The sequence below is a fragment of the Kiritimatiellia bacterium genome (assembly GCA_026417735.1).
Classification (GTDB): Bacteria; Verrucomicrobiota; Kiritimatiellia; order PWTM01; family PWTM01; genus CAACVY01.
In genome coordinates, this window is sequence record JAOACR010000015.1 from 1 (window position 1) to 57,671 (window position 57,671).

General features: G+C 66.5%; 53 protein-coding genes (1 of these 53 running past the window's edge). 20 read left to right on the top strand and 33 right to left on the bottom strand.

What is annotated here, in order from left to right; genetic code table 11:
- Positions 1-54: 54 nt before the first annotated feature.
- The 11 genes from serC to N2652_07850 form a co-directional block, all read right to left on the bottom strand.
- A complete protein-coding gene (gene serC, locus N2652_07800; GenBank protein ID MCX7819092.1) occupies positions 55-1,137 on the bottom strand; it encodes a 3-phosphoserine/phosphohydroxythreonine transaminase in 1,083 nt (360 codons plus the stop codon).
- Between the two features lie 106 nt (positions 1,138-1,243).
- Positions 1,244-1,681 carry a hypothetical protein gene (locus N2652_07805; protein ID MCX7819093.1) on the bottom strand — a complete coding sequence of 146 codons (438 nt, stop codon included), beginning with the start codon at positions 1,679-1,681 and terminating at the stop codon, positions 1,244-1,246.
- Positions 1,678-2,025 (bottom strand): hypothetical protein, encoded by a 348-nt coding sequence (locus N2652_07810; protein ID MCX7819094.1) that lies wholly within the window; start codon positions 2,023-2,025, stop codon positions 1,678-1,680. The genes N2652_07805 and N2652_07810 overlap by 4 nt, the downstream gene beginning before the upstream one ends.
- Positions 2,022-2,603 (bottom strand): sigma-70 family RNA polymerase sigma factor, encoded by a 582-nt coding sequence (locus N2652_07815; protein ID MCX7819095.1) that lies wholly within the window; start codon positions 2,601-2,603, stop codon positions 2,022-2,024. The genes N2652_07810 and N2652_07815 overlap by 4 nt, the downstream gene beginning before the upstream one ends.
- A gap of 284 nt (positions 2,604-2,887) precedes the next feature.
- A complete protein-coding gene (locus N2652_07820) occupies positions 2,888-3,439 on the bottom strand; it encodes a Crp/Fnr family transcriptional regulator (protein ID MCX7819096.1) in 552 nt (183 codons plus the stop codon).
- 119 nt (positions 3,440-3,558) lie between these two features.
- On the bottom strand, positions 3,559-4,371 hold the full coding sequence (locus N2652_07825) for an undecaprenyl-diphosphate phosphatase (GenBank protein MCX7819097.1): 813 nt from the start codon (positions 4,369-4,371) through the stop codon (positions 3,559-3,561).
- 21 nt (positions 4,372-4,392) lie between these two features.
- Positions 4,393-6,459, bottom strand: coding sequence for an FAD-dependent oxidoreductase (locus N2652_07830; GenBank protein MCX7819098.1), 2,067 nt, complete (start codon positions 6,457-6,459; stop codon positions 4,393-4,395).
- Between the two features lie 35 nt (positions 6,460-6,494).
- Positions 6,495-7,679 (bottom strand): DUF1015 family protein, encoded by a 1,185-nt coding sequence (locus tag N2652_07835; protein ID MCX7819099.1) that lies wholly within the window; start codon positions 7,677-7,679, stop codon positions 6,495-6,497.
- Positions 7,680-7,817: 138 nt separating this feature from the next.
- Positions 7,818-8,777 carry a patatin-like phospholipase family protein gene (locus N2652_07840; protein MCX7819100.1) on the bottom strand — a complete coding sequence of 320 codons (960 nt, stop codon included), beginning with the start codon at positions 8,775-8,777 and terminating at the stop codon, positions 7,818-7,820.
- A gap of 71 nt (positions 8,778-8,848) precedes the next feature.
- Complete coding sequence (locus N2652_07845; protein MCX7819101.1) at positions 8,849-10,159, bottom strand: Gfo/Idh/MocA family oxidoreductase; 1,311 nt, start codon at positions 10,157-10,159, stop codon at positions 8,849-8,851.
- Positions 10,160-10,205: 46 nt separating this feature from the next.
- Positions 10,206-11,492 carry a Gfo/Idh/MocA family oxidoreductase gene (locus N2652_07850; GenBank protein MCX7819102.1) on the bottom strand — a complete coding sequence of 429 codons (1,287 nt, stop codon included), beginning with the start codon at positions 11,490-11,492 and terminating at the stop codon, positions 10,206-10,208.
- A gap of 214 nt (positions 11,493-11,706) precedes the next feature.
- Here N2652_07850 and N2652_07855 point away from each other — a divergent pair, with 214 nt between their 5' ends.
- Entirely contained in the window at positions 11,707-12,525 is an 819-nt protein-coding gene (locus N2652_07855) for a hypothetical protein (protein MCX7819103.1), read from the top strand.
- 54 nt (positions 12,526-12,579) lie between these two features.
- Here N2652_07855 and N2652_07860 read toward each other — a convergent pair whose 3' ends face one another.
- From N2652_07860 to N2652_07870, 3 genes are read right to left on the bottom strand one after another with little or no spacing between them, the layout of a single operon-like run.
- Positions 12,580-13,821: a hypothetical protein gene (locus tag N2652_07860; GenBank protein ID MCX7819104.1), complete on the bottom strand. Its 1,242-nt coding sequence runs from the start codon at positions 13,819-13,821 to the stop codon at positions 12,580-12,582.
- A gap of 7 nt (positions 13,822-13,828) precedes the next feature.
- A complete protein-coding gene (locus N2652_07865) occupies positions 13,829-15,646 on the bottom strand; it encodes a sodium/solute symporter (GenBank protein ID MCX7819105.1) in 1,818 nt (605 codons plus the stop codon).
- A 48-nt stretch (positions 15,647-15,694) separates the two neighbouring features.
- Positions 15,695-16,690 carry an AraC family transcriptional regulator gene (locus N2652_07870; GenBank protein MCX7819106.1) on the bottom strand — a complete coding sequence of 332 codons (996 nt, stop codon included), beginning with the start codon at positions 16,688-16,690 and terminating at the stop codon, positions 15,695-15,697.
- A gap of 39 nt (positions 16,691-16,729) precedes the next feature.
- Here N2652_07870 and N2652_07875 point away from each other — a divergent pair, with 39 nt between their 5' ends.
- Positions 16,730-17,818 carry a class II aldolase/adducin family protein gene (locus N2652_07875; protein ID MCX7819107.1) on the top strand — a complete coding sequence of 363 codons (1,089 nt, stop codon included), beginning with the start codon at positions 16,730-16,732 and terminating at the stop codon, positions 17,816-17,818.
- A 74-nt stretch (positions 17,819-17,892) separates the two neighbouring features.
- Here the strand turns inward: N2652_07875 and N2652_07880 are convergent, their stop codons facing one another.
- A complete protein-coding gene (locus N2652_07880; protein MCX7819108.1) occupies positions 17,893-18,723 on the bottom strand; it encodes an AraC family transcriptional regulator in 831 nt (276 codons plus the stop codon).
- Between the two features lie 138 nt (positions 18,724-18,861).
- On the opposite strand from N2652_07880, the gene N2652_07885 reads away from it, so the two are divergent.
- The 6 genes from N2652_07885 (at position 18,862) to N2652_07910 (ending at position 27,288) form a co-directional block, all read left to right on the top strand.
- Complete coding sequence (locus tag N2652_07885) at positions 18,862-20,121, top strand: methyltransferase (protein MCX7819109.1); 1,260 nt, start codon at positions 18,862-18,864, stop codon at positions 20,119-20,121.
- A gap of 37 nt (positions 20,122-20,158) precedes the next feature.
- Positions 20,159-22,297: a hypothetical protein gene (locus tag N2652_07890; protein MCX7819110.1), complete on the top strand. Its 2,139-nt coding sequence runs from the start codon at positions 20,159-20,161 to the stop codon at positions 22,295-22,297.
- Between the two features lie 2 nt (positions 22,298-22,299).
- Positions 22,300-23,766 carry a sugar porter family MFS transporter gene (locus N2652_07895; GenBank protein MCX7819111.1) on the top strand — a complete coding sequence of 489 codons (1,467 nt, stop codon included), beginning with the start codon at positions 22,300-22,302 and terminating at the stop codon, positions 23,764-23,766.
- On the top strand, positions 23,763-25,655 hold the full coding sequence (locus N2652_07900; GenBank protein ID MCX7819112.1) for a DUF1565 domain-containing protein: 1,893 nt from the start codon (positions 23,763-23,765) through the stop codon (positions 25,653-25,655). Before N2652_07895 ends, N2652_07900 begins: the two co-directional genes overlap by 4 nt.
- A gap of 84 nt (positions 25,656-25,739) precedes the next feature.
- Positions 25,740-26,294 (top strand): hypothetical protein, encoded by a 555-nt coding sequence (locus tag N2652_07905; GenBank protein MCX7819113.1) that lies wholly within the window; start codon positions 25,740-25,742, stop codon positions 26,292-26,294.
- Entirely contained in the window at positions 26,287-27,288 is a 1,002-nt protein-coding gene (locus N2652_07910) for an aminotransferase class IV (protein MCX7819114.1), read from the top strand. Before N2652_07905 ends, N2652_07910 begins: the two co-directional genes overlap by 8 nt.
- Positions 27,289-27,306: 18 nt before the next feature.
- On the opposite strand, the gene N2652_07915 is transcribed toward N2652_07910, so the two are convergent.
- The 5 genes from N2652_07915 to N2652_07935 all read right to left on the bottom strand — a co-directional run bounded on the left by N2652_07915 (position 27,307) and on the right by N2652_07935 (position 33,220).
- On the bottom strand, positions 27,307-28,041 hold the full coding sequence (locus N2652_07915) for an alpha/beta hydrolase (GenBank protein ID MCX7819115.1): 735 nt from the start codon (positions 28,039-28,041) through the stop codon (positions 27,307-27,309).
- On the bottom strand, positions 28,031-29,500 hold the full coding sequence (crtI, locus tag N2652_07920; protein MCX7819116.1) for a phytoene desaturase family protein: 1,470 nt from the start codon (positions 29,498-29,500) through the stop codon (positions 28,031-28,033). The genes N2652_07915 and crtI overlap by 11 nt, the downstream gene beginning before the upstream one ends.
- Entirely contained in the window at positions 29,497-30,498 is a 1,002-nt protein-coding gene (locus tag N2652_07925) for a squalene/phytoene synthase family protein (GenBank protein MCX7819117.1), read from the bottom strand. The genes crtI and N2652_07925 overlap by 4 nt, the downstream gene beginning before the upstream one ends.
- Before the next feature lie 119 nt (positions 30,499-30,617).
- On the bottom strand, positions 30,618-32,666 hold the full coding sequence (locus N2652_07930) for a heparinase II/III family protein (GenBank protein ID MCX7819118.1): 2,049 nt from the start codon (positions 32,664-32,666) through the stop codon (positions 30,618-30,620).
- 8 nt (positions 32,667-32,674) lie between these two features.
- Positions 32,675-33,220, bottom strand: a complete 546-nt coding sequence (locus N2652_07935; protein MCX7819119.1) for an 8-oxo-dGTP diphosphatase — start codon at positions 33,218-33,220, stop codon at positions 32,675-32,677.
- 230 nt (positions 33,221-33,450) lie between these two features.
- Between N2652_07935 and N2652_07940 the strand changes: the two genes are divergently transcribed.
- Positions 33,451-33,948: a GNAT family N-acetyltransferase gene (locus N2652_07940; protein MCX7819120.1), complete on the top strand. Its 498-nt coding sequence runs from the start codon at positions 33,451-33,453 to the stop codon at positions 33,946-33,948.
- On the opposite strand, the gene N2652_07945 is transcribed toward N2652_07940, so the two are convergent.
- From N2652_07945 to N2652_07955, 3 genes are read right to left on the bottom strand one after another with little or no spacing between them, the layout of a single operon-like run.
- A complete protein-coding gene (locus N2652_07945; GenBank protein MCX7819121.1) occupies positions 33,945-34,574 on the bottom strand; it encodes a site-2 protease family protein in 630 nt (209 codons plus the stop codon). The two genes, N2652_07940 and N2652_07945, sit on opposite strands and share 4 nt — an antisense overlap.
- Before the next feature lies 1 nt (position 34,575).
- Positions 34,576-34,935 (bottom strand): rhodanese-like domain-containing protein, encoded by a 360-nt coding sequence (locus N2652_07950; GenBank protein MCX7819122.1) that lies wholly within the window; start codon positions 34,933-34,935, stop codon positions 34,576-34,578.
- A gap of 11 nt (positions 34,936-34,946) precedes the next feature.
- A complete protein-coding gene (locus N2652_07955; protein MCX7819123.1) occupies positions 34,947-35,888 on the bottom strand; it encodes a DUF975 family protein in 942 nt (313 codons plus the stop codon).
- Between the two features lie 76 nt (positions 35,889-35,964).
- Between N2652_07955 and N2652_07960 the strand changes: the two genes are divergently transcribed.
- Positions 35,965-36,840, top strand: a complete 876-nt coding sequence (locus tag N2652_07960) for a 50S ribosomal protein L11 methyltransferase (GenBank protein MCX7819124.1) — start codon at positions 35,965-35,967, stop codon at positions 36,838-36,840.
- On the opposite strand, the gene N2652_07965 is transcribed toward N2652_07960, so the two are convergent.
- Together N2652_07965 and N2652_07970 are read right to left on the bottom strand one after the other, a co-directional pair.
- Positions 36,815-37,639, bottom strand: a complete 825-nt coding sequence (locus N2652_07965; protein ID MCX7819125.1) for a glycoside hydrolase family 16 protein — start codon at positions 37,637-37,639, stop codon at positions 36,815-36,817. The two genes, N2652_07960 and N2652_07965, sit on opposite strands and share 26 nt — an antisense overlap.
- A gap of 24 nt (positions 37,640-37,663) precedes the next feature.
- Positions 37,664-38,743: a DUF3187 family protein gene (locus N2652_07970; protein ID MCX7819126.1), complete on the bottom strand. Its 1,080-nt coding sequence runs from the start codon at positions 38,741-38,743 to the stop codon at positions 37,664-37,666.
- A gap of 45 nt (positions 38,744-38,788) precedes the next feature.
- Here N2652_07970 and N2652_07975 point away from each other — a divergent pair, with 45 nt between their 5' ends.
- The 9 genes from N2652_07975 to N2652_08015 all read left to right on the top strand — a co-directional run bounded on the left by N2652_07975 (position 38,789) and on the right by N2652_08015 (position 48,087).
- Positions 38,789-39,454: a phosphatidylserine decarboxylase gene (locus tag N2652_07975; GenBank protein ID MCX7819127.1), complete on the top strand. Its 666-nt coding sequence runs from the start codon at positions 38,789-38,791 to the stop codon at positions 39,452-39,454.
- Entirely contained in the window at positions 39,451-40,200 is a 750-nt protein-coding gene (locus tag N2652_07980; GenBank protein ID MCX7819128.1) for a CDP-alcohol phosphatidyltransferase family protein, read from the top strand. The genes N2652_07975 and N2652_07980 overlap by 4 nt, the downstream gene beginning before the upstream one ends.
- A 923-nt stretch (positions 40,201-41,123) precedes the next feature.
- Positions 41,124-42,548 carry an NADH:ubiquinone reductase (Na(+)-transporting) subunit A gene (gene nqrA, locus N2652_07985; GenBank protein ID MCX7819129.1) on the top strand — a complete coding sequence of 475 codons (1,425 nt, stop codon included), beginning with the start codon at positions 41,124-41,126 and terminating at the stop codon, positions 42,546-42,548.
- Entirely contained in the window at positions 42,549-43,760 is a 1,212-nt protein-coding gene (locus N2652_07990; protein MCX7819130.1) for an NADH:ubiquinone reductase (Na(+)-transporting) subunit B, read from the top strand.
- Positions 43,747-44,448, top strand: coding sequence for an FMN-binding protein (locus tag N2652_07995; GenBank protein ID MCX7819131.1), 702 nt, complete (start codon positions 43,747-43,749; stop codon positions 44,446-44,448). Before N2652_07990 ends, N2652_07995 begins: the two co-directional genes overlap by 14 nt.
- A gap of 5 nt (positions 44,449-44,453) precedes the next feature.
- The gene (locus N2652_08000; protein MCX7819132.1) at positions 44,454-45,074 is read left to right on the top strand and encodes an NADH:ubiquinone reductase (Na(+)-transporting) subunit D; all 621 of its coding nucleotides are present in this window, start codon (positions 44,454-44,456) and stop codon (positions 45,072-45,074) included.
- A 14-nt stretch (positions 45,075-45,088) separates the two neighbouring features.
- Positions 45,089-45,703, top strand: a complete 615-nt coding sequence (gene nqrE / locus N2652_08005; GenBank protein ID MCX7819133.1) for an NADH:ubiquinone reductase (Na(+)-transporting) subunit E — start codon at positions 45,089-45,091, stop codon at positions 45,701-45,703.
- A gap of 19 nt (positions 45,704-45,722) precedes the next feature.
- Positions 45,723-46,955, top strand: a complete 1,233-nt coding sequence (gene nqrF / locus N2652_08010; GenBank protein MCX7819134.1) for an NADH:ubiquinone reductase (Na(+)-transporting) subunit F — start codon at positions 45,723-45,725, stop codon at positions 46,953-46,955.
- Positions 46,956-47,004: 49 nt separating this feature from the next.
- Entirely contained in the window at positions 47,005-48,087 is a 1,083-nt protein-coding gene (locus N2652_08015; GenBank protein ID MCX7819135.1) for an FAD:protein FMN transferase, read from the top strand.
- On the opposite strand, the gene argF is transcribed toward N2652_08015, so the two are convergent.
- Positions 48,045-48,998, bottom strand: a complete 954-nt coding sequence (gene argF, locus N2652_08020; GenBank protein MCX7819136.1) for an ornithine carbamoyltransferase — start codon at positions 48,996-48,998, stop codon at positions 48,045-48,047. The genes N2652_08015 and argF overlap by 43 nt on opposite strands.
- A gap of 21 nt (positions 48,999-49,019) precedes the next feature.
- Positions 49,020-50,099 (bottom strand): aspartate carbamoyltransferase, encoded by a 1,080-nt coding sequence (pyrB, locus tag N2652_08025; protein ID MCX7819137.1) that lies wholly within the window; start codon positions 50,097-50,099, stop codon positions 49,020-49,022.
- 146 nt (positions 50,100-50,245) lie between these two features.
- Between pyrB and N2652_08030 the strand changes: the two genes are divergently transcribed.
- Positions 50,246-51,382: a family 43 glycosylhydrolase gene (locus N2652_08030; protein ID MCX7819138.1), complete on the top strand. Its 1,137-nt coding sequence runs from the start codon at positions 50,246-50,248 to the stop codon at positions 51,380-51,382.
- A gap of 63 nt (positions 51,383-51,445) precedes the next feature.
- Here N2652_08030 and N2652_08035 read toward each other — a convergent pair whose 3' ends face one another.
- The 6 genes from N2652_08035 to N2652_08060 form a co-directional block, all read right to left on the bottom strand.
- The gene (locus N2652_08035) at positions 51,446-52,438 is read right to left on the bottom strand and encodes an aldo/keto reductase (protein MCX7819139.1); all 993 of its coding nucleotides are present in this window, start codon (positions 52,436-52,438) and stop codon (positions 51,446-51,448) included.
- Between the two features lie 66 nt (positions 52,439-52,504).
- Positions 52,505-53,473 (bottom strand): RluA family pseudouridine synthase, encoded by a 969-nt coding sequence (locus N2652_08040; GenBank protein ID MCX7819140.1) that lies wholly within the window; start codon positions 53,471-53,473, stop codon positions 52,505-52,507.
- A gap of 12 nt (positions 53,474-53,485) precedes the next feature.
- Positions 53,486-54,811 carry a DUF4340 domain-containing protein gene (locus N2652_08045; GenBank protein ID MCX7819141.1) on the bottom strand — a complete coding sequence of 442 codons (1,326 nt, stop codon included), beginning with the start codon at positions 54,809-54,811 and terminating at the stop codon, positions 53,486-53,488.
- Between the two features lie 34 nt (positions 54,812-54,845).
- Positions 54,846-56,804 (bottom strand): Gldg family protein, encoded by a 1,959-nt coding sequence (locus tag N2652_08050; GenBank protein MCX7819142.1) that lies wholly within the window; start codon positions 56,802-56,804, stop codon positions 54,846-54,848.
- A 16-nt stretch (positions 56,805-56,820) separates the two neighbouring features.
- Complete coding sequence (locus N2652_08055; protein ID MCX7819143.1) at positions 56,821-57,567, bottom strand: ABC transporter permease subunit; 747 nt, start codon at positions 57,565-57,567, stop codon at positions 56,821-56,823.
- A 16-nt stretch (positions 57,568-57,583) separates the two neighbouring features.
- Positions 57,584-57,671, bottom strand: the end of a protein-coding gene (locus N2652_08060) for an ABC transporter ATP-binding protein (protein MCX7819144.1). The gene runs 653 nt beyond the window's last position; the window shows 88 of its 741 coding nt (coding positions 654-741); its start codon lies off the right edge, out of view; its stop codon occupies positions 57,584-57,586.

Sequence of the window (57,671 nt, forward strand, 5' to 3'; positions counted from 1 at the left end):
CCCGCAAAGTTTCTCACGTGCCGGTGGCCGGCGCAAACCGCGCCCGCGCCGGCATCAACCGTTCGCCGCCTGAAACTCCCGCATGAACTCCACCAGCGCATCAACGCCGGCAGGCGGAAATGCATTGTAAATTGAGGCACGGATTCCGCCGACGGAGCGGTGTCCCTTCAGTCCTTTGAGGCCGCGCGCGGACGCCTCCTTCACAAACTTCTCCTCCAGCGCCTCGGACGGCAGCCGCCACGTTACGTTCATCGTCGAACGAAATTCCGGCACCGCGGTGCCGCGATAAAACCCCCCCGACCCATCAATCGCCGCGTACAGCTTCGCCGCCTTCTCACGGTTGCGCCGCTCAATCCCCTCCGCGCCGCCCTGTGCGATGAGCCATCGTGTCGTGAGCATGATCATGTAAATCGTAAAGGTGGGTGGCGTGTTGTAGAGCGACTGTTCCGCGGCATGGGTCCGATAGCGGAAAAAGATGGGCACGTCCTCGGGACAGCGATCGAGCAGGTCCTTCCGAATCACCACCACCGCGCAACCAGCCGGGCCGAGATTTTTCTGCGCCCCCGCATAGATGAGTCCGAACTGCCGGACGTTGATCGGACGGGATAGAAAATCCGACGACATATCCGCCACCAGCGGCGTCGGCGTGGTCGGAAAGGTCGGCCACTGGGTACCGGCGATCGTCTCGTTCGAGGTGATGTGAACATAGGCCGCATCGGGCGAGAAGATCAATTGGTCGGCCGGCGGCAGTCGGGTGGGAATGTCCTTGGAGGTATCGGCGACCACGCGCACCGGCCCGCGCACCTTCGCCTCCTTGATCGCCTTGGACGCCCAGGCACCGGAGTTCACATATTCCGCGGTCTTGCCGGCGGTCAACAAATTCAGCGGCACCATCGCGAACTGCGCGCTGGCACCGCCCTGCAGAAACAGCACGTCGTACTCCTCCGGGAGTGCGAGCAGCCGGCGCAGATTCGCGATTGCCTCCTCATGCACCGCAGCGTATTCCTTGCCGCGATGGCTCATCTCCATGATCGACATCCCGCTGCCGTGGAAGTCGAGCAACTCCCGCTGCGCCTCCAGCAACGCTTCCTCTGGCAGCACCGCGGGTCCCGCTCCGAAATTGTAGACACGCGCCATGGTCGCTTGCTCCTGTGGCTTTGCGCCGGCCAACCCCGGCAGGCGAGCACGCAGCATAGCGACAACCTGCGAGCACCGCAACCGCGCAGCGCCGCGCAGGGGCCCACTAACGTGCAACGATCACCACCAGCGTCGTGCCATCGCGACCCGCAAGCCCCGAAAACACCAGCGGCGCACCGCGACGCAAGCCGACCTGCGTCTGCACAACCACGCGTCCCCGCTGCTGAATCGTCAGCGAAAGCCGTTCCATGTCGCCCGAACACCGCGCTTCAATCTCGCCGCCGACGTTCGCCGTCGCGTTGTTCGCGGGCAGCGGAATCGCGGCCGAACCGACCAGCCGAAAGCGGGTAAACGGCAGGTTTCGTTTCAGAAGCGGCTCAACGTCGCGAAGCGCCGCATCCACCTCCGGCGGCCCAGACGACGCCGCCACCGCCCGAAGGGTGAGTGTCGCGCCCGCGGCGGTCTGCGCCACCACCAGGATCGTGCACGCGAACGTCCGCCACGCGACCGCACAGCGCTCCCTGTTGCTCACCCATCCGCTCATGGCTCACCCCCCGCTGCATCCAGCCCGTCAATCGCGACGACGATGCCCGAAGTTGCCGGATCGTGTAACACCATCACGCCCAAGTGGGGTACATTGATTTCCAGCACATCGAGCCGCACGCCGGCCGCCTGGGCGGCCGGACCGACTCCCAGCGGCGCCAGCAGCAGCGTCGCCGCCACCACAAGAGCCGCCGCGATCGCAACCGGCAGAGGCCGCACCACCCAGACGCTCTCCACCCGCTGCACATCGCCCACCCGCCCGCGGAACTCCGCCCAGAACTCTGGAGCTGGTCGCGGCCCCGACGGGGCGCGCCGCAGCAGCTCCCATGGAATACGCCGACTCATCGCTCCGTCGTTCCTCCATGATCGCCTCTGTCCAAATGCTCCCAGATCAGCCGGAGCTTGCGCTTCGCGTTGAACAGTCGGGACATCACCGTGCCGATACGCAAACCCATCGCCGCAGCAATTTCCGCGTAGCTCAAGCCGTCTTCGTAGCGCATCACCAGCACGTCTCGATGCGGAGCATCCAGCCGCGCCAGCGCCGCGCGGAGCATCGCCGCCGCATCCCTGCCGCCGGCAAGCTCCGCGGGCGTGGACACGGTGGGGTCCTCCACGTCCGCCACCGGCGGCTCGTCTGGCGACTCGCGACTCAACGAGGCGAGCGGACGCGCCGACCTTCTCCGCAGCAAGTCAAGACACGCATTTCGCGCGATCCGCAGCAGCCATGTCTTCAGTGAAGCGCCGCCGCGGTAGCCCGGCAAATGCGTCCAGGCACGTAGGTACGTGTCCATGACCACATCTTCCGCATCGGACTCGCCGACCAGCCGCCGCGCCACCGCGTACACAGCCGGACGCAGCGGCTCAAACAGCGCAGCGAACGCCTCCACGTCGCCAGCCCGGGCTCTCCGCAGCAGCGAGCTCATCGCCGCTCACCCGGAACCGACGCATTCCGGCTCACGATATTCAGCGCCGGCGCCTGAGCGGCGAACGGCCGTTGCACTACTGCGGAAGCCGGCGCCGCCCCCCTCTTGCCGGTGGCAACTCCACAGGTGGTGGGATGATGGCCCATTCGCCCCCCGCGCCAATAGCGTCCGGCCGGTCGGCCCGCCCGTCTTGCCATCGCCGCACATCACCCCGCTGCACCCGCCTCCACCGAGATGCTCCCGCCTCTTCGCTCCGCAAGCTACAACCGGACCTCCGGCCCGCCCTAAGGGCGCGGTAGCCGCTCAATCACCCGTCCCCGCCACCTCAGCCGTCCCTCGGTCCGCAGCGAACGTAGCAAACGCGACAATGTTTCCGGCGCCACGCCGAGGGCGGCGGCGACATCGCGGCGGGTCAGTTGAGTTTCAATACGCCGTGCGGCGCCAAACTGTTCGTCCAAAAAGGCTTCGAATCTTTCCGCAAGATCGGCACCGGCTCGACCCGAAAGCTGATCCGCTAGATGACGCAGCTTGCGCATCACCATCGCGAGAAAATCATCCCGAAACTCCTCTTCCCGCAACCGAGCGCGAAGCGCCGCAGCCGGAACAACAAACAACACACCGTCCTCCAGCGCGGTCGCCGTGGCGGGATAGGCCCGAGTTTCGAACAGCACCACCTCCGCAAAGGTCTCGCCCGGCCGAATGATCTTCAGCACACGCTCCCGGCCGTCGGCCGTCCGACGGCTCAACCGTACGCGCCCCCGATGACAAACCCACAGGCCCACGCCCGGCTCGCCCTCGCGGAACAGGACCTCTCCTCGTGAGACGTGACGGATCACGCTCAGTTCCGCCAGCGCCCTCCGAGAGCTCGCCGATAAACCGGCAAAAAACGTCGTCTGGGACAAGACCGCCGCCGGGTCGGCGCGTGTCCCAACCGCAACGGAGCACCGTCGGGGTGTCAGCGACTCAGCCACATCACGAGCGCGGCCAGCAACAGACGATACACCGCGAACACGTCCATGCGATGCCGCGAAAGAAACGCGGTCAGCCACCGAATCGCCAGATAGCCCACCCCAAAGGATACAGACAAACCCGCTGCGAAAAACGGCCACCACTCCGCCGTCAGCGCATTGGCGCCCTGCCACATGGCAAATGCGGAAGCCAGCGCAAGCATCGGCACCGCGGCGAAAAAGGAGTACTCCGTCGCGGTGCGGCGATCCAGCCCCAGCGCCATGCCCCCGAGGATGGTCGCGGCCGACCGGGACACGCCAGGCCACAGAGCCAGGCACTGAAAAACGCCGATGCCCAGCGCACGACGCCAATCGAGATCGTCCAGCCCCGAACATGACACCGCGCGATTGCGCGACCGGTGCTCGGCAACGAGCATCCAGACTGCGCCGGCCGCCAGCCCGACCGCCACCAGCGGCGGTTGAAACGCGTGGCGGACGAGCGCACCGTGCGCCAGCGCCCCCAGCAGCACCGCCGGCAGGGTGGTCAGCGCCAACAGGCCCAGCCCCCTCGGCCCCGCAAACGCACCAACGGATGAACCCCTCCACATCAGCAGACTGGCGAATCGGCGTGGATAGGCCACCACCACCGCCAGAATCGCCCCCATCTGGATCACCACATCAAACGATTTCTGGATGGGCTCCGGAATCCGCAGCAGATGTCCGGCCAGAATCAAATGTCCCGTGGATGAAACCGGAATGTACTCGGTCAATCCCTCGATCAACCCCATCAGCGCGGCCGAACCCAATCCGTTCGCGGACATGTGCGCGCGGTTCCGTAGGGCCTACCGCTCCGCCGCCGGCAGCCACTGCACTGCGTCGACGATCACGTGCCCGGCGGTGCCTTCATTCGAGATCTGAACCTCTCCCGCCACGCCGCCGCTGAAGCGGAAGCGGCCCAGCGAAACGAGCAGCCCATCAACCGGTGGCTCGCGCGTCTGATCCACCACGACAGTGCTGCGCCCCTCCGCATGCACGACCACGACCGGGACCGCGCGCGCGCGATTCGGTGCCACCGCATACGCCAGCCGCACCTCGTAAAGCCCCTCGTGCGGTAACCGGGCTCGAAAGACTGCGCGACATTCTCCTTTTGCGGTATTGCCATCGTGCAGATAGCGGTCCCCCACCCACCGACCGGTCGCACGGCTTTCTTGCCACGGCCCGACCAGTTCCGCGGCGCGGTCATCCACCACAATGCCCGCCAGCTGTACACTCGTCGCGCCGCGCCGGCCCGCCCACTCGAGAATCTGGCCGTCCGCCAGCAGACGCTCCCGCAGCCGCGCGTACGGCACATCCTGCACCGGCACCGCCATCTCAATCGCCAGCGCCGCCAACGTTGCGGCACTCTGACCGAGAATCATGAAGACGGGCTCCATCCGCACCGAACCATACGCGGCATGAGTGGCGCTGACGCAGACGGGAACAACAAGGTTTCGGCATTCCTCCCGTTTCGGAATGATCACGCCGCGGGGGATGCCGTAGGGATCCACCTTCACGCCAATGTCGCCCTCGTTCTGAACCGTTCCCTTCGGCGTCACATAGCGCCACACATTGTGCGAATCGATCGGATATGAGCCCATGCCGATGGGTTCTGGAATCGGGCGACGGCCCAACAGGTGCTGATCCGTCAGTACGAACTCTCCGATCATGCGGCGGGCTTCGCGCACATAGATCTGGTGGGGCCAGTGGCCGTTGTCAGTGAACTCATCCCTGGCGAGCCCCCAACGGCTCATCTTCGTACGAATCTCCTCCGGTACCCTCGGATCGTTCGCGAGAAAATACATGAGCCCCTTCTGGTAACGCTGGTGCTCGGCGAGGATCTCCCGGCGGCGCGCGTAGTCCGCCTCCGGGTAGTCATGGTTCATGCCGATGTTGTCCGTGCTGAACGGACCGTGGTTGTTGGTGTCGGTCTTGCGGTTCGGAATGGGGTCGAATTTCGCGAAGACGTCGCGCCAGCCCGTCTCGAACAGGCGCACCAGCAACTCATACTGAAAGGGGTCATACCCCTCTGGCTTCTCAAACGGAACGCGGTTGTCCGGATGATCGGTCAGACACATGCGGTAGCAGTACGCCTGCACCCCGCGGTCGCCCGTGCCGTTTTCGCCCGGCGGCACCGGCGAAATGCGAGGCAACAGACCGCTGGACGGATCGCCTTTCCGCACGTAGGGATCCACCGGCCTCGCAAAATAGTGCGCGTGGTGGAAGACACCCTTTTGCACGCCGTTCCACTGTTCTCCATAGACGTCATTGCCTTCGCGGCCCACATGGTACTTCACCCCCGCCGCGGCCATCAGATCCCCCTCGTACGTCGCGTCCACGAACATCCGCCCGCGATAAACGTTGCCGCTCAGCATGCGGATCGAGCGGATCGTCCCTTCGACAATCTCCACCCCCGTCCCCCCCCGATCCAGCCACTCATCCCGATGCACGGGGATGCGATGCTCAGCGATCAACTCCTCAAACACCCGCTCGGCGACGTGCGGCTCGAACACCCACATCGTCCGCTGTTCGCCATCAATCGCCGGTGTCCCCTGCCCACGATTGCCATACTCCTCCCGCTTTTGCCAACGCCACGCCTCGTCGCGCTGATAGTGCCGCCAGATCCGGTGGTAGAACTCGCGTGCGAGGCCGCCGATCACCGCCTTGTTGCCAGTATCGGTCCAGCCGAGCCCGCCGGACGACATCCCCCCAAGATGCCGGTCGGGGCCGACGAGGATCACCGTCTTTCCCATTCGCGCGGCCTGCACCGCCGCAATCACACCCGCGGAGGTACCGCCATAGACGATCACATCCGCCTCGCGTACCGCGGCCACTACGCCAACCGCCCCGATCACCACCGCCGCGTAATTCATGTCATTCTCTCCCCTTCTCCACCGCGTTGCGCCGGTCAATCGATCGCATGCACAAACAGCCCCGAGCGAAGTTTGGGATCAAACCATGTGCTTTTCGGCGGCATTACGCCGCCCGCGTCCGCGACGGCCATAATCTGATCCATCGCCACCGGCGGCACCGCAAACACTGCGGCCGCACGCCCGCCGGCGAGCCATTTGGTGAGCTCTTCGAGCGAACCCTCACCCCCCACGAACGCCAGCCGTGAGTCTCGTCGCGGGTCCGTGATGCCCAGCACCGGCCCGAGCAGGCGATCCTGCAGCAGTTGCACCTCCAACGCAGCCACCGGATCGCTCGGCCGCGGGCCGATCAGACGCAGACGCCACCAGCCGCTCCGCAACCCCATGACCACTTCGCCGGCCGCCGCCGGCGAGGGCCCCGACAGTGGCTCCAACTCAAACACGTCCCGTACCCGCGCCAGCAGACGCGCTTCAGTCAGTGGGCCGAGATCCCGCACACAGCGCTGGTAGGGAAGGATCCTCAGACTCGCCGCCGGAAACACCACCGCCAGCACCCACGCCCACTCGGCATCCGCATCGGGCGGCACCGCGCCGCCGGCGCGCTCCCGCGCGACGCGCGCGGCCGCCGCCGCGCGATGGTGGCCGTCTGCGATGTAGGCGGCCGGCTCCGCGGCGAGCAGGCTGACCCATTCCGCCAAGCTCTCCAAACGCCAGCCTCGATGTCGCACCCCGTCCGGCGCGCAGAAGTCAAATAGCGGATCCGGTCGCTCCGAAACTTCCCGCAGCGCGCGCCACAACGCACCCGCCGCGTCCCGCACCGCCAGAAACACCGGACCCGACTGGATGCCGGTCGCTGCGATGTGTCGCGCCCGGTCCGCCTCGGGCTCCGCACGGGTGTGCTCGTGCTTGCGCACCACGCCGAGCTCGTAGTCCGCAACCGGATAGACCCCAACCACTCCGACCTGGCGATGCCGACCGATCGACTGCTCATACGCATACAGGGAGGGCTCACTGTCCTGAAGGAACCATCCTTCCGCCAGACATCGGCGCCAGTTCGCCGCCGCCCGCGCGTACACCTGCGGCGCATCCGCTGGCACCTCGGGCGGCAGCTCCAGGTCGGCGCGGGAGACCCGAAGGAAACAAGCGGGATTGCCTTCCGCAATGCGCGCCGCTTCCTCGCGGCTCACCACGTCATACGGTGGACTGGCGATCCGGGCGGCCATACCGGCCACTGGGCGCCACGCTCGAAACGGTCGTATCCGCATAGGTTGGTGCGTCGGCTCCGTCGGTTGCGCCGCATCGTACCGGCCAGCTGCCCCCGCCGCAAACCCGCACCGCGACCCGCAACCGGTCGAAACCACTCAACCGCGCCGCGCGCGGCGCCCCCCCGCGTCACCCCAGTACTTCCCAAGCCACGCGACCGTCGTGTCCAGCGCCATGCCGTCCGCGATCGCCGCCAGCTCCCCCATCCGCCGCACATCATCCATCCGAATCACCGCCCCGGACGGGAGCACCGGCTCCAGCCGGTGATACCGGTCGCCCAGCAGCTGCCGGCACTGATAGTCCGGCACGCCCATGCCGGCCTCCATCATGATGTCGAGGATCGGGCGGCTCCACTGCGCAAGCCCCCAGTCATGCCGCCGCCCCTCGATGCGCAGCAAGGGCCGACCGGTGCCGATGGACAGCATCACAATCGACGAGAGTCGCGGCCGTGCCCCCTCGTTCCGCGGGTCCTGCGTCTGCGCCAGCGCCGCCATCGCCGGATTGTTCGCGATCACGCCCCCGTCGATGTAGCCATCGGCGGAGGGAAAATAGGTCGGCGCCGCCGAACTGTACAGCGCCACGTCACGCACCCGCCGCTCGCCGTCGCTGTCGGGTCCCGGAAAGTTGTGGAAAAACTTCGGGGCCCAGCTCCGCTTCGCGGGATCCGGTTGCTCATTGTCGAGGTCAAACGCGGGGATCAGAACCCGCACGGGCAGCTCGCGCAGCCGCAGCTCGCCAAACACCTCCCGAAGCACCTGCCGCAGGCCGCGGTCGTCATACTGCGCACCGACCGTTCGTCCGAGATCGCGAACGTTGTCGAGCCAATCGTCGCGAAAAATACGCGCGGCATTCGTTTCGTACAGCGCCATCAGCTCCCGGGGCGTGCGGCCCGCTGCCAACCCCAACGCCAGCAGCGCACCGGTCGAGGTGCCCGCGACAAGGTCAGCGCGCCGCCACCAACCGGGATGCGACTCCGCAAGGCGATCCATCAGCCGCGCGCTCAGCCAGCCCCGGACACCGCCGCCGTCCAGCGAGAGAATCCGAAAGGTTCGCCCCATCAACGGCGCATCCCGCGTGCGGCGCAATCGCCGCCCCCAACGCGCAAAGCTGCCTCGAGCGGGGCCGTCCCTCACACCAGCGGATCAGCACCGCTGGCAATGGGATGGAAGAGGCCCGGCCCCGGTTTCCAGGCGGAAGGTTCCGGAACAAGCGCGTTTTTCGACGCGCCGATCAGCCACTCCCACGAGAACGTCTTGCCGGTGTAGGCGGCGATGCGCGCGCCGATGGCGGTCAGCGTGCTCTCCGCGATCCGCACGCCCTCGTTCAGCGGCTGACCGCTCCGGATGCTGCGGATGAGATCCACGTGTTCCTGCTCCATTCCGTTCACCGCCGGTCCGGAGTACGACCAGATCGGCTTCCCCTCATAATCGACCAGCCGTCCCGAACAGTCGCTCCAGCCCTTCGTTCCCACCACCTTCTCGTTAGAGCGACCGGTGCCGGGGCCGTGCCCGCAGAAGCTCAGGCACCGCGCGCCATTGGGGTATTCCAGCTCCGCCACGATGTGGTCCCAGATGTCACCGTTATATTTCGCCCAATCCGCTTCATTCCCCAGCGCCTTCGCGACCGCGCGCGCCTGCTGCGAGTAGTCGCGGCACCCCCGCCCCCCGACAGCGGTGAATTTTTTCGGCGGGCCATTGAAGCACCAGTTGAGCACGTCAATGTTGTGGATGTGCTGCTCGACAATCTGATCGCCCGACAACCACGTGAAGTGGTACCAGTTGTGGCACTGCCACTCCATTTCGCTCATGCCCGCTTCCGCACCGCGGTACCAAATGCCGCCTCCATACCAGTAACACTGGCCGCCGACCAGTTCGCCGATCGCGCCGTCGTGAATGCGCTTCATCAGTTCGACCCGGTTCGGCTCGTGGCGCCGCTGGGTGCCGGCAACGATCGATAGCTTCTTCTGCTCGGCGAGACGCGAGGCCTCAATGAACAGGCGACAACCCGCAACGTCCGTTGCCACCGGCTTCTCCGTGAATACATGCTTGCCGGCCTGCACCGCCGCCATCATCTGCCAGGGCCGAAACGCCGGCGCGGTCGCCATCAGCAACAGATGCGTGTCGGTCTTCGCGAGCGCCTCATGGCACTGAAACCCACCGAAAATCGCGTCGTCCGGCACCCGCACCCGGTCCTTGAACTTCGGATCCTTCAACAGCGAATCGCGCAAACGCCGCGCCTTCTCCGGAAACAAGTCCGCCAGCGCGACGACCACCACCCCCGGATCCGCCGCCAGACACTGTTTCACCGCACCGCTGCCCCGGCCGCCGCAGCCCAGCAGTCCAACGCGAATCTCGTCCGATCCCGCCGCGTGCGCGGCCCGAGCCGCCGCCAGCCCCGCCGCCACGCCGCCCGCCGTCATCTTCGACATCGCCCCGCTCATCGTTGAATCCCCTTCGCCTGCTCGATCATCGAAACCTCGCGGCGCCTCACCGCTTCGCTTTGGTTTCCGCCGCCAGCCCCGGCAGCTGGTACACGCCCGGTACCGCGACGGGCGGCACCGGCATCGGATCGCTCAGCTTCAGATCCGGTTTCGGTCGCAAATCCAGTTCGCACCGCTGCAGGAACCACTCCCGTTTCATCTGCTGCCGCGTGTAAGCCGACTCGCGCGCGATGATTGCGCACATCGTGCTCTCGGTCACCTGCCGCGCCTCGTTCAGATACGGCCCTCCCCGAATGCTCTCGATCAGGTGACGGTGCTCCTCCACATACGGGTTCGGCGTCGGCCCCTCATAGCGCCACTTCGTTTCACCCTCGATCACGCCCGCACAGTTGCTCCACCCTTTGGTGCCCACCACCCGCTCGCTGACGTTGCCCGCCGACCCCTCGATCTGGCGGCACATGCTGATCGTGCGAACGTCACCGGGATAGAAAAATTCGGTGCCAAAATGGTCGTAAATGTGCCCGTACTCCGGCCCGGTCCGGAACTGCCGGCCCCCGAGCGAGTGCACCTGCTCCGGCAGCGCGCCAAACGCCCAGTTGATCACATCAATGTTGTGCACGTGCTGCTCGACGATGTGATCGCCCGACAGCCAGACAAAATAGAGCCAGTTGCGCAGCTGCCACTCGAGGTCGCTCTGGTTCGGTGCGCGCTTTTTCACCCACAGCCCCCCTTGGTTCCAGTAGCACTGCGCCGAAACGATCCTCCCGATCGCCCCGTCGTGGATCCGCTTCATCGTCTCGACGTACTTCGGATCGTGCCGCCGCTGCGTGCCCGCGGCGACGGAAAGCTTCCTCGCCACCGACTTCTCCGCCGCCTCCAGCATCTGCCGCACCCCCGCCGCGCAGACCGCCACCGGCTTCTCGGTAAAAATGTGTTTGCCTGCCTCCACCGCCGCGCTGAAATGCAGCGGTCGAAACCCCGGGGGCGTCGCCAGGATGACCATGTCCACCTCCGGGAGCGCCAGCACCTCCCGGTAGGCATCCAAACCCACGAAGCAACGGTTGTCTGGCACCTTGTACTTCGCCTTTAAGCCGCTCAGGCGGTCCGCGAACACGTCCGCCAGCGCAACGATCTGCACACCCGGCGCCGCCTCGACGCAGTTGTCGGCCGCGCCAGAGCCACGCCCCCCGCAGCCAATCACACCCACCCGGATCGTGTCGGTGGCGGCCGTGAACGCCACCCGCGGCGCAGCACCGGCCAGCGCCAGACCGCCCGCCGCCGCCGCCGTACGCCCGAGAAACTGCCGCCGCTTCATCCTTACGCTGTCTGCCATGGCCATCTCCTTGTCGGTCGACCGGTGCGAGTGCGCATCGTACCGGCACAACAGCAGCGCACTATAGCGCCCGCCCGCGTCGCTGCACAAGCCTGACCGCGCCGCCGGCATCACAGGTGCCGCCGCCGCTCATCGCTTGCAGCAACGCTCGGCGAGGCGTAGGGTGTCACCAGACGTCGCTACAACGTACGAACATTCACGAGGAGGCCGTCACATGCGCCCGTGGTCACTGCCCGCTCTCGCCGCCCTCGCGGTGTTCAGCGCCGGATGCATCGAGAGTCGAATGGTCGTCCACCTGAAGCCAGACGGCTCCGGCACCATCGTCGCGGAAGACTGCTTCTCGCCCCAACTCACTGCGATGCTGACGCAGTTTGGACAGACCGTCACCGGCACCGGCGCGGTGGCCGGCGCCAGCGACCCGTTGGCGATGTTCAAGGACCAGATCGAACGGAAAACCAAAGATCTCGGCGGACACGTCCGCCTGGTGCGAAAGGAACCCGCGACCAATGCGGCCGGTTGGGCCGGGATCCGGCTCACGTATGCGTTCGACGACATCCGGCAGGTGATGTTGCCCCTGGGCGGCGCCGGCCAGGAGGAAGAAGAAGACAAACCCTCGGAACACTTCCGGGTCGAGTTCGAGCGAGGCCGTCCCGCGGTGCTGCGGCTGCTGCCGCCGGCCGCGACCGCCGCCGCGCCGGCCGGCCAGACCACTGCGCCCGCCACACCCGATGCGAACAGCGCCCAAATGGCCACGATGATGGCACCAATGCTCGCCGGTATGCGCATCGCGCTCGAGCTACGCTTCGACGGAACGGTGCTCGGCGCCGAGGGTGCGGAGGTCAACGCCGACCGGCGCAGCGTCACGTTGCTCGACATCGCGATGGACAAACTTATGGGGAACCCCCAGGCGATGCAGCTGATGATGAACCAGTCGATGCCTGACTCCGAAAAGAGCCGCCGGCTACGGGAGCTGAACATCGCGGGAGTTCGCACCGTCGATCCGAGCCGCCCAGTCGTGATCCGCTTCGAATAAGCCAACCGGCACGGCCCGCCGCTCCGAGCGCCCGGACGAAGAGCGCGGTGCCGCTCACCCCGCCAGCCGGCGGACGTCGACGCCATCCACCAGCGAAAGCTCATGGACGGCGAACTTGCCGGCCAGCGCGGGATGGCACAAGGGATAGGCGGTCTCGATCACCCGGCGCAGCCGGCGCCCCGCCGACGCCAGCACGAGCGCTCCCGCCGAGCCCTTGTCTCCCCCGCCGAGCATCCGCTCGCCCAACACGCCGGGCACGGTGCGGGCCAGGTCGCACATGGTCTCCAGTTCCCGCCCGGAAATTTCGTAGTCGTCGCGCAGACCATGACCGTCCGCCCGCAACACCGCGCCCACCGTCGCCAGATCACCCGCCCGCCAGGCGCGCAGCATCCGGCGAAAGCGACGCTGCGCATGGAAGATGTAGGTCAGGCGCCGGCAATGCGCGGGATGCGACGCTCCGAAGCGCTCGAGAATTTGGCGGTACAATGCCGCATCGCGCACGTCCGAGAGCTGCCGGATGCCAAACTCCGGTGCCGCCAGCGCGACGAGCTCCTCGCACTCGGCGCGCCGGATCCGATAGGTGGATTTCTCCAGCCCGGGGCGCTCCGTGCCGGTGTCCAGGCTGACCAGTCGGAACGCCGGCGCCGACGCCCCCAAGGGAATGTGCCGCACCGCACGGGTCGCCGGGCAGTAGTAGGTGCCCATTCCCGCTCTCGCAAACAAAATCATGATCTGGTCCAGCTGGCCGCACGGCGAGCCGATGTAGTCGTTCTCCACCGCCTGCGCCATGTCCACCACCCGCAGCGGCGCCGGCGGCGACACGCCGTTGACCTCCAGCATCGTCAGCAGCAGGTTCAGTGTAAGCGACGCGGAACGCGACATGCCCCCGCCCGGAATGTTCCCAATCAACACCCCGTCCCACCCCCGAGCGACCGGAAATCCCTCCCGCCGCAACACCCAGACCACCCCGTACGGGAACCGCGCCCACGACTCGTTCACCGTGCGCGGCGGCGGCACCTCTCCGCCGCGGATCTCCACCACCCCGTCCTCAGGAAAGTTCGCGCTGTACAGCCGGATCCGGTCCGTTCCGTTCGCACGGTACGCCAACCAGATGAACCGGTCCGTGCCCACGCCAAACAGATCCGTTCCGTTGTAATCGCCGTGTTCGACACCCAGGCAAAAGCGGGAGGACGTGCGCCGGATCCATCCCCCATCGACCCGCAACCTGGTCCGGACGGCCAGCCTCCGCAATGCCGCGACCGCCTCGCCGTCCGTCTGTACGTTCGCCGCGCTCATCCCCCGCTCACCAGAACGCAATGTAGAGCCCCAACGTCACCAGCACCACCAAGCCGCCGAACACCATCGCGCCACGTGACGAGCGCACGTCCACTCGACCGCTCGCCCGAAACTCCACCGGCTGGGGCAGAGGCCGCGCCCACCCGATCAGCTGCATCACCGCCATCACTGCAAAAAAGCAGATCGCCATGCGGTCGAGAAATGCCACCGAGGGCCATCGCCATGCGATCAGGCCATAGAGGATGGGGTTCAAGAGCAAGCCCACCACGCCGGCAATGCCGGGCGCGCGACGGTTCAAAAGCCCGAAAACGAACACCGCGAGGATCCCCGGCGACACATACCCTTGAAACTCCTGGATGTACTTGAAGATGCCGCCAAACCGGGGATCGTCCAGCAGCGGAGAGATCACACAGCCGATCACCACAAACACGCCAACGCAGATCCGGCCCATCGCCACCAGCAGGCGCTGCGAGGCGTCTCTCTTCAGATACTTCGCAAACACGTCCATCGTAAAAATCGTCGAAGCGGCGTTCAGCACTGCGGCGAGCGAACTGACGATCGCTCCCAGCATCGCTGCCAGCACAAAGCCCATCACCCCGCGGTTGCGCGGCACCAGCCGCCCAATCAGCAGCGCCAGCGCCGAATCATGCTTGTGCGACACCGGCCGCCGGATTGTCGGCGACCGACCCGCCGCGGTCGCGCGCTCGCGCGCCGCCGCATTGTGCAACTCGATCCGCGCGGCAAGCGGTGCCAGCTTCGGGCGGCTCGCCAGGTCAGGGGGCAGCTCGAATACGTCGGTGGAGTTCGCGGACGCCATCGCGCTTTCCACCAGCCGAACAAAATCATCCTCCGCGCGCGCCGCCATCTCGCCGCTGAACAGGTTGAACGCCGCCATGCCCGGAAACACGATGATGAACGGGATCAGCAGCTTCAGCGCCGCCGCAAACACGATGCCCTTCTGGCCCTCCCGCAGCGAGGCCGACCCCAGAACCCGCTGGGTGATGTACTGATTGAGGCCCCAGTAGTAGAAATTCGGAATCCAGAGCCCCACCACCAGCGCCGTCCATGGGATGTTCAGGTCCGTGCGGGGCAGCACCATGTGCAGCTTCGCACGGTTGAGCGCCAATAGCCGCGCCCAGCCGCCCTCCGGCAACACCGCCACCGCCGCCCCCGCGCCATCGACCAGCTCCGCCGGCGACGCCGCGCCCAGCCGCCGCAGCGTGAAGAACAGGATCGCGCCACCCCCGAGCACCAGCGCGCTGCCCTGAATCAGGTCCGCCCATGCGCACGCCTTCAACCCTCCGAACGCGACATAGGCCGCCGCGATCAGCCCCATCACCCAACAGGCGGCGACCAGCGAAATCGAGTAGCCGTTGTCGCGCAGCAGGTCCCGCATCGTCAGCGCACCCGCATAGATCACGCCGGAGAGGCTCACGCCGATCAGGATGATCATCATGAACACCGCCATGATCAGCCGAGCCCAGTGGTTGTAGCGGTGTTCGAGGAACTCCGGAATCGTGTAGATGCCCGCACGCAGAAAGTACGGCAGGAACGCAAACGCGACGACCACCAGCGTGATCGCCGCCATCCACTCGTAGCTGGCGATCGCGATCCCGAGATAGTTCGCCGCACTGCCCGACATGCCGACGAACTGCTCGGCCGAAATGTTCGCCGCGATCAGCGAGATGCCGATCAACCACCACGTCAGCCCCCGGCCAGCCAGAAAATACGCCTCGCTGTCGCCCTCGTGACGAGACTTCAACATCCCGACCGCGAGCACCGCCGCGATGAACCCGACAAACACCAGCAGGTCCAGCACGCCCATCGCTCAACCTCCCAAGCCCCGCCGACCGCGGCCGGCGGTCGCGGCGCACTATATCGACCGCCGCGCCTGCGCAGCAAGCCACCGCCCGCCCGCTGCGCCGCCCTGCGCGCGTGCCCGGTAGGCGCTCGGCGTGACGCCGACCTTCGCGTGAAAGAGCCTCGAAAAGTAGTGCACGCCTCCGATGCCCACCCGCCATGCCACTTCCTGAATCGTCAGCGAGGTGGACCGCAGCAATTCGCAAGCCCGATTGATCCGCAGCTGCAAATGGTACTGCGCCGGCGAAAACCCGGTAAACGCGCGGAACTTCCTCCGAAACCACGAGTAGCTCACGTGCAACTCCCGTGCGAGCGCGCGCATGTCCAGCTCCCGATCCGCACACTCCGCCATCTTTGCGCGCGCCTTCAATACCGCCTCCGCCACAGCGTTCCCGGACAGCTGCCGACGCCGCTCCTCCACTTCCGCGCGAGCCAGCACCTCGTGGATCCAGGCCGCGATCAGCGCGCGACTCCCGTACCGCTCATGCCGCAGCTCGTCCAAGATTTTCTCGTACACGTCCACCAGCGCGCGACATTCGCCGGGCTCCCGGATCGGCCGGCGCGGATCAAAACCGTGGCGCGCCATCATCGCCGCCACCTCGGAACCCGAGAACGCCAACCAGTACTCGTCCCAGCCGGTCCTCCGCGCCGGGGTGTACCGATGCCAGACGCCGGGGAAGAGCGCCCAGATTTGCCCCGCCCGGACACGTCGGCGCCCCACCTCCCGCGACTCAAACCAGCCGCTACCCCGCGTCAGATACACCAGCTGGTACTCGTCCAGCACCCGCCCGCGCCGCCAGGTGAAGTGGTGATCGGTCGGGTGCTGTGTGGGCGGATAGGGATGGCCCGCCGGCACGCTCGCAAATCCGCACCCAATCACGTACAGCGGCGCGCAGCGCATCGCCGCACTCACCGGCAGATACCGGTGCCAGAACTTGGCCGGCGGCACGGACATGCCCCCACTATGCGCGCACCGCCATCCGCTGTCCATTGCACGCGCCCCCGCCATCCGGCATGATTCCCCGCTGGCGAAGGAGAGCGACTCCCGATGACTGCGCCCACGTCACCCGCACTGCTGCTCGACGACCTCATCCGGCTCTCCCACGAGTTCGGCACCATCGACTTCGTCCGTGGCGGCGGAGGCAACACCTCCGTCAAAACTGCGGATACCCTCTGGGTGAAACCCTCCGGCACCACACTCGCCGATCTCACCGCCGAACGGCTCGTGCCGATGGACCGCGCGCGGCTCGCAGACCTCTATGCGATGACCCCGCCCGCCGACCCAGACGCCCGCGAGGCGATGGTCCGCGACGTGATGGCCGCCGCCCTGCGGCCCGGCGCCAGCGGCCGCCCCTCCGTCGAGGCACCCCTGCACGACACCTTCAGCCGACGTTTCGTCGTGCACACCCATCCCCCCCTCGTGAACGGGCTCACCTGCGCGGTCCACGGAGAGGCGGCCGCACGCGAGCTCTTTCCGGAAGCCATGTGGGTGCCGTACGTGGATCCCGGCTACACGCTGTGCATGGAAATCCGCCGCCGGCTCGCCGCCGTTCGCGCGACCCCCGCGGAACCGAACATCGTGCTGCTGCAAAACCATGGCGTCTTCATCGCCGCGGACACGCCGGACGAAATCCGCACGCTCTACCGCCATCTGATGTCCACGCTCGCGGCCGCCTACGAGCAGCGGGGCGTCCGCCCCGTCTGGTCGCCCCCGCCGCCGGTACCGGAGCTGCGCGCCGAGTCGCTACGCGCGGAACTGCGCGCCGCGCTCGGACCGGACGCCGCCGCGATTCTGCTGCGCGGCCGCTTCGAAGTCGCCGAAGGCCCGCTCTCCCCCGACCACATCGTCTACGCACGGTCGTTTCCGATGACCGGCCCCCTCACCGCGGAAACCGCCGCGGAGTACCGCCAACGCCATGGCTTCCCGCCGCGCGTGGTCGTCGCGCCCGACGCAGTCGCGGGCGTCGGCGAGCGCCCCCGGATCGCCGAACTCGCAATCGATCTGGCCGAGGATGGCGCCTTCGTGCTGCGGCTCACCGCCGCCTTCGGCGGCCCCCGCTACCTCGACGACGCCGCCCGGCGGTTCATCGAGCACTGGGAAGTGGAGGCCTACCGTCAGAGCGTCGCCGCGCGCTGACGGCCCCCTTCACGGTCCAACGATTGGACGAAATCCCTCGCGTTGCCTCCAACCCTTGGACGCGCCCGCGACGCTCAGCGCCACGCCCGCCGCCGGAGCTGGCGCGGTGACATCGCAAACAGCCGGCGTACGCAGCGGGAGAAATGAAACGGATTCGCAAAACCGCACCGGTCCGCAATCTCCGCCACGGACAGCCCCGTCTCGGTCAGCATCGCCGCACCGCGCTCGGTGCGCAGTCGCCAGAGGTACCGGGCGGGAGTTAGACCGGTCGCCGCTCGGAACTTGTACAGCAGCGCGTTCGGGGAACAGCAGGCGGCACGACGGGCCCCCTCCAGACATTCCCGGTCGGCGAGGTGCCCCTCCATGTGCCGCAGCGCGCGCTGCACACACGGGTCGCGCCCCAGCGCCGCCGACGCCTCGCGCCGCAACCGCGCAAACTCCGCCAGCGCCGCGCGACCCAGCGCCTCGACCACCGCCCGCGCCGCCGCGTGCGCCGGCGGCGGCAACGAGAACGCCGCGGCGAAAATTTTCTCCAGCGCGTCCGACACGGCGACCCCCTCTGCCCCCCCCGCGAGCTCGCGCCGCAGCACGCCACCGACCAGCGACGGCGCCACCGAGCACCAGGAGTGATGCGTCTCGCCGTCCCGCGCAAACCGGAACAGCTCGCGATGCCCCGGCGTGAACAGGTAGACCAGGCCCGGTAGAAGACGCCGTGCCGAACCGTCGACCCGCACCTCGCAGGCACCGCTGTGCAGCATCACCAGCTGATAGTCTCGCTGAACCCGCGGGCCGCAGTATCCGCCCGGCTGGTAGCGCACTTGCCCAAACGAAACGTGACGCGTGCGCACCCCGCGGTGGTCCCACGCCACATGCACACCGTCGTAGTTCGGCCGCAGTTCGCCCACGGCGCCATGATGCGCCCGCCCGCGGCGCGGCGCAACCGAGGTTGTGGTCGCAGATATGTTTTTTGTGCTGCGGGTCATGGACCCGGACCGCGCGGTGTCACATCATCGAGCGCGGATTGCCCTCGGAGGTGATCGGCAATGACCTCGCGTGATCGCGTCCGCGCCGCGCTGCGTCATCAGGCACCCGATCGCGTGCCGGTGGACCTTGGCTCGACCGCGGTCACCGGCATCCACGTCGCCGCGTTGAACCGGCTCCGCGCCGCGGTGCTGGGACCAAGCTCCCGGCTCCCCCGGGTGCACGAGCCCTACCAAATGCTCGGTGAGGTCGACCGCGAGCTGCGCGACGCGCTGGGCCTGGACGCGGTGGGCGTCTTCCCCCGCCAGACCATGTTCGGCTTCGAACGGCGCGACTGGAAACGCATCCGGCTCTTCGATGGCACCGAATGCGAAGTGCCGGGCGGATTCGTGATCACCGAGACACCCGAGGGCGACTGGCTGATCCATCCGCAGGGGGACCCCGACGCACCGCCCAGTGCCCGCATGCCGGCCGGCGGCTATTTCTTCGATTCGATCATTCGCCAACCGCCCATCGACGAGGCGCGATTGGACCCCGCGGACAACGCGGAGGAGTTCACAGACCTGACCGACGAGGACCTCAATTGGTACCGCGCGGAGGCGGAGCGCGCGGCAGCGGAGGGCCGCGCCGTAGTGCTTTCCATGCCGGGGACCGCGTTTGGGGACATTGCGCTGGTGCCGGCGCCCTGGATGAAGCAGCCGCGCGGCATTCGCGACGTGGAGGAGTGGTACGTCTCCCTGGCCGCGCGCCCCGCGTACGTGCGGGCAGTCTTCGATCGGCAGCTCGAGATCGCACTCCGCAACCTCGAGCGGATGATCGCGCGGCTCGGAGAGCTGGTGGACGTCGTGCTGCTCACCGGGACGGACTTCGGCGAACAGCGCGGTCTTTTCGTTTCGCCCGAGATGTACCGTGAGTTGTTCAAGCCCTACCACATCGCGGTGAACCGGCTGGTCCACGCGCGAAGCCAGTGGGCAACGATGATCCACTCGTGCGGCTCGGTGTTCGACCTGATTCCCGACTTCATCGAGGCCGGCTTCGACGTGCTGACGCCGGTGCAGTGCTCCGCGGCGAAAATGGACCCGCGCACGTTGAAACGCGACTTCGGGCGCGACCTCGTCTTCTGGGGCGGCGGCGTCAACACGCAACAGACGCTCCCGTTCGGCACCCCGGAACAAGTCTACCGCGAAGTGCGCGAGCGCATCGAGATTTTCGGGGAGGGCGGCGGTTTTGTGTTCAACACGATCCACAACATTCAGGCCAACACGCCAACGGAGAACATGCTCGCGATGTTCCGCGCAATTCGAGACAGCGCAGCGAGCTGATCGGACGTCGCAACCGGTCAACCGCGGGAGGGTCAACATGCAACGCCCCGTCCAGGCTCCGCGCCTGATGATCCTGCTGTTCGCGATCGCCGCGCCCCTCGCCCGGGCGGAGCGTCAGGTGATCGCTCTCGACGGCGTCTGGGAAGTCGCCGAAGGCACGCTCGCCACGCCGCCGTCCCGCTACGACCATACAGTGCCCGTGCCCGGCCTTTTGGACATGGCCGATCCGCCCTTTCAGCAACCGGGCAGTACCGTTTCTTTGGCCGACCGCACAAACCCCAGGCTGCGGCCCGCCGATCCGCGCCGAGAGGCGTTCTGGTACCGCCGCCTCTTCACCCTCGAAAGGCCGCTGCCGCCGACCGCTCGGCTGCGTATCCGAAAAGCCTGCTACGGGATCGCGGTGTGGCTGAACGGCGCCGCAGTAGGCGAGCACGACCGGAACTTCACGCCAGCAGAGTTCGACGTGCGTCCTCACCTGCGCGAGAACGGCACGACGAACGAGCTGGTGATTCGGGTCGGCGCCTCGCTCGCGCAGGTGCCGCCGCACCGCTGCGACGGCTGGGACAACGAAAAAAGCCGCTACATCCCCGGCATTTACGACTCGGTGGAGCTGATCCTCGCAGGAGAGCCGTACATCCGGAACATCCAAGTCGCGCCGCTGCCACGCTATGGCGCCGCGCGCGTGCGCGTGGAGCTCGACCGACCGTGGGCCGGCACCGCGACGGTGCAGATCGTGGAATGGCAGAGCCGTGCCCCCGCGGGCGAGGGGCGCCTGGTCTACCTGGGCGGTCTGTTGGGCGACGACGAAGTGCCCATCCGCAATCCAAAAACCTGGTCGCCAGAATCGCCTTTTCTCTACGAAGCGGTTGTCACCGCGGGGACGGACGTCGCCCGCGCCCGGTTCGGGCTCCGCTCGTTTCGGACCGACCCCCCGACCGGTCGGGTGCTGCTCAACGACCGTCCATACTACCTGCGGGGCTCGAACGTGACGATTTTCCGTTTCTTCGAGGACGCCGAGCGGCGCGAGCTGCCTTGGAATCGCGACTGGGTTCGCCGCCTGCATCGCGCCTTCAAGGACATGCATTGGAACGCGCTGCGGTACTGCATCGGATTTCCTCCCGATTTCTGGTACGAGATCGCCGACGAGGAGGGCATTCTCATCCAGGATGAGTTTCCCATCTGGTACATCCGCGCCGACACCTGGCCCTCCGCGATCACGGGCGAGCGGCTCGCCGAGGAGTACCGGGAATGGATGCGCCACCGTTGGAACCATCCCTGTGTCGTGATCTGGGACGCGCAGAACGAAACGCCGAACGACAGCGCGATTCTCCAGGCGATCGCGATGGTGCGCGGGCTCGACCTCTCGGACCGCCCGTGGGAAAACGGCTGGGGCATCGCCCCGCGCCCCGGCGACATCGTCGAACGCCACCCGTACCGCTCAAACCGCCCCGACTTTCAGTGGGAGGAGTTCGGACGCCACTCCGGTATCCCCGGCGTGCCGTTCCCGGAACCCGGTCGCGCGCTGCGCCCACCCTACCTGATCAACGAATACGGATGGCTCTGGATCAACCGCGACGGCTCACTGCCGACGCTGACCACCGCGGTGTACGAGCGCTTGCTCGGTCCGAATGCGACGGTCGATCAGCGGCGCGAATATTACGCCCGCGCGCTCGCCGCAAAGACCGAGTTTTGGCGCGCACGGCGCCAGTGCGCCGGGGTGCTGCACTTCTGCGGACTGGGTTATTCCCGACCCGACGGCCAGACCAGCGACCACTGGCTGGACGTCCGCAACCTCGTGTGGGAACCCCTTTTCTACCGCTACGTCCGCGATGCGTTCGCGCCGGTCGGCGTGATGCTCGACTGGTGGGCAACCACCATCGCCACGAATGCGCAGTTCCACGTGCCGCTGGTCGTGGTGAACGATCTGGATTCGCACTGGGTCGGCGAAGTGCGCGTGGAAATTCGCCGCGACGGCAACTTGATTCGCACGGCCCGAGCGACGGTCACCGTGCCCGCTCTGGAAACTGCCACCGTCAGCTTCCCCTACCTGCGCGCGCCCGCCTCGCCGGGGCCGCTGGAGCTGGTCGCGGTGCTCTCGCCCGGCGTCGGCGGCGGCGAAGTGCGCAGCATCCGGCAAACGCGTGTCGTCGCCGCGCCGCCCCCAACATCCCCATGAACATGGCTCAGAACATTGCTGGCCCTCCGATCGATCCCCACGTGGGGCTGGCAACCGGCGAGCCCTCCGGCGGCGACCGGCTCGGCGGAACGGTGATCGGCGCCTCCCTCGTCGCCACGATGGGTGGCTTGCTTTTCGGTTATGACACCGCGGTGATCAGCGGCGCCATCGGGTTTCTTGTGCGGCATTTCCAATTGAGCCCCGCGATGGAAGGATGGGCCGCCGCCAGCGCGCTGGTCGGCTGCGTGATCGGCTCGGCGCTCGCCGGCCCGATCGGCGACCGCTGGGGCCGCCGCACCGCGCTGCGCGTCGCCGCAGTGCTCTTCCTGGTTTCCGCGGTCGGGACCGCGCTGCCTCGCACGCTCACGGAGTTCGTGCTGTACCGCGCGCTCGGCGGCATCGGCGTCGGCGCCGCGGCGCTGACCAGCCCGCTCTACATCGCCGAGCTCGCGCCCGCCCGCCACCGCGGCCGGCTGGTGTCCTGGAACCAGATGGCGATCGTGATCGGCATGCTCGTGGTGTACTTCGTCAACTGGGCGATTGCGCGTCAAGGCGACCTGGAATGGAACGTCCGGCTCGGATGGCGGTGGATGTTCGGGTCCGAGGCTCTCCCCGCCGCCGCCTTCCTCGGCCTGCTGTTCACCGTGCCGGAGAGCCCGCGATGGCTGATCCGGCGCGGCGACCTCGCCACGGCGCGGGCGGTCCTGGTGCGGATCGCCGGGCCCGCCGCTGCGGAGGCGGAGATCGCCGACGTCACCGAGGCGCTCGCCTCGGAAAGCGAGTCGTTCGGTGAGCTTCTGCGCCCGCGCTGGCGCCGGCCAATGGCGATCGGGCTGGGGCTGGCGGTGTTTCAGCAGGTGACCGGCATCAACGTCTTCCTTTACTTCGCGCCCGAAATCCTCCAGCGCATCGCCGGCGCGGGAGTGGACGCCGCCCTCTTGCAGACCGTGCTCGTCGGGGCCGTGAACATGTCCGGCACCATCCTCGCGATTCGGACGGTGGACCGCTGGGGGCGCCGACCGCTGCTGCTCACCGGCTACGCCGGCATGGGCGCCGCGCTGCTCACGCTCGGCCTCGCGGCGGCCGCACAGCGAATTGCCGGCTGGACGCTCGTCCCGATTCTCATCTACATCGCCGCGTTCTCGATGTCGGTGGGGCCAGTCACCTGGGTCGTGCTCTCGGAAATCTTCCCGACGCGGCTGCGGGCCCGCGCGATGGCGGTCGCCACCGTTGCGCTGTGGACCGCGAACTACGTCGTCTCGCAAACCTTCCCGATGATGGACCGCGATCCGGGGCTCGTCGCCCGCTTTCACCACGGTTTCCCCTTCCTGATCTATGCGGCGATGTGCGCGGGCGCGTGGGCGCTCGTCGCGCGCGCGGTCCCTGAGACCCGCGGCCGCTCCCTCGAGGAGATCGAACGCAGCTGGTCCGCCGCAGGGCGGAGCGGCCATCGGGAGACGCCACAATGAACGCGATGACGACCAACCGGCCGGCACCGGCCGCGCTGCTCCTGCTCCTTGCATCGATGATCCCGGCGGCGGGCACGGAGTACCACGTCGCCACGACCGGCGACGACGCCAATCCTGGCACCGCCGCCGCGCCCTTCCGCACCATCCAGCGCGCGGCCGACCTCGCGCTGCCGGGCGATGTGATCACCGTCCACGCGGGCATCTACCGCGAGCGGGTCAATCCCCGCCGTGGAGGCGACTCGCCCGAACGCCCCATCGTGTACCGTGCCGCCCCGGGGGAACACGTCGAAATCCGCGGATCGGAGGTCGTGCGGGGTTGGACACCGCTGAGCAACGGTGTGTGGCGGATCGTTTTGCCGAACACGTTTTTCGGACCGTTCAACCCCTTCGCCGATCCCATCCGCGGCGACTGGTTCTATCCCCTGAAGCGCCCCCACCACACCGGCGCCGTGTATCTCGACGGCGAGGAGCTCGTGGAAGCAGCGTCGCTGGAGGAGCTCGAGCGCCCCCCTGCAACACCGCCCGCCCCGGGTTGGTGGTTCGCAACAGTGGACACCTCGAACACGACGATCCTCGCCAGGTTCGGCGTGGCGGACCCCAATGTTCGCCTCGTCGAGGTGAACGCCCGTCGCACCGTCTTCTATCCCGATCGCCCCGGTCGCGACTTCATCACTGTCCGCGGCTTCGTTCTTCGGCATGCGGCGACACCCTGGGCGCCGCCGACGGCCGAGCAGGTGGGACTGATCGGCACCCACTGGAGCCGCGGGTGGGTGATCGAGCAAAACGTGATCTCCCACAGCCGCTGTGTGGGCGTGACGCTGGGAAAGTACGGTGACCAGTTCGACAACACTTCCGAGGACACCGCCACCGGCTACGTCGCGACGATCCATCGCGCGCTTCAACACGGCTGGCACCGCGACCGCATCGGACATCACCTGGTCCGCGACAACGTGATCTCCCACTGTGAGCAGGCGGGGCTGGTCGGAAGCCTTGGCGCGATCTTCAGCGTCATCTCAAACAATGTGATTCACACCATCCACACCCGCCGGCGCTTTGGCGGTGCGGAGCAGGCAGGCATCAAAATCCATGCCGCGATCGATGCCCGCATCGAACACAATCTGATCGTCAATGCCTACCGCGGCATCTGGCTGGACTGGATGGCGCAAGGCACGCGGGTCACCCGGAACGTCTGCATTTCCAATTCCTCCGACGACGTCTTCGTCGAAGTGAACCACGGACCGTTCGTGCTCGACCACAACTGGCTCTGTTCCCCAGTGAGCCTCCGCGACTGGTCCCAAGGGGGCGCATTCGTGCACAACTTTTTCGGCGGGAAGATCATCTCGCGCCCGGAGCTGGCCCGCGAAACGCCATACCACCGCGCGCATTCGACGGAGCTGGCGGGCATGAGCGCAATCCAGGGCGGGGACCATCGCTTCTTCGCGAACATTTTTGCGCCACCGGCGCCCGCAAAGGAACATGGCTACGGGCTGCACGCCTACGCGACCAGTGCCCTGCCCGTCTCTGCGAGGGGGAACATCTACGCGAACGGCGCCCAACCGTTGCCCGATGAACCGGACGCGGTGCGGCTCGGTGCGCCAATCCAATGGAGCCTCGAGATCGGTCCCGGTGGCCACTGGCAGCTGCGGTGGAGCGGCCCCTGCCCGCCATCGGCGCTCGCCGCGCCCATCCGCTCCACGCAGTTCGGCCTCGCCCGTATTCCGAACCTTCCTTTCGTGAACCCCGACGATTCGCCTATGGTGTTCGACGTGGATTTCGCCGGCCACCCGCGGAGCGCGTCGTCCACCGCGGGTCCCCTGCAGACGTGGCCGGCCGACGGCGCGATCACCCTCTGGCCGTCAACGCCCGAGAGGGGCGACCTCCGCCGGTAGCGCCTGCCCGGCCGCCGTCCCGGGGTTCATACAACGGCGCTCCGCTTGGCGGCGCCCGCCCGCTGGTCCACACTCTCCCCGACCATGTACCGACTGCGCATTCGCATTCGCGGACGTCCCCGTGGACGATTGATCGTCAGCGAGCCGCGCGTCGTCATCGGCTCCGACGCGTCCGCGGAGCTGCGCTGGCTCAACGCGGCGCTCGCACCGCGGCACGCGGAACTGATCGAACAAGACGGCATCGTTGCGATCCGCGCGCTTTCACCCGATGCGCCGGTGACTGTGGCCGGCCGTCCGGTCGGCAACGAAGCGGTGATCATACCCCCCGACGCGACGGTGCGCCTCGGCGCGCTGGAGATCGAGCTCGTCGGCGCGCAGGCGGAGCCCCCGCGGATCGAACGGCACCGCATCGGCGCGATGACGGCGATCGCCGCGGCGGCGCTGAGCGCGACGCTCGCGCTCCAGATCCTCGTTCTGAATCGGGCCGCGATTTGGAGCCGCAAATGGCGAGACGACACCGTCCGACCGCTCCGCGAGGACCCCCTTGAGCGGCCACCGACCTCGCACCGGAACGCCGCGCACATCGTGAACACCGGCGCGGTTTCCAAGCGGGCGATGGAGACCGGTCCCCGTGAGTGAGCTGCCGCTCCTGCCCGTCGGTCAGCCGCCGCCGATTCCGCCTCGGCCGTGGCACGAGCGCTACTACGCGATGTACTCCAGCGAGTGGGATGCGATCACCACCGATGCGCGCTGGATGATGGTGCCCGTCGACGACCACGTTGTGCATCGCGGGGACGGCGTATTCGAGACGATGAAGTGCATCGCTGGCGGAATCTATGCGCTGCGCGAGCACGTCGCCCGCCTCCTCCATTCTGCCCGCTGCGTCGGACTCCAGCCGCCGTGGAGCAACGAGGAGATCCTCTGCCGAATCCTGGCCACAGTTCGCGCGGGCCGCCGGCCGGACTGTCTGATTCGCGTATTGCTCACACGCGGACCGGGCGGATTCGGCGTCGCACCCACCGAGTGCCCGCGACCGGGCCTCTACATTATCGCCTATCGCTGGACGCCGAGCTTCATGGTCAGTCATCCCGAAGGGGCGCGCGCGACCATCGTGGATGTGCCGTTGAAACCTGGCTGGTTGGCAACAGTTAAAACCTGCAATTACTTGCCAAATGTGCTGATGAAAATGGCCGCCAGTGCGGCGGGGGCGGATTTTCCGATCGCGCTCGACGAAACGGGCTGCGTTGCGGAGGGTGCCACCGAGAACATCGGCGTGGTGATCCGCGGGGAACTCGTGCTTCCACCGCCCGGCCGCATCCTTGACGGAATCACCATGCAACGGGTGCTCGCACTGGCCGCGAATGCTCCCTGCGGCAGCGGGCTCGCCGGAGTCCGGCGCGCCGCGATACCGAAAGATGAGCTCCTGGCCGCCGATGAAGTGCTGGTCTTTGGCACGACTCCAGACGTGACCTCGATCGTGTCGATCGACGGCCGCCCCGTGGGGGACGGACGGCCGGGGCCGGTACGCGCCGCACTGCAACAACTGCTTGAACACGATCAGCTGAGCAACCCCCGGATGCGGACCCTCGTCGGTCTGGTCGGGACTGAGCCGGCCAGCGACGCTGTTCCGTAACGCACCCGCCGGCGAGTGTCAGGCCTCCACCGCCAGCGCCGCCAGTTGCCTTGCGCCGCGCACCAGCGGCAGATGCCCCACACCGCGGAGAGGCCTCACGTGAACCTGCGGCCACATCTGTTGAAACCGCCCCACGGAACGGCGTACCGCGCCGAAGGTGTGTTCGCCCACCGCGACCGTGATCGGAAGCCGGAGGTCCGAGAATCGCTCAACCGGTTCCAGCTCCCGCAGCATCCGCAACCAGTGTAGCGTCGCATCGTGATCCAGCCCTTCGAACGCCGTCAGAAAGTCATCATCGCTGGACTGCAGGCGGCGGAGCACCGCCGTGACGATCCGTCGGCCGGCCGCAGTCGCGAAGGAGACATGATATGCCGCGGCACCGGGTGCCCCCCACAGGAACAGGCGGAAGTACCACGGCACATACGCGAAGGGATCAATCAGGAACAACCGCTCCACGAGCGCCGGACACCGCTGCGCTGCAAGCAGCGCCAAGATCGCGCCGCTGCAGAACCCGATCCAGCGCGCGGGGCCAACGCCCAGCCGCCGCAGATCGGCCACCAGCTCGTCCACAATCGCGGTCGCGGTCCAGACCACCGGCCGTGGCGAGCGTCCGTAGCCCGGCAGGTCCGCGCTCCACAGTCGCCAGCCCGGAGGCAGCCGCGCCGCCAACGGGGCGAACTGACGGTGGTCCCCTCCCCACCCGTGCAGCGCAACGATGTCGCGATCACCCGCGCCGAACGTTTCAATGTGCATCGGAGAACACCCGCCGCGCGGTCATCGCGCCGGACAGCGCCACCATCGGCAGCCCGGTCCCCGGCCGCGTGCTCGCGCCCACGTAGTACAGGCCATGCACCTCCACATCGCGATTCGGGGGGCGAAGCGGCCCGATCTGCGCCCGCGTGTGCGCGGCGCCGAATGCCGAACCGTCGAACAGCCCGTACCGGTCGCGCCAGTCCAGCGGGGTCCAAACAACATCCACTTCCCGCGCCGCCTTGGAAATCGCCCAGCCGTGTTGGGCAAGCCGCGTCTCCACCTGCCGCCGCACCCGCTCGACAGTGGCCCCCCAGCTGTCATGGTGCTGGCTGATGCAGGGACACGGCACCAGCACGAACACCGCATCCGCACCCGGCGGCGCAAGCGAATCGTCGGTGCGCGACGGCACGCTCACGTAAAAGGGCAGTTCCGCCGGCAACCGGCCCGCCATCAGTTCCGCATAGGCTCGGCCACTCGTCGTGGGCAGAAAGATCGTATGGTGCGGCATTCCGGGCACACCGCCCCGCACACCCCAGTAGAACGTGATCACGCCGGGCGTCATTCTCAGCCGCCGGCGCGCGGGGCGGCCCAGCAGCTCTCCCCACGTCGTGGGCACATCGACGTTGGACACCACGCAGCCGGCAGCCTCCACCTCCCCGTCCGCCAACTCGACGCCCTCCACGCAGCGCCCCTTCGTCCGGATCCTCGAAACCCGTCGGCCGGTGACGATCCGCACGCCGAGTTCACGCGCGAGCGTCTCGACCGCCTGAATCAGCGCGTACATGCCGCCAGCAGGAAGCCAGAGCCCGTACGCCAGCTCCCCATAGGGCAGAATCGAGAACAGACCGGCCAACTCCGCGGGCGAGCCGCCAAGATACATCGCATAGGCACCGAACGCCTCTCGCAATCGTGGGCTCCGAAAAAAGCGGCCCAGTTCAGCATCCAGCGAGCGCCAGACCGCCGTTCGCAACATTTCCCGCGGCGAAAGCGCGGCGAACCAGAACAGCAGACGTTCCCGATCGCTCGTGACCAACTTCCGAAACGCGAGGTTGTATTTCACCTCCGCATCGGCGAGAAACTCCATCAAGCCGATCGAATCGCCGGGAGACACCCGCTCGACCTCTTCACGGAGACGGTCGAGCTCGCCGCACAGCGTGAACGCACCGCCGTCCGGCCAAACAAAGTGGAGCGCGGGGTCCACCCGCTGCAGTCGCACACGTCGATCAAAGTCCGCTCCCGCCGCTGCGAACAGTTCGCGGAAGACCCACGGGTAGTTCAGCAGAGACGGCCCCGTGTCGAACCGGTACCCCTGCTGTTCGATCCGTCCCGCGCGCCCGCCGGCCTGCGCGTTGGACTCGAACACCGTGACCTGAAGGCCCGCACGACGCAGATGGATCGCCGCGCTGAGACCCCCGAGCCCCGCGCCGATGACGACCGCCCGGTCCGTCCTCACGTTCATTCGCCGATGCCGGATGGCTGCAGGTAGGCGCGAGGAAGTATCCAGTACTTGCTACATGGCAACACGCGCCACTTCTGGTGGAACGGCACCGAGAGCCGGCGACCGCCCGCGTCCGGCGCCCGCAGAATCGCCCGGTTCAGCGCTCCATAGACATTGATGCAGGCACGGATCGCGATGCGACTATCCTCCGCAAACGCGTCGAGTCGCCGGGCCGCCTCGGCATAGCGCCGCTCCGCATCCTCCGCGAGCCGGCGCACCGCCGCCCGTCGCCCCGCCGGCGACTCCCAGTCGCCGTTCCGCAGATGGCTGACCGGCACATACCGCCGGCCCCGCCCATCGTCCTCAACCACGTCGCGGGCAAAATTGGTCAGCTGCAGCGCAATGCCGAGCTCACGCGCACAGCTGAGCGCCTCGCCCCAACGATCGGCCGAGGCGGCCCCATACACATGCGCGAGAAAATAGCCCACCACCACCGCGCTGCCGTAGACGTACGTCTCGATCAGATCGTCAAGGTCCTGAAACGGCCGCGGCCGGACATCCCGGCGCATCGCATCGAGAAACTCGTGGTAAAACACCGGCGGAATCCGGCAGCTCTGGATCACCTGCGCAAAGCCCGCGACGAAACACGGCACCCGCGCCTCGAGCGCGGATCGCAGATCCCCGCAGGCGAGTCCGCGATCATAGCCCGCCGCCCATTCGTCGAGCCGCCTCAGCTTCTCCTCCGGCGCAATCGCCAACGTGTCGACCACCTCGTCTGGATAGCGAACCGCGGCATAGATCACTTCAACCCGGTCCCGCTTCGGAGCCGGCAGAAACCGGCTGACCATGAAAAAGCCCGTCGTGAAGGACCGCATCACATGCCGCGCCGCCCGCACGACGTACCGCCACGGGTCGTTCGATGCCAGCGCCCGTTCGCGAACGGACTCCATCAGTGCGTCCCACGCATCCTCGGTCCAAGTGACCGCACCCGTCGGTTTTCCCTGGTGGCGTATGTTCATCACGTCGTCACGCTCGAACGGCACGGCGATTATCGCAAAACCTACGTTTGGTGCCCCCACCTCGCAAGTTTCGCATCACGCGCGCCTCCCCCTCAACGCGATACGGGACCGATCGCTCCTCACTGGCCCGGCGGCTCGGACCACTCCCAGCGAACAGCGCGGCGCCGGCCATCCGCCAGCTCGATTTCCAGCTCCTGCTCCGCGACGCGAACCGAGCGGGGCGGTGGGTCCACCGTCTCGGCAGGGGCGGGACGGAGCACAAAGGTCAGCTCCACGGGTCCCTCGGCGACGCGCTGGAACACGACAGTTGGAATGGGACGCATCGCACCATATCCGCGCGATGGGGCCGGTAGCCACCCCAGCACCACCGGATTGGTCTGACCGCGGATGACGTCGACGCGATCGGCCCCATAGGCGACCAAACTCAGGTTCGGCCCCGATCGAACCGTGCGCACCCACAGTCCAGAGACCACCGCATCCGCAGCATCGAGGTGAAACAGCGCCTCGTAACGATGGGCCGTGGTGTCCATCGGCGTGAGACGGTCATGGACAACGAAGAGGTCCGGCAGCAGATGAACAACCCGGCGTCGGTGCACCGCGAGCCGGCGCGCCTCCCGTCCCCACCCTTCATCGTAGGCCGCCTCCGCGACTGCGACCTCCGCGTTCGTCGCGAAGCGCAGGGCGACGGGCTCGCGGACGACCCAGGTTTGGCGGGGCGACTTGCGCCGATTTTGTTCGAGACCGTCCATGAGCACCACGTTGTGCGCCCGGCTCGAAAGAACCCAACGCCGCCAGATGCTCGCGTCGTAGGTGTAGACGCCACCCTCGACCAGCAGCGGCGCGCCGTAGGCGGTGAGGATCACGTTCAGCTTGTCCTCGTGCTGATGGCCATAGCCGAAGGGTCCCGCATCAAAGCCCAGCCACACCGCGTCCCGCTCCCAACCGCTGCGGAAAAACACCTGCCCGGCGTACCGCAGACACCGCGTGGGCGCAGGCGGCGGCTCTCCCTCGCGACCGTCCGTCCACAGCCAGCGGAAATCCCGCCGGTGCGGGAACAGACGCACCGCCGTCTCGAAATAACGTGCAACGTCGCCTTCGGAGGAATCATTGAATGGCGGCATTCGGCGCGTCGGCTGCATCGAACTGAGGAGGTAGTCGTACATTCGTTCGAGCTTCTCGACATAGCCCGGCGGAACCTCGAACCCGGTCCTGGAAACAGACTCCACCGGCCCCAAAAAGTTGCAGAGACTCACCGAGTGGTACCCCGGCGCCAACTCGATCTGTGCGCCGTCCGGATAGACCTGCGCATCCAGTTCCGCCGCAAGCCGCTCGAGCGCGGCCGCTCGCCACAGCGCAGCGTCCCGGAACTCCGGAAACAGCGCGCCCACATGATAGAGGCCGTTCGCCTCCATCGTGAGCCAGTTCCCCGAGGTTTTGAACCTCATCAGGTACCGCGCGTGATCCACCCAGCTCGCCAGCCACAGCAGCCACGTCTCTTCATCGAACGAACGAGAGGCCAGCACGCGCGGCCAGACCGCCGGCCAAATGGTACCGCATCGTATGCCCGCTTCGATCGTGCGCCACTTTGAGCCGGGGCCATTGTCTGCGCGGTCGGTGGGAGGCGGGCACGAACGGATCCAGTCGCGGATGAGCTCGGCGAGCTTGCGGGCATATTGCTCGTCTCCCGTCTCGTAATACGCGCTCGCCAGATCGAGCCACGCCCTGTGCCGGTTGAGCTGCCAAGTCCACTCGTGGTTGGCCGCCCAGCGTGAGTCGGGCTGAGTGGTCGGGTTGAACCCCCAGTCGACCGTCTCGCCGAACTGCCACACGATGCCAATCGACTCGAAACGGTTTCGCAGTACCGCACGAGCCCTCGAAACCGACGCATTCGTGGAATGCCCAACCGCGAAGGGATCCACCGGCCAGCGGGGTCGTGAACGGGTGCGCAGGTGGCGCACCAGCGCGGTGGCGGCCTCCCGCTCGTCTCCCCTCCGGACCGCCTGCTGAACTGCCGCCAGTTCGGGTAGCTCAAGGTCCAACGCGGCCAGCAGCTCGGAGCGACTAGTCGCCGGTCCCTGGCGCACAATCCCCGCTGCAGCACCCGTACGGACCAGCGACACCGACAACAGCAAAAAAACCGTGGACCTGCGCACTGTTCGCCGTCGCATCACTGTATTCACGCGGGCGCCGTTCGCCCTCCCTGCACAGCGGGCACCGTCTGTACCTCATATGCCAGCATCTGGTCGCCGTCGAACACAAAACGGCCGTCCACCGTTTCCCCCGCAAGAACTTTCGGCAGCCAAAGAGGATCGTCCGCCCACATGCGTTCGTAGGGAATGGCTTCGATAGGAGTCCAGAACGGCCGGGCTTCTGCGGTTTCCACCGCCCCTCCTTCCGCGGACCCGGAAACGAAGATGGCCGCCTCGATGGAAAAACCGTCCGTGAACTGAAAGCGCAGCCGGCCGCGGTATTCCGGGGCCAGTGGCCGCACGCCTACTTCTTCCATCGTTTCGCGGACCGCCGCGTCAGCCTCGGACTCGCCCGGCTCAACGCGGCCACCTGGCGCATTGACCTTCCCCGCCCCGAGTCCGCGTTTTTTTTCGATCAGCAGCAGGGCGCCGTCGCGGCGCACCAGCATGAGGGTTGCACGCTCGCGCGGCACCCACCCTGACCACCACCGGGTCCACTCGGAGGTCCCAGGACGTGGCCACGAGCCGCTCACGGAATCCGTCGTCTCTTCACTCACGAAGGCACAATAACGCCGCCTACCGACTCGCCGCAACGCCACTCTGGGGAGCTTCCCAGCCGGCAGCGGCTGGATAAGCCAAAAGCCGATGTGTCCTCCGGCGGAGCGATCCTCCCGGTGTTGCCCCTCGACCGACCGGTTCCACCGCAGCGCGCTTGACGGAGCAACCCGATTGTGGATGACTGCTGATCAGACCTGTGGCCTAAGTGATCACCATCCGCGAAGGGCGGCCAGAAGACCTGCTCGAGATCGTCAAACTGGACGGCGAGCTCATGGAGTTCGACCGCACGTTTGACGCGACGTTGGACCTTGACTGGCCAAACAGCGAGTCTGCCCGCGCGTTCTACACCGACCGGCTCGCCCGGCGGGAGGGTATCGCCCTGCTGGCGGAGGACGGGGGGCGCGTGATCGGTTACCTGCTAGGATGTCTGGAAAGCACGGCGGAGTATTCCGTGCCCGAGACGGCGGCTGTCATCGAGTGTCTGTTCGTGCGGCCATCCAGTCGCGGCCAGGGGGTCGGGCGCCAGCTGGTGGAGCGCTTCGAGGAGTGGGCGCGCGCGTCGGGGGCGCACCGGTTGCGAGTGGCGGTCTCGGCGGCCAACCGCGGCGCACTTCGTTTCTACCGCCGGCAGGGATTCCGGCTGTTCGACGTCGTGCTCGACAAACTGATCGGTGGCGGCCGTCCCGCGGGCTCAGGGGGCTAGACCAGCAACGCCAGCGTCGCGGACGCCAGACGGGCACCGCCCACCCAGATGAGCACGCCCGCAGGCGTCAGAAAAATCACCGCCAGTGCGAGCCATGCAAGCAGGCTGCCCGCACGCTCGGCCGCGTCCTCCAGCCGGGGCACCAGCGCCTCCACCACCCCCCACCCATCCAGCGGCGGTAGCGGCAGGAGGTTCAGGAGCGCGAGCGTCGCGTTCGCACGCGCCGCATAGGCAAGAAGCCAGGGTGCTCCCTCCACCCGAATCTGAGGCGTCCAACGCAACAGGAGCGCGGAGGCCGCAGAAAACGCCACCATCAACAGCAGATTGGCGACCGGGCCGGCCAGGGAGACCAGCACGCGATCGAGGGGGCGCAGCCGCCGGGGGCTGACCTGCACCGCGCCCCAGGTCAGACCAAATATCAGCAACATCAGAATTGCTTGAATGCCCATTTGGCGGGCCGGATCCAGGCAGAGATGGCCCAGCTCGGCCGCGGTGCTGTCCCCGCGCCGCACTGCGAACCATGCGTGCGCAAATTCGTGGACGCAGACCGAGAACATCACGATCAAGACCCACGCCAGATACTCCCAAGGCGCTTCAAAGAGCCGCGTGAAAAAGAGGCCGCTCATCTCATTCCGAGCCGCCGGATTTCAAGGGCCGCCCTTCAGCGCACCAGCGGCTCATATGTCCCTCCAGCAAACGCACATCTCGGCACCCAAGGTCGCGCAGCGCCGCCGCGACCGCGCGAGCCCGGCCGCCGTGTGCACACGTCACAACAATCCGTCGTCCCCTCCATCCCGGTTCTCCGACACCCCGTCGCGCGACTTCCGTGTGCGGAAGGTTCACCGCCCCTGGAATGTGACCGGCGGCGAACTCGGCCGGCGTGCGCACGTCGAACACCAGCGGTGGCTCCTCCCCCTGCATTGCGGCGACCAGCTCCTCCGGCTGGACGGTCGGAAGTTCCGGGGAGGAGCGGCGAAACGGCCACATCGTGCAGCGCCTCACGTCTCGGGCGGCAGCGCGTCCCGATACCAGAGCGCCATCGCCACACCCGCGTACGGCATCAGAAACAGAAAGCCGATACCGCAGCTGAGCAACGACAGCAGCGCCCATCCGAAGAACCGGAACACAAACCGCACAAACTTCCACTTTCGCCCTCGCATCAACTGCACGCTGCGACGAACCGCCTGCAACGCGCCCACGCTTGCATCGTCCGCAATGACCAAGAGGGTCAGCACGTACCGCAACGAGACCGCCAACAACGCTGCAACAATCACCCCCCCCACCACGGCCAGCACAACCCCGTGCGCGGCGCGCCATCCGGCTGGATCGAAACCGGCGCCGAGCGCCGGAAATATCAGCGCGGCCAGCAGTCCCACTAGAAACACAATCGCCGCGGACCACAGCATCAGAAAGACAGAAACCAGGAGCTGTGCCGCTAACCCGGCTCCCCAGCGGACAAACCCGCCAAAAAGGTCGGCCGCCCGCGCCGGCCGGCCGTCGGCCACATTCAACAACACCCGCAACCATCCGAGCGTGAACGGCACGCCCAGCACGAACGCCGCGATTGAACCGACCGGCGGCTGCGCCATCTCCAGAACGGCACCAATCCCCTGCACCACCGCGGCAATGACGATCCACAGCAACGTGATACCGACCATCTCCGCCCAATGGCCGGCTAGCGCGGCCCGTGCGGCGCGGGTGATCTCACCGTTGGGCGTCGTACCCGCTGTCCCCGCCCGCGCGCGCGACTCGGCCGGGAACACCGCGGCAAGCCCCTGCACCGTGCCAGCTGGCCGCCACTCCGCCCCGAACTCCGGCTGCCACACCAGTTGCTGCGGCCGTAGCCGCCCATCCCGCGCGCGCGCCAGCAACTCCTCCAGAGGGAACGGACCGATCGGCTGACCGTCCTCAGCAATGTACCATGAAGAAGTGGGCTCCATGGCACGAATAGAGCACGGGGCGGCCCAAAAAGCAAAGCGGCGCAGCTTGCAGCGCCGCACTCCGGAGTTCGGTGGCATGTGGACCGTCGTGACGCTGCTGACCGCCACTCGGTGCGCACCGGCCGTGGCAAAGTGGGCTCGGCGCAAGGGGGGTGTGGAGCCGGTTACGTTGACGCGGCCGCGCGACCCCCGCGCGTGGGTTGAACTCTACTTCCCAAACCGTGCCGACGCCGAGGCGTTTCGTGCGAGCGCCCGGCTCCACGACAAGATCCTCGCGGTCGGCGTGCGGACGGAACGCCTCCGCGACTGGAGCCGTGCCGTCCGGCACCATTTCGGGCCGGTGTGCATCGGCAATCGCCTCCGCATCGTTCCGGCATGGCAGCCCGGACGGCACTCCGCTCGGATCCCGGAGATCCGCCTGGAACCGGGGGCCGGCTTCGGCACAGGTCAGCACTTCACTACCCGGTTCTGCCTCGAGCGGATTGTCGCACACTGTCACCGGCATCCCCGACCGCGGAGTCTGCTCGATCTCGGCACTGGCAGCGGCATCCTCGCACTCGCCGCCGCGCGACTCGGTGTGCGGCGTGTCGTCGGTGTGGACAACGATGCCGAGGCTCTCGCCGCAGCCGCCGCGAACGCTCGCCGCAACGGGCTGGATCGTCGGGTTCGATGGCTGAGGGCGGACCTCCGCGACGGGCTCCCGCGGAGGCGGTTCGACCTGGTGGCCGCCAATCTGTACGGAGCGGTGCTGATCTGCGCGGCGCGCCACCTCTCGCAGATCACCGACCGCGCACTGATCGTCAGCGGTGCTCGGGAGAGCGAAGCCGACCGCGTCGCCGACGCCCTTCGCGCAACCGGCCTTCGCGAAGTTCTGCGCGATGGTGACGGAGTCTGGTGCGGAATGGAGTTCGTGCCCGGCGGGGAGCTCAGCGCTGCTGAGCGGGCCGAATGACCTCGCTGGTCGGTACCGCCGGATCGGTGTACACGCGCACGAACTCCACCTCCATGCGCGCGGACTTCAGCTCCGGGTCAATCCCCCGCTGACCGCCCCAGTTGCCCCCAATCGCGATGTTCATCAGCAAATACTGCGGTGCGTCAAACGGCCACGCCTCCAGCCCGGCGCCGGGCTCTTTCGTATAGACGAATCGCTGCTCTCCGTCCACTTCGAACTCCACCCGATCGGGGCGAACGTTCACGGCGTAGTCGTGGAACGCTGTCGAGGCACCGGGCAGCGTGAACTTCGCGCTGCGGTGAGTACCACGCCGGTGGTTGTATTTCTCAGTGTGAATGGTCGTGTGGATCACGTCCGGTTCGAATCCCACCATTTCCATGATGTCGATTTCGCCGCGGCGGGGCCATGGAAGCATCGGGTCATGCACGCCCATGGTCCATAGCGCCGGCCACGTGCCGCGACCACTCGGCAACTTCGCGCGAATCACGATGCGGCCATGACGAACGTGCATCCGGCCCAACGTGATCAGGCTCGCCGAGGTCCACTCCCGCCCCTGCCATGGTTCGCGCCTGGCCTCGATCACCAGCCGGCCGCCCTCCACCCGCGCATTTTCAGCACGCGCGTGCGTGTAGTACTGCGCCTCCCGATTGCGGATCACGCCCACCTCGTAGGTCCAACGAGCGGAGTCGGGGAGGCCGTCACGCTCAAACTCGTCCGCCCAGGCCAGCCGCCATTCGGCCTGAGTCAGCGGCGTCACTGCGAGCACCAGCCCAATGCTCAACCCCCACGTCCTCTGCATACATCACCTCCGTAACTCAGGAGTCTACCACTGCCAGGTCAGCGCGGCATGCACTCCGACATCTGCGCTGTTCGAAAAGCGGAACACGTTCTCCACCAGCGCCACCTCGATGACGAGGCCTTCGCGAAGCCGGTGCTTCACGCCAAGCTGGACCTCATGCGCCGGTTCGGAAAACGTGTGGTAGCGTCGCGCCACCGGCGAAGTGAGCAGATATTGCGCCAGCAACGCAGTGCGGTCGGTGAGGTCGAACCGCACGCCCGTCAGCGCGCTCAGCTCCTCCGATCGTAGTTCGATACCCGCCAGCCGGCGCGCCGGCGCATGCGTGAAACTTCCGCCGCCATACACGACCCACCGCGAGCGGCCCAGACGCTGAAAGGCCAGCAGCGAACCGCCCCACAGCGGATTTCCCAGCCCCTCGAGACGGCGCTGGCGGCCGGTGGGCAGCGTCAGACCAAGGTGCGCGAAAAGCACCGGCCCCCTCGCCGCGCGGGAACGATGCACGAGCGTCGCAAACACCGGCACATCCCCAATCCCCCAGGACTCGTCGTCATCCTCGAAGGTCCGTCCATCAGGGCCGGTAAACCGGATCCGGAACCGGTTGCGCGGAAAGTCCTCCCGGTTGGCGTTGCCAATGCGGACGGTGCGATGAAACCATTCGATCGCTCCGTCACCGACCCCCCCCGACCGACCAATGATCGGCAGCCCCACCGACAGTCGAAAATTCTCCGAAACCGCGCGGGTCAGCGTCACGTCCGCTGCGAACCATTCGCCATCCATCAGGTACGCGTCCTGCCGATGCAGCCAGACATTCCCGAGCGTCAGGGCGGCTCTCAAGGCATACCGCCCGGCCCCCAACGTCTCGGTGCTCGCGTAGCCGACGTTGGGGCGCAGCAAATGCCCCGGAGAAACGGTGCGCAATGCCAGATGGCCAAGCCCGTCGGCGGGAGGAGGCTCGTCGGCCACGACCGCCAGGGTCGCGCTGAGTGCCAGAAACAGGACAAAGCCCCCTAACTGCATCGGCCGCAGTGTAGCCGCCGCCGCCCCCGCCGGCGAGTCTGGCCAACGGAGACGCTCCCCCGCCTTGTGCGTGGACAACTCCCTCATTCCACCGGTATCTTTCCGCATTTACGGGTCACACAGGATCAGCCGATGAGGATCGTCCGCGAAGGATGGCCGTTGGTGGGCGCGGCCGCAGCGCCGGGCGCATGCATCGCCCTGGTCGCCGGACTGACCGGATCGCCGGCCGGGGTTGCTGGCGGTGCCGCGCTGGCGACGGTCGCCGCTGGTGCAATGGCATGGTTTTTTCGGGACCCGCCCCGAAACGTACCCGCCGACCCCGATGCGCTCCTTTCGGGCGCCGACGGTCGGGTGATGGAGATCGCCGAGGAATCCGAACCGGAGTTCATCCGAGGGCCCGCGGTCAGAATCAGCGTGTTTCTCAGTTTGTTCGATGTGCACGTCAACCGAGCGCCCATCGCCGGCCGCATTGTGGCGCTCCAGCATCAGCCCGGTCGGTTTCACTTCGCGTTCCTAGCCAAAGCGTCGCGCGAGAATGAACGCAACACGATCGTGATTGAGGGGGCCCACGGCATCTGCATCGTCCGTCAAATCGTGGGGCCAGTCGCCCGGCGCGTGGTGCACTGGCTCGAGATCGGTCAGCATGTGGGCGCCGGTCAGCGCATCGGCCTGATGAAGTTCGGCTCCCGACTGGATGTTCTGGTTCCGTTCGACTCGATTGAGATTCTCGTTCGACCGGGTATGATGGTGCGGGCGGGCGAAAGCAGACTGGGGCGATATCGGACGGCGCGATCGTGAACAGCTCGGTGCGAAGAGCAATCGTCAACGCAATGACCCTCGGCGTGCTCGTTGCCGGCATTGCCGCATTGCTAGCGGGGCTGGCCGAGAACATCTCGTTGGCGGCGGAATTGATTCTGTTGGCCGCGATCATTGACGGCCTGGATGGCGCGCTGGCCCGAGCGCTTCGCGCGACCTCGGACTTTGGCGAGCGGCTCGATACCTACGTGGACACCGTGACATTCGGCGTTGTACCCGCCGTCGTCACCTATCAGGCGCTGTGGGCGGATTACGGCCTTTGGGGAAGTGCCGCGGCCGGCTTGGTGATCCTGATGGCGGTATTGCGATTTGCACGCGGATGTTCCTTTGCATCGCCCACCGGCCGGCATGTGTTCCGAGGCCTGCCCATCCCGGTCAGCGCAAGTTGGCTGGCGATCTTGCTGCTGGTGATGGACAAGGACCTTTTTGAGGTCTCTCCGTTGGCGGCGGACCGCGGAGCGGTGATCGCGGTCTACAGCCTGGTCGCGCTCGTGCTCGTGCTCCTCCAGATCTCTAATGTGCGATATTTGAAACCGTCGCGCCGACAGCTACGAACTGCGATGTTGGCCGTGCTGGTCGCCGGACTCATCACGCGGCTGCCCTTGACCGCATTTTGTGCGGTCGCCAGCTTGAGCCTGCTCGTGTACGTGATCGATGGTTTGCGCCGGCATCGTGCGCACGCGCTGCTGGCCCGCGGTGACGAGCATGAGGCGGTGATTCGCCGCTGAACCCACCTGCGCTTCGCGGCCTCTCGAAGCGCTGTGAACTCCGCCGTCGCCCACTGTGGATCGCCGGGCCGATGTTGCCGCCGCGAGACGCTCGTCACTCCCGTGCGGCGTCCGGAGCCACGAGACGAGCGCGGCATGACAGACCCAGCTGGTCTCCCCGCAGCCTTTTGCGGATGCAGTCCGGCCAGAACCAGTCCGCCGCCGCGGTGGCTGCTTGCGAAACCGCGTCCCAAGTGCCGTTGCGCGCTCGAGTGGCACCCGGGCGGGGCCGGCGCCCAGTCTCGCACCCGCAGCACCGACGCGCCGGCGCATCGGACGCCTGCTCGTTTTGCCACCGACGGCCGACCTGCCCGAACTGTTTCTCCCACTTCGCGCCTGACAGCGACATCGGGGGACCCGAGCCGCCCGCAACTTCGCTGTGGCCGCAGCACAGACGGGCGACCGAACGCATTCAACCGGTCGGCGGCTCTTTCTAAGGTCTCTGCAAAGCCTGACAGAAACCGACACGGAAGCCTTCGGTGGACTGACTCGATCGACAAGAAGTCAGGCGGCGTCCACGAGGTGCTTCCGAGGAACGTTGAACCCTCCCTCGGCTGAGTGTACCGGCTCGGTTTGGGCCTCCACTGGCGGAATTGAGGAAGCGAGGCGCACAAGGGCATTTTCGGAGCTGCGCACGCTGCACCTCCGCGTGCCGAGCCCACCACTGGCTGCGGTACCCTTGGCCCCCCGATCAAGCCTCTCCGATCCGACCGCCTGCCTGGATTCGCCACGTCGGTGCAGGCCGACTCGGTCCCCTTATGGGAAGCCGCTCCAAACCCGCCGGTGGCTGCGCCACAGGCAGGGAAGACCCGCACGGATTTGTGACGATGGGCCGCCCTGTCGTGCCAGTTGTGTCGTGAAGGGCCTGTTGGGAGGTTTGACCGGTGGAGTGCCTGAGCTATATTGACGCACTTCATCACATGAAGTCATCCAAACCCCAGGCTGAAGCCGGGCGCCACATCTCGGTGCGACAAGGCTTCGATATTCCGCTCGCGGGGCAGCCCGGGCCGGATCTCGAGGTGATCCCTGCGGTGACGCATGTGGCGGTCTTGCCGGTCGAGTTCTCCGACGTCAAGATGCGGCTGCTCGTTCGGGTGGGCGACCGGGTCAAGCGGGGGTCGCCCTTGGTGGAGGACAAGCGAAACCCGGCGTTTCGGCTGTGCGCACCCGCCGCGGGGCGAGTTGTAGCCGTTGACCTTGGCCCGCGACGGGCGATCGAGCGAGTTGTGATTGAGCGAGATGGCGACGATGCCGAAGACTTTGGCACCGCTGGACGCCCGCCCGCGTCGTTGTCTCGTGAAGAAGTTCTGAATGTCCTGCAGACATCCGGTCTGCTGGGACTGATCGAGCAACGCCCCTATGGCCGGCTCCCGGATCCCACCGCGAAACCGAAGGCAATTTTTGTGAACGCGATGGGAACCGCCCCATTTTCGGTCAGCGTGGAGGTGGCGCTGAAGGGACGAGCTAGGGAGTTCCACGCGGGCCTCGCAGCTCTGGGGCGGCTCACCGATGGGCCGGTGAATCTGGTGGCGGCTGGCGGACCCGTGAAGGCGGAGGCGATCGCAACGGTCGGCGACCTGGCGCGTCTGTACACCTTCAGTGGTCCCCACCCGGCGGGCAACACGAGCGTGCACATTCACCACATCTCCCCCATTCGGCCCGGAGAGGTGGTGTGGGCGGTGAAAGCGCCTGATGTCGTCGCGATCGGTAGTTTGCTGCTGACCGGCTGTTTCCCCACCGACCGTGTGATCGCGCTGGGTGGCCCGGCTGTGTACGCCGGAAAAGCCCGACACTACCGGCTGCCTTGGGGGTGCCCGCTGAGCGCGCTGCTCGAGGGCCGGATCGAGAAGGGCGCACGCGTGATCGCCGGCGATGCGCTCAGCGGCTCCGCAGTTCGCCCAGACAGTTACCTCCCGATGCGAACCAGCTCGATCACCATCTTGCCCGAGGACAGGTCGCGCCACTTCCTCGCCTGGGCAAATCCACTGGCAAACGGCGTGAGCGCGTCGCGGCTGTTCCTTTCCTCATGGCTGCCCCGCGTACCGCGGCCGCTCGGAACCAACCGACATGGCGCGGTCCGCGCAATGATCGTCACGGGCCTGTATGATCGCTTCTTACCCATGCGCATCCGGCTGGACTTTCTGATCCGGGCAATACTCTCCCGCGACTGGGAAGAAGCAGTTCAGCTCGGCCTGCTCGAGATTGTGCCGGAAGACGTGGCGTTGGCGGCCTACGCGTGCCCGTCCAAAATGGACCTGGTCGGCATTGTGCGCGAAGGTTTGCGCCTTGCAGCGGCGGAGGGCATCTGAGTGGACACGCTGCTGAAACTTCTCGAACGTTGGCGGCCGAAGTTTGAAACTGGTCCGCTGCGGCCCCTTTGGCCGGTCTACGAAGCACTCGAAACCTTCCTGTTCACGCCGGCGCACACCACCGACGGGCCGCCGCACCTTCGCGATCAGCTCGACATGAAGCGCTACATGATCACCGTCCTGTATGCGCTGGTCCCCTGTATCCTGTTCGGTATGTACAACGCCGGTGTACAGGCCTACAAGGCCGCCGGTATCGCGGGCGCTCCCTTCTGGCCCACCCTGGCGCTCGGTGCCCGACTGGTGTTGCCCATCATCATCACCTCCTATGCGGTGGGTGGCTTGTGGGAAGTGTTGTTCGCGGCCGTACGCAAACACGAGATCAACGAGGGATTTTTGATCACGGGGATCCTCTTCCCCTTGACGCTCCCGCCGACGATCCCCCTCTGGCAGGTGGCCGCCGGCATTTCGTTCGGCGTCGTGATCGCGAAGGAAATCTTCGGCGGAGTCGGTTTCAATGTCCTCAACCCCGCCCTCGCCGCACGCGCGTTTCTGTATTTCGCATACCCGGCACAGATTTCGGGCGACCGGGTGTGGGCCGCCCTGCCGCCCGGCGCCACGCTGGCCGACGGCTTCAGCGGTGCGACCTCGCTCGCGGTCGCGAAAGCCGCACCCGCCGGTGCGAACGCGGCACAGCTTCTTGCGGATGCCGGCTTCCCGTTCCGCACCATGGTCATGGGATTTGAACCTGGGAGTATCGGTGAAACCTCGGCGATCGCTGTGCTGCTGGGCGCCCTCCTCCTGCTGCTCACCGGCACCGGGTCATGGCGGATCATGGCCGGCGGTTTGATTGGTCTGCTCGGCACAGCATGGCTCGTAGGGCGCCTCCCCCCCTCGGTGCTCGCCGCGCACCCGTTTCTCTCGTTGCCTCCCCACTACCATCTGGTAATGGGAAGCTCCCTCTTCGGCATTGTCTTCATGGCCACCGATCCTGTCTCTGCTGCCGCCACCAATGAGGGGAAATGGATTTATGGGGCACTGATTGGAGCCCTGACCGTGATTGTACGTGCGTTCAACCCCGCCTACCCCGAAGGAACCATGCTGGCGATCCTGTTCATGAACGTGATGGCACCGCTGCTCGACTACCTTGTCCTCCGCGTTCACATCCGCAACCGCAGGCGGTATCTGGAGAGTTTTGCCCGTGCCGACGTCTAGCGAACGTTACGTTCTGGTCTACGCCGGTGTCGTCTGCCTGCTGGCCAGCGTTGTGCTGACCTCCGCGGCGACCGGCCTCCGACGCCGCCAGGAACAGGCAGCCGAACTGGATCGTAAGTTCAACGTCCTAAAAGCCTTTGGCGCAGAGGTCGTCGCCCCGGACGGACGCCGGCTGCCGCCTGCGCGCATCGAGGTGATGTATCGCGATCATGTGCGCGAGCTGTGGGTCGACCCCCGCAGCGGCGCGTCGCTCGAGAGGCCATCGGGACCGGAGGCCTTGCCGGTCTACCAGTGGATGGAAAACGGCCGGCCAGTAAAGACCGCCATCCCTGTCTCGGGCAAGGGGCTGTGGTCCACCATTTACGGCTACCTGGCGCTGGACGCGGAGCTCGATGAAATTGTGGGTCTTACGTTCTACCGCCACGGCGAAACGCCGGGACTCGGCGGTGAAATCGAACAGCCGTGGTTCCAGGACCAGTTTCGCGGCCGCCGTATCGCGCGCAACGGCGAGTGGTTGCCGATCGTCGTCGCGAAGGGGGTCGCCTCACCGGAAGCGAAGTCCGATCCGCACCGACTGGTGGTCGACGGCATCAGCGGGGCGACGTTGACCGGCCAGGGCGTAACGCGGTTTCTCAACGAGTGTGTAAAAAAATACGAGCCATACCTGCGCACCGCGAGAAAGGGGTGACGGCGATGGCGTCCGCTTGGAAGCACTTCCGCGATCCGCTCTCCGAGAACAATCCGATCACCGTCCAGATTTTGGGCATCTGTTCGGCTCTCGCGGTGACCGTCAAGCTGGAAACGGCGCTGGTGATGGCGCTAGCGCTGACGGTCGTGACGACGGGCTCGAATCTGGTCATCTCGCTGATCCGCAACACCGTTCCGGCTCGGATTCGCATGATTGTGGAGATGGTGGTGGTGTCCACATTGGTCATTCTTGCCGATCAGATCCTGCGCGCCTATGCCTACGACGTCAGTCGCCAGCTCAGCGTATTCGTCGGGTTGATCATCACCAATTGCATCGTGATGGGTCGGCTCGAGGCCTTCGCGCTGAAAAACCCGCCGCTGCCGTCCGTGCTCGATGGTCTCGGCAACGGCCTCGGATATGGAGCCGTGCTGGTGTTGGTGGCGTTCCTTCGGGAGCTGCTTGGCTCCGGACGCCTGCTCGGCCACGCGGTGGTGCCGGCCGCGCTCTACCGGCAGGGCTATGTCAACAACGGCCTGATGCTGCTGGCGCCGGGCGCCTTCATCGTTCTGGGACTGCTGATCTGGGCGCAGCGGACCTTGATCCGCCGCTTTGAAACAGACGGTTAGTCGAGGTGCACCTCATGGAACTGCTCAGTCTTGCGGTCAAGTCCATCTTCATCGAGAACATCCTGCTGGCGTCGTTCCTAGGGATGTGCTCGTTTCTTGCGATCTCAAAACGGATTGAAACCGCGATGGGGCTGGGGCTGGCGGTGATCGTGGTGCAGACGATCACCGTACCCACCAACTGGCTGCTGCGGCGGTTCTTCCTTGCACCCGGCGCACTCGCGTGGACGGGTGTTCCCGCGCTTGCCGGTCTGGACCTCTCCTTTCTCACTTTTGTGGTGTTTATCGCGACAATCGCCTCGATGGTGCAGCTGGTTGAAATGACGCTCGACCGTTTCTTTCCACGACTGTACCAGTCGCTCGGCATATTCTTGCCGCTGATCACCGTGAACTGCGCGATCCTCGGCGGCTCGCTGTTCATGGTGGAGCGCAACTACAACGCGGCGCAGTCGGTGGTGTTTGGCGTTGCGTCGGGTGCCGGCTGGGCGTTGGCGATTGTCGCGATGGGCGCCGTGCGCCGGAAGCTCCGCTACTCAAACGTTCCGCCGGCACTGCGGGGGCTCGGCATCACGATGATCATGACCGGCCTGATGGCCATGGCGTTCATGATCTTCTCCGGCATCCAGCTCTAGCTCGGAGGGATGGGCGGCGATGAGCAACTGGATTCTGCTACTGTTCATCAGCGCGCTGGTGTTCACGGGGCTGATCCTTGTGTTCGTCGCGGGGCTCAATGCCGCCTCTCGCCGGCTGGCACCGTCCGGTCCGGTCACGATTGACATCAACGACGGTGAAAAGCGCATCACCGTCGACAGCGGCTCGTCCCTGCTGGCCGCGCTCGCCGCCCAGAAGATTTTCCTGCCATCGGCGTGCGGCGGCGGAGGCACCTGCGCGATGTGCAAATGCGTTGTCACCGAGGGCGGCGGCGACCTGCTGCCGACCGAGGCCGGCCACATCTCGCGCGCGGAGGCGAAACAGGGTTGGCGGCTGGCCTGCCAGCTCAAGGTGAAGCGGGATCTGAAAATCCGCGTGCCGGCGGAGGTGCTGGAAATCCGGAAGTTCGAGGGAACAGTCCGCTCGAACCGGAATGTGGCCACGTTCATCAAGGAGCTGATCGTCGACCTTCCACCCGGCATGACGCTCAATTTCCGCGCCGGCGGATACATCCAAATCGATGTCCCGCCCTACCGCGAGATCTCGTTCCGCTCTTTCGACATCGATGAACGTTTTCGCGACGCATGGGACCAGTACAACCTTTGGGAGCTGTCCGCCTCCAACCCGGAGCCGATCTTTCGTGCCTACTCGATGGCGAATCACCCCGCGGAGGGCAACATCGTGATGCTGAACGTCCGCATCGCGACGCCCCCGCCGGGTATGAACGTGCCGCCGGGCATTGCCTCGACGTACATCTTCAGTCTGAAGCCCGGCGACAAGGTCGTCATGAGCGGCCCGTTCGGCGAGTTCTTCGCAAAAGACACCAATCGCGAAATGGTCTACATCGGCGGCGGCGCCGGCATGGCCCCCATGCGCAGCCACATTTTCGACCTCTTCAAGACGCGGCGGACCACGCGAAAAGTTAGCTTCTGGTATGGCGCCCGATCGCGCCGCGAGATGTTCTATGACGAGGAGTTCCGCGCGATTGCGGCGGAGTTCCCGAACTTCCGGTACACCGTCGCGCTCAGCGAGCCGCTTCCAGAAGACCACTGGGACGGCCCGACCGGCTTCATCCATAAGGTCGTGTATGACCTCTACCTGAAGGACCATCCTGATCCGACTGAGATCGAATACTACCTCTGCGGCCCGCCGATGATGATTGCGGCGGTCAACCGGATGCTCGACGAGCTCGGCGTCGAGAAGGAGATGATCGCCTACGACGAATTCGGTTGAGCCTTCGCGGGCACGTTGCGTTCAACCGCGCCGCCTGTCGCCACTGGCGATGCTCTCGGCCGCGGCGCTGCTCGGTGTGTTGACCTTCCGGTCCACTCGTCAGCCGCCGTCCGCGCCGGCTAGGATGTTTGCGTGGGAGGGTGAAACGCAGGGCACACGCTACCACGTCCGGGTTGTCGAGCCCCCGCCCGGGCTAACCCCGCACCAGTGTCGCCAGATCGTCGCACAAGTGCTCGAACAGGTGGACCGCACGTTTTCGCGGTGGAGGGATGACAGCGAGCTTTCGCAACTGAACGCGAAACCTCCGGGCGAGCGGGTGCGGGTGAGCGACGCGCTGGGCCACGTCGCCGAGCAGGCGCTTCGACTCGCCGAACAGACCGGCGGCGCCTTCGATCCCACCCTTGCGCCCCTTCTCCGCCTGTGGGGATTTGGGCCGGCGCCAGCATCAGCTCATCCCCCGAGCGACGACGCCGTGATGTCCGCCACGCGTCGGGTCGGCTGGCGCCGCGTGGAGCTCACTCGTGATGGCAGTGCATGGGCGCTAGTGAAAGGCGCGGAGGGTGTGGAGCTCGATCTGGACGCCGTCGCCCAGGGGTATGCGGCCGACGCGGTCGCCGCCGCTCTGCGCACGGCCGGCGTCACCAACATGATGATCGAAGTGGGCGGCGAAGTGGTGGTCTCCGGCCACAACGCAGAGCGAAACCGATGGCGTATCGGCGTGGATCTGCCGCTGCCGGACAGCCAGCCCGGCGAGCGGCTCGCTGGCGTCCTTCATCTCACGGACCGCGCGATCGCGACCTCCGGCGGCTACCGCCAGCGCCGCCGCGGCAGCAGCGGCCGAACTGTGATCCACATATTTGACGGCCGCACCCGACGGCCGCTCGAACGTGAGCGAACGAGCGTGACCATTGTCGCGCAGAACGGTCTCACCGCCGACGGCCTGGCGACCGCCGCGTTCATCCTCGGTCCGGACGCGGCGATCGCCTGGCTCACGAACCAGTGGCCCGACGCCGATGCGCTGTTTCTTCAGGTCGAGCCCGACGGCGCGGTGGCGGAGATCACCACGCCCAACTTCGCCGCGCGGACGGGCTATGTCCGGCTCCACGGCGTTTCGACGCCCGCCACCAGGTGAAGCAGCACCGCCTTGTGAACGTGCAGACGATTCTCTGCCTCGTCCAGCACGACGGACTGCGGCCCATCAATCACCTCCGCGGCGACCTCGTAGCCCCGAGTGGCGGGTAGACAGTGCAGAAATATCGCGCCCCGGCGCGCACGGCGCATCAGCGCAGGCGTCACCTGGTACGCCGCAAATCGCGCCCGACGCTCTTCGAGTTGATCCGGCGGAATGTGGTAGGACATCCACGAGTCCGTGTACACGATGTCCGCTCCGCGCACCGCAGAGGAGGCGTCCTCGGTGATCGTGATGTCCACCCCCGTCCCTCGCGCGATGCGCCGAGCACGCGCAACCACCGCCGGATCGGGACGGTAGGCGGGGTCGTCCGGGCAGCCCACGCGCATATGCAACCCCATCCGCGCTGCGGCCAGCAGCAGCGAGTGGGTTACGTTGTTCAGACCGTCGCCGACATACGCCAGCGTGAGGCCCCGCAGCCGTCGCTTGTGCTCCAGAATCGTCATCAGATCCGCGAGAATCTGCGTCGGATGCTCGTCGTTCGTCAGCCCGTTGATCACCGGTATTGTCGCGTGACGCGCGAGCGCGACGATGTCCGCGTGGCGAAATAAGCGCGCCATGATGGCGTCGCAGTAGCGGCTGAGCACGCGCGCAGTGTCCTCCACCGTTTCCTTCCCGCGTCCTAGCGGGGACGTGCTCAGGTCGTAGTAGATCGCATGGCCGCCCAGCTGCGTCATCGCCGCCTCGAACGAGACCCGTGTGCGCAGGCTGGGCTTCTCGAACAGCATCACCAGCGTCCGGCCCATCAGCGCGTGTCGGTATTCGCCAGGACGTCGCTTCAGGTCCACCGCCAGTTCGAGAACCCGCTGGATTCGTGCCGCTCCCCACTGCGAAATCGAAATCAGGTCTTTCATCGCCGCTCCGGCACCGCGAGCCTATCTCACCAGATCATTGTAGTACTGGTGCACCTCGGCCTCGCGCGCAAACATCGTCAGAATCAGCGCAACCCGAATCCACATGCCGTTGCGCACCTGGCGCCAATACATCGCGCGGGGGTCGCGGTCCACCTCTACCGCGATTTCATGCCGGCGCGGCAGCGGATGCATCAGGATCGCGTCCGGCCGCAGAATCGAGAGATGTCGCACCCCAAACGCAAAACGATCTGCATCCGCGGATGTCCGCTCGCCCGGCGCATCCCACTCGTCCTGGATGCGGGTCATGTACACCGCGTCCGCCGCCGCCACCGCGGCGTCGAAGTCCTCGGTCAGCTCGTACCGTACCCCCGCCGCGTCGAGCCGCTCGAGAATGTCGGGGCCGATTTGCAGTCGGGGCGGCGCAACAAAGAGCATCCGCACTCCCGGATACAGCGTCAACACCTGCGCGAGCGACCGCACGGTGCGTCCTCGCTGCAAATCGCCGACGAACGCGATCGTTTTCCCCTCGATTCCGCCCCGCGTTTCGAAGCTCCGCTGCAGCGTGTATATATCCAGCAGCGCCTGCGTCGGGTGCTCGTCCTTGCCCGACCCCGCGTTGATCACGGGCACAGCGCGCTCGGTGGTGGATAACAACCAGGCAATCCGCTCGGCGAATCCCCCCTCCGGATGGCGCATGATGATGAGATCAAAATACGAGCTGAACGTGCGAACGGAATCCTCGGGAGACTCCCCCTTCAGCTCGCTCGAAGTGTGTGTGTCCCGAACCTCCGCGGGATGAAGGCCCAGGATCTGACAGGCCGCATAAAACGACAAAAACGTCCGCGTCGAGGGCTGCGCGAAGTACAGCATCGCTCGCCGGTCGGCGAGAAGGCTTTGAAGAAAAAGCCGCCCCCCTTTCGTCTTCGCAATGCGCCGCGTGCGCGTCGCCAGCTCTCCCAGGTGGTCGAGAAACGGCCGGTCAAACTGTTGCGCGAATAGAACATGATAGGGACGGCCGTCCGCACCGCGCAGCAGAGCGGCCTTTTCGGCCGGACTGAGCGCACGGTACACGTCCCACGCCGGCAACGTTGGGGCGTCCATCGCCACCGCGTCCTCGCAGCTCGCGATGCTAGACCGGGCTGCACATAGGGGCAAGTCCGCTTCGTCAACGTCCCGCGATCGCCCTTGCGCAGCCGGCCCCAATCATCTAATGTGCGAGCCGACCCCGCCGCCGGCGTGGGCAGCTGATGAGCGCGCCGACCGAACGCCGGCGGCCGAGGCAAAACAAAGGGCTCACATTGGGTTTCCTCGAACGGCTCTCTTCCCTGACCGCTCGCGCCACGCTGGCCGGGGCACTCTTGTGCCCGGCGGTTGCCCCCGGCGCTGATCCGCCCCCCGTTCGGCCCCCGGCCGCAGCGCCGCCGCGTTTCAGCGACGAGTCACGCCGCGGCCGTCCTTTCGCGAAAGACCCCAGCGTGGTTCGCCTCGGCGACCGCTACCTCATGTATTTCTCACTCCCGCCCTGGAGCTCGAATCTTGCACCCCCAAACGCCACCCGTGGCTGGAGCATCGGCATTGCGGAAAGCCGGGACCTCATGACCTGGCGGAAAATCGCCGAACTAATGCCGCAGCAGCAGTGCGAACGAAACGGCATCTGCGCGCCCGGCGCCCGCGTGATCGGCGAACGGGTCGTTCTATTGTATCAGACCTATGGCAACGGCCCGCGCGACGCGATTTGTCTGGCGACATCCACGGACGGCATCACTTTCGAACGGCATCCGGACAATCCCGTGTTCCGGCCGACCGGCGCCTGGACGTCCGGCCGCGCGATCGACGGTGAACTGGTCCTCTTCCGCCGCCGCCTCTGGATGTTCTTTGCCACGCGGGATCCGTCCATGACCACCCAGATGATCGGCGTGGCCAGTGCCGATCCGGCCTCGAATCTCGGACCGAGCGCATGGAGACTGGAACGTGATGGGCCGATTCTTGCGCCGGAACTTCCCTGGGAGCGTTGTTGCGTCGAAGCCCCGTCCGTTGTGGAGCGTGGAGGCCGGCTCTGGATGTTCTATGCGGGCGGCTACAACAACGAGCCACAGCAGATCGGTGTGGCAGTCAGTGACGATGGTCGCCAGTGGAGCCGGTGGTCGAAGCAGCCGCTCCTGCGCAACGGTTCTCCGGGTGACTGGAACGCATCCGAGAGCGGCCACCCGGGCTTTTTTGAAGACCGGGACGGCCGCAGCTATCTCTTCTTCCAGGGCAACAACGACCGAGGTCACAGCTGGTGGATCTCATGGGTGGCCGTAGAGTGGGGTGCGCAAGGCCCGAGAATTGTAGACATGAACGCGCGGGCGGCAGAATCAAGCATCAGTGGCCGGCTTTGGTGAGCCGCTTCGATCGCCCACCGGTTCGCGATGGGAAACGCACGCCGCCGCCGGCGGAAACGCACCTCAGCGGTCGGCCACCGGTGCCCAGAGATCAACGCCCCCGCCGAGTAGCTCCAGCACGGGCCTTGTGACCTTCGCCAATTCTTCGCAGACGGCCGGCGGCAATACCAGACTTCCGGCGCGCGCGTTTCGTCGCACCTGAATTGTGCTCGACGCGCTGACCGCCACCGCCGCCACGAACGCGCGGGACAGCAACCAAGAAAGCGCCACATCGCCCACCGGTTCACCCAGCTCGCCAGCGATGCGGCGAATCTCTCTGAGTGCCGTGACCACCGTCTGGCGAAGGCTCTCCCGGCGGCTGCCCCGCCCCCCGGACGGCGCCAGCTGAAAATGCGGCAGCCGCGCAACATGAGGCGGCAGCTCGCCTTCCGGATCGTACCGCCCCGCCAGCAGGCCCAGCAGCAAGGGTGACGTCGCGATCAGCGGAAGTCGGGCCTTTCGGCACACTGCCTCCAGTTCGATCTCCACCCCCCGAAACAGCAAGTTGTAATCGGCCGCAACCACCACAGGCGGCGTGGGAAGCCGCAGCGCCGCCGAAAGCATCGCGCCATCATAGCGGCTGACACCGAACCCACGAATTTTCTTCTCCTCTCGAAGCTTCGCCAATGTGGGCAGAATTTCCCTCGGTTCGAGGTGCGGATGACGCCGATCCAGCAACACCAGGTCCAACCGGTCGGTCCCCAGCGCCCGAAGGCTCTCCTCCACCGCCCGCAAAATCTCGCGGGGGTGCTGGTGTTCTGGTCCGAGCCGCTTCGCGATCACAATCTGATCCCGCACATCGCCCAGCGCCGCGGCGATGCACTCCTCCGCCATGTGCTCGACGTCATCCTCACAGGTGAGGAAGAAGTTGATGCCGTTCTCCCACGCCGTCCGGAGAATCGCCTGACCGTCATACGGCGACATCGCGCTCCCCCCGGGGCGGCCTGTGATCGCGCAGGTCGCCAGCGCGATCCGGGAAACCTCGCAACCCGTGGTGCCCAATGGCGCACTTTTCATGCTCGACTCCTGCCGGAGCGGCAGCACTCTATCACGCCGGAGCCCCTCAGGCGATGACGACCCCGGTCAGTCTTGCCCGCGCAAAACGCCGTACCATTCCGCCGGCGGTGGACAGACAACGCGCTGGCGCCCCCCGCTGTCGGGATCGTCAAACTCGATTTCCGCCGCATGCAGCCAGTGCCGCTCCGGCCGACGGTGAGGCCCCGCGCCGTACTGCGAATCACCCACGACGGGGTGTCCGAGATGCGCGAGCTGGCAGCGAATCTGATGAGTCACTCCGGTCAGGATCTTCACCCACAGCAGTGTTCGATTTCCGCAACAGCGCAACGGCGAATACTCGCTCACCGCCCACAGGGCCCGTGCGCCCCCTGCGGCCGCAGGATGCGCCACCACCCGCATGTGACCCGGTCGGCCGGGGGTGTGCGTGAGCCATGAACTCACACGTCCGGGCGCACGGACGATCCCTTCCACGACCGCCAGGTACACTTTCTCCACGCGACCCTGCGCAAACTGGTCTCGCAGACGCTTCCACGCGTCCGCGCGCCGAGCCACGAGCACCACGCCGGACGTGCCGGTGTCGAGCCGGTGCACAATGCCACCCATCCCAGTTTCCACCTCACCCACCGCAAGGCAGTCCGGAACACGCGCCGCGAGCGCGTTCGCGAGTGTACCCAGTTCATCCAGCCGCAACGGATAAACCGGCACACCAGCCGGCTTGCTCACCGCCAGCCAGGAGCTGGCCTGTGCGAGGATCTCGAACGGCACTTCAAAATCCGGCCGCACCCATGATTCCCCTCGCTGGGGCAGCGCGCCGACTTCGATCAAATCGCCCACCCTCACGTGGCGGCCTTTCCGTCGGACGACCGCGCCGTTTACGCGGATCTCGCCGGCCTCAATTGCGCGACGGACCAGACCACGAGAGGTGGTGGGACACGCCAGAAGAACCGCGCGATCCAACCGCGTCCCCGCCGTGGCCGAGTCCACTTTCCACCGGATGTTCCGCAACACACGATCGCGCCCGTTTCCGAGCGCCAAGACGGCAGTCCTTTAGCCCGTGGGGCCGGGAGGAGCATTGGTTGCCGGCGCATCGGGGGAGGGCGCCGCGGGCGGTGGTGTGGACGGGCCTCCTTGCGAGGGCGCGTTGGTCACGCCGCTCGCCGCCGGCGCGGTCGCTGAGGCCGGAGCCGCGTTCGTCGCTCCTTCGCCCGAAGTGCTTGCCGGGGCCGGCGGCGGCTGCAGGAGATCCTTCCGCTCCTGTGGAAGGTTCTCAAACCTGGACCCTTCCACCAGATACACCCACCGCGCTGTGCGCTCGTTCAGCTCCCGGATCTCCGCCTCAATCTTCTCATTCTCTTCCTTGATCTTCTTCGTCTCCTCTTCGTGCCGCTTCTTCTGCTCTTCGCTCGCATCCGCGGCCGGCGCAGCTGGCAGCGGCTTCGGCGCCGCAAATGCCGCCGAGACGCTGACATACCGCTGCGCATTGGTGCCCGCCTCTCGCCCGATCTTCACCGTAAACTCGCGCCCGTTCTTTGCGCGCGCCACAAGTACCGCAGGCTGATCCAAACCAGTCTCTGACGGCGGCAATGAAGGATCCGCGACCTGGGCGAACCGCAGCCAGCTGACGATTCCACTGAGCCGGCTGACCTTGAGCGAGTCCATCGTTTCATTGGTCGCCAGATTGGCGAGCTTCAGCTCGCCGGCGATGTTCGTCAGTGTCAGCGGCGGTTTCGCCGGTGGTGTCCAGGTCAGCGTGTCAATGTCCGAGCTGAAAAGATCCACCAGCTGGGTGTTCATCCAGTCCTCCGGCCGCGTCGGCAGGCCGGAAAATGTCTCGGCGACCAGCGCGGGTTTGCCGCCCGCCAGCACGAACCGTCCGTCCGCAAAGCCCGTTTCCCCTCCTCGTCGGCGGTTCTTGCCCAGGATCACGCTGGCCAGCTCCGCACCATTCGTGCCGACCAGGCGAACAAGAGTGCCGCTGCCCGCGCGCGGCCGTCCGTTCGTGTCCAGCGCCGGCGGCAGCAGCTCGAGTGCGACGCGCGCCGAATCCCCCCCCGGTACCGCCTGACCCACCCTCAAGTCCGCCAACGCCAGCAGGAATTTCCGCACCTCCTCGGCCTTCACCGGATGGCCATAGCGGTCGGGGCTCACCCACCGGCCGCCCGTTCGCGTCACTCGAACCGTAGAATCGGCACGGATGAACTCGATCCCCGCCACCGCGTTCAAGGTCTCCGCCTTTTGCAGCGCGGGCACCACGACCGCACCCACTTCGTCTGCCGGCCGTCGCCGCGCCGCCTGGCTGTAGCGCATCCACATCGCGATCGCGATGAGCACCAACGCGGTGACGAGCAACTTGAGCAGCTTGTCCGTTTTCATCGCGACGTTCGTGCCTCCGCTATCGTTCGCCGCCTCACCGTCGGCTGCGGCGCCACAGCCCGAAGCCGATGCCCCCCAGGCCGACGAGCAGCGGCATCCCCAAAATGTTCACGGCTTTCACCACCGCGCCCAGCCGCTCGATGTCGGCGCGCAGATTCTTTCGCACCTCCTTCAGCTTCCGGCTGGTTTCGAGCTCCTCGCGCCGGAACCGCTCGATCTCCACTTTCTGTTCGGGCGTCAGCACCAGATCCTGGCGGTTCCCCTTCTGCGCCTGCAGCTCCTCCAAACGTCGCTTCGTCTCTTCGAGCTTCTGCTCGAGCGCGCGCTCCTCCGCCAGGTGACGCTCCTGCGCAGCGCGCAGCAGCGCCACCACCACTTCAAACGGCCGCTCCATCCGCCCCCGGGATCGGATCTGCGCCAGTCGCGCACCGCCGAGCAGCTCCTCCACCGCCCCAAAGAAAAATGTCAGGTTGTCGTTCATCGGCGTGTACGCGGTTTGACCGAAGAGCCGCACCTCTCGCAGGCAGAAGTGGTCGTACAACAAGTCCGCATCCGCGACCAGCACCACCAAGCCGGGCTCGCGGCTCTTCCCGAGGTGACCAGCCCCTGCGGTCGTCGGCGCCACGTTGGTGGTGGCGGACGCCGCAGCCTCGTTGGTGATCGCGGTGTTGGCCACCGCATTCGTAGGGGCCGACGTCGTCGAGGTCGTGTTGGTGTCGCCACCGGGCTCTCCCTTCGGAAACGCGGTCGAAAAGGTCCCGCTCAACCGCACCGCCAGCACCTCACGCCGGCGACCGGGCTGAAACTCGCGCCCCACGCTCTCCCCGAAACGAGCGGTCATGGAGTCCACAAACCCGGCCGCCTCAGAACTGCGGATCAACGGCCGCGCCTCCACTCCTTCCGGCGGCTCCACCTTGAACGCACCGGGGGTGGGCATCAGCAATGTCTCAATTTTTGCGGTGAGCCGGTCGTCGGCCATGTTCGCGGGGCGGAGGCTCAGCCACATCGGGTTGTTCACCGCCCGACCATCACGGCTGCGCAACAGCGTCGCCGCCTCCAGATCGGCCAGCACACGCGAGTTCTCCCAAGTCACCCCCCATGCGCCCAGCAGCGGTCCCAACGTGGAGCCCTCCGCACCGAAGTTCATCATGCCCATCGGCCCGCGCGACTGGTCCTCCGCGAGGCACAGCGGATCGAGAAACGCCAGAATCTTCCCCCCGCGCAGCAGATACTGATCGATCGCGTAGAGTAGCTTCTCCGAAAGATTCTTCGGATGGACGATCACCAGCATTTCCAGATCGTCCTCCAACGTTTCCGCCGTTTCACTGATCTGCCGAACCGTGTAGTCCTTCTCCAGATCGGTGAATGCGAACCAGCCGCGCTGGGGCTGCGGACCAAACGGCATGCCGCCCAGCCCTCCCAAGAGGGGCAGTGAGCTGATCAGCCCCACCACCGGCTTCTTCGGCTTCGACAGCCGTGCGATCAACCGCGTAATGTCATACTCGAGCCGCTCCTGGTCCTCCGGGTTCAGATACGGGATCACCGCCTCCGCATCGCCCTTGGCCGCCACCAGCCCGAACATCACCTCGGGGCCGAAAAAGCCCGCCGGCTGCGGCTCGATCCCGTACCGCCTCGCCCAGTCCGCAGCGTCCGAGTCCGGCACCGGATCGTACGTCTCCACGACGATCTTGCCGCGACCTTCAATCTCGTACTCGCGCAGCAAATCGGACACCGCCCGCGCGTAAACCCGTAGGTGCGGCGGCACCTGCGGATCGCTCGCGTTGAAGAAAAACTTCAGCGTCACCGGACCGTCCAGCTCTCGCAAAACCGCCCGCGTACCCTCCGAAAGCGTGTAGATCCGGTCCTCCGTCAGGTCCAATCTCCACACCACCCCGCCGAGAATCACGTTCACCGCGACGACGATCGCCGCGACGACCACAAATGCCGCCAGACTGCTGCCGAGCAGTCGTCCGCCGCGAGGTTGATTCGTCATCGTTGCCGCCCTCCCGTCACGCCGACTTGCGATTCTCGAGCACCAGATAGGCGCCGAACAACGCCAGCACCATCACGCTCGCGTAGTAGACCACGTCCCGCAGATCAATTACGCCGCGCTGCAGCGATTCAAAATGCGGCATCACGCTGAGGGACGCGACCGCGTTCACCAGCCAGGACGGCGCCCACCGGTTCACGATGTCCACGACCGGCGGCCAGCCCGCCAGCGCCAGGAACAGGCACACCACAAACGCGAGCACAAAGCCGATCACCTGGTTCCGCGTCGTTGTCGAGGTGAGGATTCCCACCGCGACGTACGCGCCGGCCAGCAGAATCGCGCCGATGTACCCGCCGACAATCGCTCCCCCGTCCGGGTTGCCCAGCCAGGCGGTCGTGATCACGATCGGAAACGTGAGGACCGTCGCCAGCGACATGAACGCCCACGCCGCGAAAAACTTGCCCGCGAGCGCCTCGGTCAGCGTCACCGGAAACGTCAGCAGCAGCTCGATCGTGCCGGTGCGCCGCTCCTCCGCCCACAGCCGCATCGTCGCGGCGGGCACCAACAACAGGTTCACCCAGGGGAACCAGAAAAAGAAGTACTTCAGATCCGCCTGGTTTGCCTCGTAAAACCGGCTGACGAAGAACGTCAGAAACATGATCAGCATCAGGTAGAAGACGAGAAACACATACGCGACGGGCGATTCAAAGTACGCCCGGAGCTCCCGCTTGAAGATTTCCCAGGTGGTCCGCGAACAGAGCTTCATCGCCTGCCTCCTGCAGTCAGCGGTGCGCGGTGACCTGCTCCGCCGTGCCTTGGGTTAACATCCGGAAGACCTCATCCAGACGTCCGGAGGGATGTTTCGTCTTC

Excerpts from the sequence above, each read along its gene's own strand:
- serC (MCX7819092.1), bottom strand. The coding sequence starts at position 1,137 with ATGGCGCGTGTCTACAATTTCGGAGCGGGACCCGCGGTGCTGCCAGAG.
- N2652_07805 (MCX7819093.1), bottom strand. The coding sequence starts at position 1,681 with ATGAGCGGATGGGTGAGCAACAGGGAGCGCTGTGCGGTCGCGTGGCGG.
- N2652_07810 (MCX7819094.1), bottom strand. The coding sequence starts at position 2,025 with ATGAGTCGGCGTATTCCATGGGAGCTGCTGCGGCGCGCCCCGTCGGGG.
- N2652_07815 (MCX7819095.1), bottom strand. The coding sequence starts at position 2,603 with ATGAGCTCGCTGCTGCGGAGAGCCCGGGCTGGCGACGTGGAGGCGTTC.
- N2652_07825 (MCX7819097.1), bottom strand. The coding sequence starts at position 4,371 with ATGTCCGCGAACGGATTGGGTTCGGCCGCGCTGATGGGGTTGATCGAG.
- N2652_07830 (MCX7819098.1), bottom strand. The coding sequence starts at position 6,459 with ATGAATTACGCGGCGGTGGTGATCGGGGCGGTTGGCGTAGTGGCCGCG.
- N2652_07835 (MCX7819099.1), bottom strand. The coding sequence starts at position 7,679 with ATGGCCGCCCGGATCGCCAGTCCACCGTATGACGTGGTGAGCCGCGAG.
- N2652_07840 (MCX7819100.1), bottom strand. The coding sequence starts at position 8,777 with ATGGGGCGAACCTTTCGGATTCTCTCGCTGGACGGCGGCGGTGTCCGG.
- N2652_07845 (MCX7819101.1), bottom strand. The coding sequence starts at position 10,159 with ATGAGCGGGGCGATGTCGAAGATGACGGCGGGCGGCGTGGCGGCGGGG.
- N2652_07850 (MCX7819102.1), bottom strand. The coding sequence starts at position 11,492 with ATGGCAGACAGCGTAAGGATGAAGCGGCGGCAGTTTCTCGGGCGTACG.
- N2652_07855 (MCX7819103.1), top strand. The coding sequence starts at position 11,707 with ATGCGCCCGTGGTCACTGCCCGCTCTCGCCGCCCTCGCGGTGTTCAGC.
- N2652_07860 (MCX7819104.1), bottom strand. The coding sequence starts at position 13,821 with ATGAGCGCGGCGAACGTACAGACGGACGGCGAGGCGGTCGCGGCATTG.
- N2652_07865 (MCX7819105.1), bottom strand. The coding sequence starts at position 15,646 with ATGGGCGTGCTGGACCTGCTGGTGTTTGTCGGGTTCATCGCGGCGGTG.
- N2652_07870 (MCX7819106.1), bottom strand. The coding sequence starts at position 16,690 with ATGGCGGGGGCGCGTGCAATGGACAGCGGATGGCGGTGCGCGCATAGT.
- N2652_07875 (MCX7819107.1), top strand. The coding sequence starts at position 16,730 with ATGACTGCGCCCACGTCACCCGCACTGCTGCTCGACGACCTCATCCGG.
- N2652_07885 (MCX7819109.1), top strand. The coding sequence starts at position 18,862 with ATGACCTCGCGTGATCGCGTCCGCGCCGCGCTGCGTCATCAGGCACCC.
- N2652_07890 (MCX7819110.1), top strand. The coding sequence starts at position 20,159 with ATGCAACGCCCCGTCCAGGCTCCGCGCCTGATGATCCTGCTGTTCGCG.
- N2652_07895 (MCX7819111.1), top strand. The coding sequence starts at position 22,300 with ATGGCTCAGAACATTGCTGGCCCTCCGATCGATCCCCACGTGGGGCTG.
- N2652_07900 (MCX7819112.1), top strand. The coding sequence starts at position 23,763 with ATGAACGCGATGACGACCAACCGGCCGGCACCGGCCGCGCTGCTCCTG.
- N2652_07905 (MCX7819113.1), top strand. The coding sequence starts at position 25,740 with ATGTACCGACTGCGCATTCGCATTCGCGGACGTCCCCGTGGACGATTG.
- N2652_07915 (MCX7819115.1), bottom strand. The coding sequence starts at position 28,041 with ATGCACATTGAAACGTTCGGCGCGGGTGATCGCGACATCGTTGCGCTG.
- crtI (MCX7819116.1), bottom strand. The coding sequence starts at position 29,500 with ATGAACGTGAGGACGGACCGGGCGGTCGTCATCGGCGCGGGGCTCGGG.
- N2652_07925 (MCX7819117.1), bottom strand. The coding sequence starts at position 30,498 with ATGAACATACGCCACCAGGGAAAACCGACGGGTGCGGTCACTTGGACC.
- N2652_07930 (MCX7819118.1), bottom strand. The coding sequence starts at position 32,666 with ATGCGACGGCGAACAGTGCGCAGGTCCACGGTTTTTTTGCTGTTGTCG.
- N2652_07945 (MCX7819121.1), bottom strand. The coding sequence starts at position 34,574 with ATGAGCGGCCTCTTTTTCACGCGGCTCTTTGAAGCGCCTTGGGAGTAT.
- N2652_07950 (MCX7819122.1), bottom strand. The coding sequence starts at position 34,935 with ATGTGGCCGTTTCGCCGCTCCTCCCCGGAACTTCCGACCGTCCAGCCG.
- N2652_07955 (MCX7819123.1), bottom strand. The coding sequence starts at position 35,888 with ATGGAGCCCACTTCTTCATGGTACATTGCTGAGGACGGTCAGCCGATC.
- N2652_07960 (MCX7819124.1), top strand. The coding sequence starts at position 35,965 with ATGTGGACCGTCGTGACGCTGCTGACCGCCACTCGGTGCGCACCGGCC.
- N2652_07965 (MCX7819125.1), bottom strand. The coding sequence starts at position 37,639 with ATGCAGAGGACGTGGGGGTTGAGCATTGGGCTGGTGCTCGCAGTGACG.
- N2652_07970 (MCX7819126.1), bottom strand. The coding sequence starts at position 38,743 with ATGAGGGAGTTGTCCACGCACAAGGCGGGGGAGCGTCTCCGTTGGCCA.
- N2652_07975 (MCX7819127.1), top strand. The coding sequence starts at position 38,789 with ATGAGGATCGTCCGCGAAGGATGGCCGTTGGTGGGCGCGGCCGCAGCG.
- N2652_08000 (MCX7819132.1), top strand. The coding sequence starts at position 44,454 with ATGGCGTCCGCTTGGAAGCACTTCCGCGATCCGCTCTCCGAGAACAAT.
- nqrE (MCX7819133.1), top strand. The coding sequence starts at position 45,089 with ATGGAACTGCTCAGTCTTGCGGTCAAGTCCATCTTCATCGAGAACATC.
- nqrF (MCX7819134.1), top strand. The coding sequence starts at position 45,723 with ATGAGCAACTGGATTCTGCTACTGTTCATCAGCGCGCTGGTGTTCACG.
- N2652_08015 (MCX7819135.1), top strand. The coding sequence starts at position 47,005 with ATGCTCTCGGCCGCGGCGCTGCTCGGTGTGTTGACCTTCCGGTCCACT.
- argF (MCX7819136.1), bottom strand. The coding sequence starts at position 48,998 with ATGAAAGACCTGATTTCGATTTCGCAGTGGGGAGCGGCACGAATCCAG.
- pyrB (MCX7819137.1), bottom strand. The coding sequence starts at position 50,099 with ATGGACGCCCCAACGTTGCCGGCGTGGGACGTGTACCGTGCGCTCAGT.
- N2652_08030 (MCX7819138.1), top strand. The coding sequence starts at position 50,246 with ATGAGCGCGCCGACCGAACGCCGGCGGCCGAGGCAAAACAAAGGGCTC.
- N2652_08035 (MCX7819139.1), bottom strand. The coding sequence starts at position 52,438 with ATGAAAAGTGCGCCATTGGGCACCACGGGTTGCGAGGTTTCCCGGATC.
- N2652_08045 (MCX7819141.1), bottom strand. The coding sequence starts at position 54,811 with ATGAAAACGGACAAGCTGCTCAAGTTGCTCGTCACCGCGTTGGTGCTC.
- N2652_08050 (MCX7819142.1), bottom strand. The coding sequence starts at position 56,804 with ATGACGAATCAACCTCGCGGCGGACGACTGCTCGGCAGCAGTCTGGCG.
- N2652_08055 (MCX7819143.1), bottom strand. The coding sequence starts at position 57,567 with ATGAAGCTCTGTTCGCGGACCACCTGGGAAATCTTCAAGCGGGAGCTC.